This window comes from Bradyrhizobium diazoefficiens, from assembly GCF_016616235.1.
GTDB classification, from domain to species: domain Bacteria; phylum Pseudomonadota; class Alphaproteobacteria; order Rhizobiales; family Xanthobacteraceae; genus Bradyrhizobium; species Bradyrhizobium diazoefficiens_H.
The window spans coordinates 5,180,737-5,238,407 of the sequence record NZ_CP067100.1 but is presented as its reverse complement, the minus strand read 5'-3'; the positions used below and the strand labels follow the sequence as shown (position 1 = coordinate 5,238,407).

46 protein-coding genes and 2 pseudogenes (2 of these 48 only partly in view) are annotated in these 57,671 nt (G+C 61.4%); 30 read left to right on the top strand and 18 right to left on the bottom strand.

Going from position 1 to position 57,671, the window contains the following annotated elements:
* Together JJB99_RS25035 and JJB99_RS25030 are read left to right on the top strand one after the other, a co-directional pair.
* Positions 1-64, top strand: partial view of an ABC transporter permease subunit gene (locus tag JJB99_RS25035; protein ID WP_200494930.1) — the final stretch only. 977 nt of this gene lie to the left of the window's left edge; the window shows 64 of its 1,041 coding nt (coding positions 978-1,041); the start codon falls outside the window, past its left edge; it ends in the stop codon at positions 62-64.
* A 98-nt stretch (positions 65-162) separates the two neighbouring features.
* A complete protein-coding gene (locus JJB99_RS25030) occupies positions 163-1,110 on the top strand; it encodes an ABC transporter substrate-binding protein (protein WP_200494929.1) in 948 nt (315 codons plus the stop codon).
* Positions 1,111-1,190: 80 nt separating this feature from the next.
* Here the strand turns inward: JJB99_RS25030 and JJB99_RS25025 are convergent, their stop codons facing one another.
* Complete coding sequence (locus JJB99_RS25025) at positions 1,191-2,726, bottom strand: glucosamine inositolphosphorylceramide transferase family protein (protein WP_200494928.1); 1,536 nt, start codon at positions 2,724-2,726, stop codon at positions 1,191-1,193.
* A gap of 28 nt (positions 2,727-2,754) precedes the next feature.
* A complete protein-coding gene (locus JJB99_RS25020) occupies positions 2,755-3,930 on the bottom strand; it encodes a glycosyltransferase family 4 protein (protein ID WP_200494927.1) in 1,176 nt (391 codons plus the stop codon).
* 279 nt (positions 3,931-4,209) lie between these two features.
* On the opposite strand from JJB99_RS25020, the gene JJB99_RS25015 reads away from it, so the two are divergent.
* The gene (locus tag JJB99_RS25015; RefSeq protein ID WP_200494926.1) at positions 4,210-6,297 is read left to right on the top strand and encodes a GumC family protein; all 2,088 of its coding nucleotides are present in this window, start codon (positions 4,210-4,212) and stop codon (positions 6,295-6,297) included.
* An 8-nt stretch (positions 6,298-6,305) separates the two neighbouring features.
* Here the strand turns inward: JJB99_RS25015 and JJB99_RS25010 are convergent, their stop codons facing one another.
* Positions 6,306-7,652, bottom strand: coding sequence for a lipopolysaccharide biosynthesis protein (locus JJB99_RS25010; RefSeq protein ID WP_200494925.1), 1,347 nt, complete (start codon positions 7,650-7,652; stop codon positions 6,306-6,308).
* 426 nt (positions 7,653-8,078) lie between these two features.
* Between JJB99_RS25010 and JJB99_RS25005 the strand changes: the two genes are divergently transcribed.
* Positions 8,079-9,302, top strand: a complete 1,224-nt coding sequence (locus tag JJB99_RS25005) for an FAD-dependent oxidoreductase (RefSeq protein WP_200494924.1) — start codon at positions 8,079-8,081, stop codon at positions 9,300-9,302.
* 22 nt (positions 9,303-9,324) lie between these two features.
* Here the strand turns inward: JJB99_RS25005 and JJB99_RS25000 are convergent, their stop codons facing one another.
* Positions 9,325-10,461: a GNAT family N-acetyltransferase gene (locus JJB99_RS25000; RefSeq protein ID WP_200494923.1), complete on the bottom strand. Its 1,137-nt coding sequence runs from the start codon at positions 10,459-10,461 to the stop codon at positions 9,325-9,327.
* A 216-nt stretch (positions 10,462-10,677) separates the two neighbouring features.
* On the opposite strand from JJB99_RS25000, the gene JJB99_RS24995 reads away from it, so the two are divergent.
* Both JJB99_RS24995 and JJB99_RS24990 read left to right on the top strand, forming a co-directional pair.
* The gene (locus JJB99_RS24995) at positions 10,678-11,964 is read left to right on the top strand and encodes an O-antigen ligase family protein (RefSeq protein WP_200494922.1); all 1,287 of its coding nucleotides are present in this window, start codon (positions 10,678-10,680) and stop codon (positions 11,962-11,964) included.
* Positions 11,965-11,984: 20 nt separating this feature from the next.
* Positions 11,985-12,995, top strand: coding sequence for a glycoside hydrolase family 5 protein (locus tag JJB99_RS24990; protein WP_200494921.1), 1,011 nt, complete (start codon positions 11,985-11,987; stop codon positions 12,993-12,995).
* Positions 12,996-13,241: 246 nt separating this feature from the next.
* Here the strand turns inward: JJB99_RS24990 and JJB99_RS24985 are convergent, their stop codons facing one another.
* Positions 13,242-15,644, bottom strand: coding sequence for a glucose/quinate/shikimate family membrane-bound PQQ-dependent dehydrogenase (locus JJB99_RS24985; RefSeq protein ID WP_200494920.1), 2,403 nt, complete (start codon positions 15,642-15,644; stop codon positions 13,242-13,244).
* Between the two features lie 193 nt (positions 15,645-15,837).
* On the opposite strand from JJB99_RS24985, the gene JJB99_RS24980 reads away from it, so the two are divergent.
* The 13 genes and pseudogenes from JJB99_RS24980 (at position 15,838) to JJB99_RS24920 (ending at position 29,659) form a co-directional block, all read left to right on the top strand.
* Positions 15,838-16,695: an SDR family oxidoreductase gene (locus JJB99_RS24980; protein ID WP_200494919.1), complete on the top strand. Its 858-nt coding sequence runs from the start codon at positions 15,838-15,840 to the stop codon at positions 16,693-16,695.
* Between the two features lie 172 nt (positions 16,696-16,867).
* Positions 16,868-17,992, top strand: a complete 1,125-nt coding sequence (locus JJB99_RS24975; protein ID WP_200494918.1) for a mandelate racemase/muconate lactonizing enzyme family protein — start codon at positions 16,868-16,870, stop codon at positions 17,990-17,992.
* A gap of 224 nt (positions 17,993-18,216) precedes the next feature.
* Positions 18,217-19,476, top strand: coding sequence for an extracellular solute-binding protein (locus tag JJB99_RS24970; RefSeq protein WP_200494917.1), 1,260 nt, complete (start codon positions 18,217-18,219; stop codon positions 19,474-19,476).
* Positions 19,477-19,478: 2 nt separating this feature from the next.
* Positions 19,479-20,420, top strand: a complete 942-nt coding sequence (locus JJB99_RS24965; protein ID WP_200494916.1) for a carbohydrate ABC transporter permease — start codon at positions 19,479-19,481, stop codon at positions 20,418-20,420.
* 16 nt (positions 20,421-20,436) lie between these two features.
* Positions 20,437-21,201 carry a carbohydrate ABC transporter permease gene (locus tag JJB99_RS24960; RefSeq protein WP_433995792.1) on the top strand — a complete coding sequence of 255 codons (765 nt, stop codon included), beginning with the start codon at positions 20,437-20,439 and terminating at the stop codon, positions 21,199-21,201.
* Positions 21,202-21,223: 22 nt separating this feature from the next.
* Positions 21,224-21,955: pseudogene (locus JJB99_RS24955) on the top strand (Gfo/Idh/MocA family protein); the annotation flags it as partial.
* 198 nt (positions 21,956-22,153) lie between these two features.
* Positions 22,154-22,735 carry a ThuA domain-containing protein gene (locus tag JJB99_RS24950; protein WP_246775329.1) on the top strand — a complete coding sequence of 194 codons (582 nt, stop codon included), beginning with the start codon at positions 22,154-22,156 and terminating at the stop codon, positions 22,733-22,735.
* A complete protein-coding gene (locus tag JJB99_RS24945) occupies positions 22,732-23,781 on the top strand; it encodes a LacI family DNA-binding transcriptional regulator (RefSeq protein WP_200494914.1) in 1,050 nt (349 codons plus the stop codon). The genes JJB99_RS24950 and JJB99_RS24945 overlap by 4 nt, the downstream gene beginning before the upstream one ends.
* A gap of 88 nt (positions 23,782-23,869) precedes the next feature.
* Positions 23,870-24,925 (top strand): sugar phosphate isomerase/epimerase family protein, encoded by a 1,056-nt coding sequence (locus tag JJB99_RS24940; protein WP_200494913.1) that lies wholly within the window; start codon positions 23,870-23,872, stop codon positions 24,923-24,925.
* A gap of 9 nt (positions 24,926-24,934) precedes the next feature.
* Entirely contained in the window at positions 24,935-26,110 is a 1,176-nt protein-coding gene (locus JJB99_RS24935) for a Gfo/Idh/MocA family protein (RefSeq protein ID WP_200494912.1), read from the top strand.
* Positions 26,107-27,642, top strand: a complete 1,536-nt coding sequence (locus JJB99_RS24930; RefSeq protein WP_200494911.1) for a sugar ABC transporter ATP-binding protein — start codon at positions 26,107-26,109, stop codon at positions 27,640-27,642. Before JJB99_RS24935 ends, JJB99_RS24930 begins: the two co-directional genes overlap by 4 nt.
* A 5-nt stretch (positions 27,643-27,647) precedes the next feature.
* Positions 27,648-28,652: an ABC transporter permease gene (locus JJB99_RS24925; protein ID WP_200494910.1), complete on the top strand. Its 1,005-nt coding sequence runs from the start codon at positions 27,648-27,650 to the stop codon at positions 28,650-28,652.
* A 59-nt stretch (positions 28,653-28,711) separates the two neighbouring features.
* Positions 28,712-29,659, top strand: coding sequence for a substrate-binding domain-containing protein (locus JJB99_RS24920; RefSeq protein ID WP_433995731.1), 948 nt, complete (start codon positions 28,712-28,714; stop codon positions 29,657-29,659).
* Positions 29,660-29,960: 301 nt separating this feature from the next.
* Here JJB99_RS24920 and JJB99_RS24915 read toward each other — a convergent pair whose 3' ends face one another.
* From JJB99_RS24915 to JJB99_RS24900, 4 genes are all read right to left on the bottom strand, one after another.
* Positions 29,961-30,866, bottom strand: a complete 906-nt coding sequence (locus JJB99_RS24915; protein ID WP_433995791.1) for a carbohydrate ABC transporter permease — start codon at positions 30,864-30,866, stop codon at positions 29,961-29,963.
* Positions 30,867-30,910: 44 nt separating this feature from the next.
* On the bottom strand, positions 30,911-32,011 hold the full coding sequence (locus JJB99_RS24910) for a carbohydrate ABC transporter permease (RefSeq protein ID WP_246774989.1): 1,101 nt from the start codon (positions 32,009-32,011) through the stop codon (positions 30,911-30,913).
* A 116-nt stretch (positions 32,012-32,127) separates the two neighbouring features.
* Positions 32,128-33,753, bottom strand: a complete 1,626-nt coding sequence (locus tag JJB99_RS24905) for an extracellular solute-binding protein (RefSeq protein ID WP_200500294.1) — start codon at positions 33,751-33,753, stop codon at positions 32,128-32,130.
* Between the two features lie 357 nt (positions 33,754-34,110).
* Positions 34,111-34,566 (bottom strand): RbsD/FucU family protein, encoded by a 456-nt coding sequence (locus JJB99_RS24900; RefSeq protein WP_200500293.1) that lies wholly within the window; start codon positions 34,564-34,566, stop codon positions 34,111-34,113.
* Between the two features lie 226 nt (positions 34,567-34,792).
* On the opposite strand from JJB99_RS24900, the pseudogene JJB99_RS24895 reads away from it, so the two are divergent.
* Positions 34,793-35,013: pseudogene (locus JJB99_RS24895) on the top strand (acyl-CoA dehydrogenase family protein); the annotation flags it as partial.
* Positions 35,010-35,450, top strand: coding sequence for a RidA family protein (locus tag JJB99_RS24890; protein ID WP_200494909.1), 441 nt, complete (start codon positions 35,010-35,012; stop codon positions 35,448-35,450). The pseudogene JJB99_RS24895 and the gene JJB99_RS24890, both read left to right, overlap by 4 nt.
* Before the next feature lie 585 nt (positions 35,451-36,035).
* Here JJB99_RS24890 and JJB99_RS24885 read toward each other — a convergent pair.
* The 4 genes from JJB99_RS24885 to JJB99_RS24870 form a co-directional block, all read right to left on the bottom strand.
* Positions 36,036-36,635 carry a DsrE family protein gene (locus JJB99_RS24885; protein WP_200494908.1) on the bottom strand — a complete coding sequence of 200 codons (600 nt, stop codon included), beginning with the start codon at positions 36,633-36,635 and terminating at the stop codon, positions 36,036-36,038.
* 24 nt (positions 36,636-36,659) lie between these two features.
* Positions 36,660-37,223 carry a hypothetical protein gene (locus tag JJB99_RS24880; protein ID WP_246774988.1) on the bottom strand — a complete coding sequence of 188 codons (564 nt, stop codon included), beginning with the start codon at positions 37,221-37,223 and terminating at the stop codon, positions 36,660-36,662.
* A 77-nt stretch (positions 37,224-37,300) separates the two neighbouring features.
* Positions 37,301-38,347 carry a TAXI family TRAP transporter solute-binding subunit gene (locus JJB99_RS24875; RefSeq protein WP_246774987.1) on the bottom strand — a complete coding sequence of 349 codons (1,047 nt, stop codon included), beginning with the start codon at positions 38,345-38,347 and terminating at the stop codon, positions 37,301-37,303.
* 117 nt (positions 38,348-38,464) lie between these two features.
* Positions 38,465-40,105 (bottom strand): hypothetical protein, encoded by a 1,641-nt coding sequence (locus JJB99_RS24870; protein WP_246774986.1) that lies wholly within the window; start codon positions 40,103-40,105, stop codon positions 38,465-38,467.
* Positions 40,106-40,947: 842 nt separating this feature from the next.
* Between JJB99_RS24870 and JJB99_RS24865 the strand changes: the two genes are divergently transcribed.
* On the top strand, positions 40,948-41,736 hold the full coding sequence (locus JJB99_RS24865; protein ID WP_200494906.1) for a Crp/Fnr family transcriptional regulator: 789 nt from the start codon (positions 40,948-40,950) through the stop codon (positions 41,734-41,736).
* 78 nt (positions 41,737-41,814) lie between these two features.
* Here the strand turns inward: JJB99_RS24865 and JJB99_RS24860 are convergent, their stop codons facing one another.
* Positions 41,815-42,030, bottom strand: a complete 216-nt coding sequence (locus tag JJB99_RS24860; protein WP_200494905.1) for a hypothetical protein — start codon at positions 42,028-42,030, stop codon at positions 41,815-41,817.
* Between the two features lie 1,502 nt (positions 42,031-43,532).
* Here JJB99_RS24860 and JJB99_RS24855 point away from each other — a divergent pair.
* Both JJB99_RS24855 and JJB99_RS24850 read left to right on the top strand, forming a co-directional pair.
* On the top strand, positions 43,533-44,660 hold the full coding sequence (locus JJB99_RS24855) for a serine/threonine protein kinase (protein ID WP_246774985.1): 1,128 nt from the start codon (positions 43,533-43,535) through the stop codon (positions 44,658-44,660).
* A 61-nt stretch (positions 44,661-44,721) separates the two neighbouring features.
* Positions 44,722-45,714: a nucleotidyltransferase family protein gene (locus JJB99_RS24850; protein WP_246774984.1), complete on the top strand. Its 993-nt coding sequence runs from the start codon at positions 44,722-44,724 to the stop codon at positions 45,712-45,714.
* Positions 45,715-45,855: 141 nt separating this feature from the next.
* On the opposite strand, the gene JJB99_RS24845 is transcribed toward JJB99_RS24850, so the two are convergent.
* The gene (locus JJB99_RS24845; RefSeq protein WP_200494903.1) at positions 45,856-46,239 is read right to left on the bottom strand and encodes an H-NS family nucleoid-associated regulatory protein; all 384 of its coding nucleotides are present in this window, start codon (positions 46,237-46,239) and stop codon (positions 45,856-45,858) included.
* A gap of 722 nt (positions 46,240-46,961) precedes the next feature.
* On the opposite strand from JJB99_RS24845, the gene JJB99_RS24840 reads away from it, so the two are divergent.
* On the top strand, positions 46,962-47,330 hold the full coding sequence (locus tag JJB99_RS24840) for an H-NS family nucleoid-associated regulatory protein (RefSeq protein ID WP_200494902.1): 369 nt from the start codon (positions 46,962-46,964) through the stop codon (positions 47,328-47,330).
* Positions 47,331-47,426: 96 nt separating this feature from the next.
* Here JJB99_RS24840 and JJB99_RS24835 read toward each other — a convergent pair whose 3' ends face one another.
* The 3 genes from JJB99_RS24835 to JJB99_RS24825 all read right to left on the bottom strand — a co-directional run bounded on the left by JJB99_RS24835 (position 47,427) and on the right by JJB99_RS24825 (position 53,425).
* On the bottom strand, positions 47,427-48,896 hold the full coding sequence (locus JJB99_RS24835) for an exopolysaccharide biosynthesis polyprenyl glycosylphosphotransferase (protein WP_200494901.1): 1,470 nt from the start codon (positions 48,894-48,896) through the stop codon (positions 47,427-47,429).
* Between the two features lie 108 nt (positions 48,897-49,004).
* Entirely contained in the window at positions 49,005-51,011 is a 2,007-nt protein-coding gene (locus JJB99_RS24830; protein WP_200494900.1) for a hypothetical protein, read from the bottom strand.
* 74 nt (positions 51,012-51,085) lie between these two features.
* Positions 51,086-53,425: an AAA family ATPase gene (locus JJB99_RS24825; protein WP_200500289.1), complete on the bottom strand. Its 2,340-nt coding sequence runs from the start codon at positions 53,423-53,425 to the stop codon at positions 51,086-51,088.
* A gap of 351 nt (positions 53,426-53,776) precedes the next feature.
* Between JJB99_RS24825 and rfbC the strand changes: the two genes are divergently transcribed.
* From rfbC to JJB99_RS24800, 5 genes are all read left to right on the top strand, one after another.
* A complete protein-coding gene (rfbC, locus tag JJB99_RS24820; protein WP_200494899.1) occupies positions 53,777-54,334 on the top strand; it encodes a dTDP-4-dehydrorhamnose 3,5-epimerase in 558 nt (185 codons plus the stop codon).
* A gap of 14 nt (positions 54,335-54,348) precedes the next feature.
* On the top strand, positions 54,349-55,407 hold the full coding sequence (gene rfbB / locus JJB99_RS24815) for a dTDP-glucose 4,6-dehydratase (RefSeq protein ID WP_200494898.1): 1,059 nt from the start codon (positions 54,349-54,351) through the stop codon (positions 55,405-55,407).
* A gap of 7 nt (positions 55,408-55,414) precedes the next feature.
* Positions 55,415-56,404 (top strand): dTDP-4-dehydrorhamnose reductase, encoded by a 990-nt coding sequence (rfbD, locus tag JJB99_RS24810; protein ID WP_200494897.1) that lies wholly within the window; start codon positions 55,415-55,417, stop codon positions 56,402-56,404.
* Complete coding sequence (gene rfbA, locus JJB99_RS24805) at positions 56,313-57,185, top strand: glucose-1-phosphate thymidylyltransferase RfbA (RefSeq protein ID WP_200494896.1); 873 nt, start codon at positions 56,313-56,315, stop codon at positions 57,183-57,185. Before rfbD ends, rfbA begins: the two co-directional genes overlap by 92 nt.
* A gap of 119 nt (positions 57,186-57,304) precedes the next feature.
* Positions 57,305-57,671 carry the 5' portion of a DUF4082 domain-containing protein gene (locus JJB99_RS24800; protein WP_246774983.1) on the top strand. It continues 6,542 nt past the right edge of the window, so only the first 367 of its 6,909 coding nucleotides appear in the window; its start codon is at positions 57,305-57,307; its stop codon lies off the right edge, out of view.

Genomic DNA, 57,671 nt, shown 5'->3' with positions numbered 1-57,671 from the left:
CCTGGTGATCATCGGCGCCGTGGCGCTGGATCGCTACCGGCTGCAAGGCTCGGCCAGGACCTGACAGGCCGACGCAGCCGGGTGCGCGCGGCTCAATGCGAGATTCCGTTGCGGCAACTGGTCTGCCGTGCCGGGGATGAAGACAGACCAGGGAGGAAGTCCATGTTGAAGACGATCATGCTCGCCGGCGCCGCGACGGCGCTTGCCCTCAGCACCGCGCCGTCCTTTGCCAAGGAGCTCAAATCGATCGGCGTCTCGCTGGGATCGATGGGCAATCCGTTCTTCGTCGCACTGTCGAAGGGCGCCGAGTTCGAGGCGAAGAAGACCAATCCCAACGTGAAGATCACCACCGTCGGTTTCGAATACGACCTCGGCAAGCAGGTCACCCAGATCGACAATTTCATCGCCGCCGGCGTCGACCTGATCCTGCTCAACCCCGGCGATCCCAAAGCGATCGGGCCGGCGATCAAGAAGGCGCAAGGCGCAGGCATCGTCGTCGTGGCCGTCGACACCGCGGCCGAAGGCGCCGACGCCACCGTGACCACGAACAACGTGCAGGCCGGCGAGATCTCGTGCCAGTACATTGTCGACAAACTGGGCGGCAAGGGCGACGTCATCATCGAGAACGGGCCGCAGGTCTCCGCGGTGATCGACCGCGTCACCGGCTGCAAGAACGTCTTTTCGAAAAATCCCGGCATCAAGGTGCTGTCCAGCGACCAGGACGGCAAGGGCTCGCGCGAGGGCGGTCTCACCGTCGCGCAGGGTTATCTGACGCGCTTTCCCAAGATCGACGCCATCTTCGCCATCAACGATCCGCAGGCGATCGGCACCGACCTTGCGGCGCGCCAGCAGAACCGCACGGGCATTATCATCACCGCGGTCGACGGCGCGCCCGATATCGAGGCCGCACTGAAGGATCCGCAGTCGGCGCAAATCCAGGCCTCGGCTTCGCAGGATCCGTTCTTCATGGCGCGGCGAGCGGTGCAGGTCGGTGTCGGTATTCTCAACGGCCAGAAGCCGGCCTCGACCGTCGAGCTGCTGCCGTCCAAGCTCGTGACCAGAGACAATGTCGCCGAGTACAAGGGCTGGACCTCGGATCGTTCTCAGTAGAACGGCGCAGCTGCCGGGAGCGCTTCGACGATGAGATGACGGACGGCGTTTGATCCACGCCGTCTGTTCGGCCGCCCGGGCTAGCTGGCGGGAGAGGCGCTGGTCCGCGGAGACAAAAGCGCCGACGGGAGATTCCTCGTGAAGGCGCGGGCCTTGGGCTGAACCCGCGATCCGTCGATCACCTCGAGCCGGCCGCAGCGGTTCAGGGTGTGCAGCTTCCTGCCGGGCCAAGCCGGGCCCGGCTTGAGAGAGTGACGGACGATCTGCCTGTACGTCGTCGGCGACAGCTCGATGATCTCCGCGAGGCCGAGCGCTGCGCCGTAGCCATCGGCGCAGTCCTGCACCGGCCGCCACAGTTTGCCATCGAGGGCGACGAAATTCCCCGCCGGCCGCGTGCTCGCGCGGTCGATCAGGACCGGGTTGCTGGCATGCGGCCGCCATGGCCCGAGCAGGTGGTCGGCGTAATAGATCGCGAGCGAATCCGAATAGCCGCCGGTGCCGTCGCGCCAGGCGCCGAACAGATAGTTCAGACCGTTGTGCCGCGTAATGGTCGAATCGGCGAGCTCGAGGCCCGACAGCAGCGTCGCGTGCCGCTCCCACTTGTCCGGGAACCGGACGCATTTGTAGAGCGCGACGTCGCCGTGGAGCGAGCTCTCCGGAATCATCCACAATTCGCCGTCGTCCTCGATCAGGAACGGATAGGAGAGGTGCCAGGGCTCCTCCAGCACCGGCACGACCTCTCCGATCGGGCCGGTATCGTCGAACTCGATCGCCGAGATGATGCCTCTTCCCACGCGGTGATCGAGGTCCTCGAAGAAGACGAAGGTTCGTCCGCGCCAGGTGATCGGGAAGGGATCGGCATAGAAATGGTTTCCGGGATCGCCGAGCACGGTCCAACGCGGTCCGGACAGATCTCCGGTCTGCCAGACGCCGGGACCGTCATTGAAGCGCCATCCGACGTGCCAATGCGGCGCATAACAGCAGAGGCGGTAGACCTCCTTGGCGATCGACACCGCAAGACCGCGCAGGACATAGGCTGCCGGCCGCTTGCTGTGACCGCCTGAGGCAGGACGCGCGAGTTGCGGCACGATCCGCGGCCGTTCCGACAGGATGGCCGCCACCATGGTCAGGGTTCTCGCCATCACCGTTTCGAGCGCGCCGCTGAGGCCGGCCGCGATCTCTGCGGACGGATGGCCGCGATCGAGCACGGCGCCGTCGACCTCGTTGACGATCTCGATGACAGGCAGATCGCCGGCGAGAATGGCGGCAAGCGCGGCATTCTCGCCGGCGGTGCCATTGAACAGGGGGCGAAGATACAGCCCGGCCGGACAGTTCGGATCCCGCGCCGCGCCCGTGAAATCGACGATCACGTCGGCCGCGCCGCTGCGCGTCTGCGTCCGTTCCGGACTGAGCTTTAGCCTGTCGGCGCCGCTTTGCTTGCCCTTGTGCAGCACCATGCGCTCGAGCTCAAACAGTGCATCGAGCCCTGCGGGCCGCGGCTCCGCCGTTGCCGTCCATGCGATCTGGACCGGGACATCCCCGCCGTCGATCGGCAGCGTGTCGCGCGCCATCCATTGTCGCGCATGGTCACGTTCACAGCGAAACTCGATGATCATGTCGAGCCCATCTAGCCCAGTGCGCCGGTCAGATGACCTGGCCGAGAATTCGAACGTATTCGTCCACCATTGCATCGACCGAATAGCGCAATCTTAGGCCTTTGGCGTTTTGTCGCAGCTCGTCGCGCAATGCCTGGTCAGTCAGGAGCCTGGAGACGGTGGCCGATAGCTGTGCATGATCGGCGGCGTCGACGAACAAGGCCGTCGGCCTGCCTTCGACGGACAACACCTCGCGCAGCACCGGAAGATCGGTCACGACGGAGGGAACACCGGCGTTTGCGGCCTCGACCGCGGCAAGGCCGAAGGTCTCGGCTTGCGTCGGAAATACGAAGACGTCGAGACAGGCGAGGAAGTCCGCCATCCGGCGCGGGGCGATTTCGCCGAGCAGGTGCAATCTGTCCGAGACTTTCAGATCAGCCGCGAGCTGTCGCAGCCGCGCTTCGTCGCCGCCTCGGCCGGCGAGGGCAAGGTGCCAGGACGGTTGATCCGGGAGGAGGCGTATCGCCGCATCGAGCCGCTTGTGCGGGTGCAGCCGCGCTGCACAGCCGAGCAATGTGCGGTCCGGCGGCAGGTTGAATGTCTGCCGCGCAGCTTGCTTCGGCAGGGTGAGCGCCTTGTCGTCGAAGCCGTGCGGGACATGCACCATGCGCGAGCGGTAGGCCGCGGGGTAGTGCGAATATTCGCGCTCCATGTCCTTCGAGTTCAGCGTGATGCAGTCGAAGAAGCCGAGGCTGCCCATGGCGATATCGGCGGTGCGGACCGGCCAGCTCATCGATAGCGCGGATGACACCTGATTGGCGATGACGGGCGCGCGGCTGACGAGACGCGTCACGCCGGCGCCGATGACGTTGCCGAAATGCTGGAACGTCAGGACGGCATCGGGCTTCGTCGCCCTGATATGACCGCCGAGCGTCCGCAGCATGCGCAGCAGCGCCAGCGGATTGCCGGGCCGGCGCGGGGCGCAGTAGAGCGTCTCGGGCGGCTCGTCGAAGGACTCCGATTTGCGGAAGAAGAACAGATTGGTGACGCGGTAGCCGCGCGCGGTCAGCCCGGCGCCGAGCAGCCTGGAGATCTCCTGCGCGCCCGCGTTCTCGGCCTGGGTCTGCATGAGAAGGACATGCAGGTTGCGTCCGCTGCCGTCCGACTGCGTGAGTGCTGTCGCTGTCGTCGCGCCCAACGCCTTGTTTGGCTGGTAATGCAGCACGGATCCCGACCCGGTAAGGAAATCTTCACTTTCTTAACTCGGTACCTATCATGCGGGCATCGCGCAGACATCGACTAGCAACAAACGGAGTTAATGCGCGGCTTGCCGGAAGGGCATCATTCCCGAGGGAATTCCGCATCCTTCCGCAAGAAATGATGCGAGCGCGTTAACCAGTTGGTCATAGTTGAGCAAGGCGCGGGTAACCGCCGCTTAACCATAGATATTTACGTTGGGGCAGGCCACTGAACAGTGTTCGCCAGTTGAATCCGAGTAAATTCCATGACGTTCGGTCGCCGCGCAGACCCGACCAGTTCCGGATCGACCGGTGTCTCCGCGTCGTGGCAGAGCCGGAATGCGTCGAATGGTGAGGCGCGCGGAGCCGCCGCGCGCGGTGCGCTCACGACCGCCGGCGCGCTTGCCTTCATCCGCGACAATGCTCGCCGTATCCTGACGCTCGCGCTCGCGATCTTCGCGCTCGGCGTCGCCGTTCTCCTGGTCATTCCGGTGCGATACGCAGCGACTGCGCTGGTCGTCGTCGATCCGCGCGAGCAGCGCGTGACCACGGAGCAGGACGTGCTGCCGGGCATCGGGCAGGACAGCGCTGCGCTGCAGAGCCTGGTCGAAGTCGCCAAGTCCGACGGCTTTCTCAAGCCGCTGATCGAGCAGCTCAAGGTGAGAGACGACGAGGACATCTCCGGGGGACACACCGACCCCGCGCGCGTTCTCGAGAGATTCCGCAACCGCATCGATATTTCCCGTCGCGGCCTGACCTATGTCATCGCCATCCGCTTCACCTCAAACCGGCCGGACCGGGCAGCCTATTATGCCAACGCCATCGCCGAGGCGTTCGTCGCCAGCCAAAGAAGCATCCGTACCGAGGCGACCGATGAGGCCGCCGACTGGCTGAGCAGCCGGCTGAAGACATTGAACGACCGGTTGAAGGCGTCGGAGGACGCCGTTGCCGCATTCAAGCTCGATCACCGCATCGTCAACGCCGGCAAGGACTCCACCACCCAGCAATTGCGCGTGACCGAGCTGTCGCAGCAGGTCGCCGCCGCACGCGCGCGGACCGAGGAGGCGAAAGCCCGCTACGAGCAGGCACAGCGTGACGTGAAGGGGAACGTCGAGAGCCCGGTCAAGCACGACCTGCTGAGCGCTTTGCGCGCCCAGCGGTCGGCGCTCAACGATCAGATTGCGCAGAAGCGCGCGGTGCTTGGCGATCGCCACCCCGACCTCGTGATGTCGTACAGCCAGCTGAACGATCTCAACCGGCAGATCGAGGTCGAGCGGAGCAAGGGCATCGACACCGCGAAATCGGAATACGAGGCGCAGCGCGATCAGCAGAAGGCTCTGGAAGGCCAGATGAAGGCGGCGGAATCGCAGCTCCTGGTCGATGGTCAGGCCCTGGTGAAGCTGCAGGAGCTGCAGCGCGACGCCGAGGCCAACAGGAACATCTACGAGCAGTTCCTGTCGCGGTCCAAGACCACGAACGAGCAGCGCCTGTTGCAGAGCTCGCAGACCAAGATTGCCTCGTCCGCGATTCCGCCGCTGCGCTCGACCCTTCCGCCGCTGCCTTTGCTGCTCGCCGCGCTCGCGATCTGCTCGTTGCTGACATCAACGGCGGTCGTTGCCGCAACAGGACGCGGGTCGGATAAGCCCGTTCCGCAGGTTCACGCGCCCGAGCCGGCTGAGCGCCAGCCGGGGGCATGGGCACGTCCGCCGGTATGGGCCCGCGTTCCCGAGCTGACGTCGGGCGAAGGTCCCAGAAACATTTGGCAAGGTCCGGTGTCCGCGACGGCCGAGCTCGATCTCGGTCCCTATCTTCGCCCGCTGCTTGAGAAGCTGGAGAGAACGCCGGGCCCCCACGGCAAGGTCGCCCTCGTGCTGTCGGTCGGCAAGCGCGCTGGCGGCAACACCGTCGCGCGCTCGCTGAACCGGTGGGCGGTGAACACGGGGAAGCTGAGCGTCCTGATCCGGGTCGATCCCGACCTCGGCGGTGTCCAGGCTGCCCACGCCAACGCCCTGGCGGAGGGCATGACCACGGCGGATTTTCGCAGCGTCGATGAGCTTCTCGGCGCCGGCAACCGGCCCGAGCCGTCGCCCGCGGACGACATTCGTTCGGAGTTCGATCTGATCGTCGTTCACGCGACGTCGCTGGCGTTGCAGCCGGAGGCGGCAGCTCTGGCCGCTCATGCCGATCTTGTCATTCTGGTCGCGCGCGAGGACGCCGTCGATTCAGCGGCCATGCGCAGGGCAACGGCTGCGCTCTCCAGGTTCAACGGCGTGCCGACCGGGATCGTCGTCAATCACGTCCCGGCTGATCCATCGGCGCCGCGCCGGGGCGAGGTGGTGGGCCTGGCCGGTTGAACCGGCGCTTATTCGGCGGAATCGACGCTGCGGACCGCATAGGTGCCGCGCTTGGATGCAGAGAAGCGCAGCAGCGCGAGAATTGACGGATCGACTCCGGTCCGCCGGCGGCACAGGATGTTGAGGGCGATGGTCGCGAGCGCCAGCGACACAGTGGCTGAGATCGCAGCGCCGAGCACGCCGAGCCAGGGAATGAGGATGAGAAATCCGACCAGCCGCAACGCGACGTTGGCGGCGACCACCGGCACATATTCTCGCTCGTAGCCGGTCAGTTGCAGGATCGCCGCAGCTGGACCGCCCGCCGCCTGGAAGGCCGTTCCGATTCCGAGCACGATCAGGACCCAGTGCTGCGCGGCGAAGTGCGGCCCGAACAGATTGAGAAGATAAGGGCCGCCAATCCAGATCAGCAGAAGTCCGCTGGTCACGCAGAGCGCGGTCACTTCCGCCATGAGCTGCAACGTGCGCTCGAACTCCTCATGGTTCTTGCTGAAGTATAGCGAGGGAAGCCGGCGCGCGCCGAAGCTGTACAGCGCGGCCGAGAGCATGGCGAAAATGTTGGCGAGCCGCGAGGCGGCGAAATAGATTCCGGCGGTGGCCGGATCCAGCATCCAGTAGACCAGGATCACGTCGAAATACTGGTTCGCGGCTTCGAGGATGGACGCGACCCAGAAATGAAGCGCGCTCGATCTCCAGCGGGGCGTCTCGGAGCGCGCCGCGGTGCCGCGGAAGTCCGGCAGCGCGCGTGTGATCGCAATGATCTGCGCGCCGAGGCCGATCGACATGGCAATCGTCATCACGGCGATCAATTCGGCGGGGTCGAGCCGGCGATGACCGGCCAGGACGGCGATCAGAAACAGGACGACGCTGACCCGCCAGAAAAACTCGCGGTTTCCTTCGCCCATGAGGATACTGACCAGGGAGCGTGCGATCTGGCTGCCGAGCATCAGCCCGGCATTCACGGCGGTGTAGAGCGAGACCGCGACGATCAGCAGCCACCCGTCGCCCCGTAGGCTCGCGACGATCGCGATTGCGCCGATCGCGATCAGCATCGCGACGGCGGAAATCTTCGAGCTCGATAGCAGCACACCTTTGGTGAGGCCGGGCTGATCTGCCACCCGGTACTCGTTGAGGAATCGGACCAGAAGCGATTCCTGGCCGACCAGGCCCACCACCGATGCCATCTGGGCGATCGACAGCCAGGTCGCAAAGATGCCGAACCCGTCGGGCGACATCGTCCGCGCCGCCAGCGAGAACAACGCGAACGCCAGCGCGCCGCTGCCAACCTTGAGCAGGATGGTGCCGGCAACACCGCGCGTCACGTCGCGCCGCATGAATTGGACGATGGATTCGATCATGGAAGTCGAGGGACAACTCTCCCTTGAAGGGACACGCTCCGATACCGCCGGCAACCTAGCATGTCGAAAAACCGCGAGTGTTAATGCGAGACCTTCAGGATATTGCTGGCCGCGACGATGTCGCGACGACGCTGGCTGCTTCATCGTGATACACGGCCGTCCCGATCGTCCCGGATCAAGCAAAGCCTCGGCCGTTTGGATGCCGAAATGGTTGCCGGAAGGGGGTAGCCCCAGGCAGAGTCCGGGGTCAGCCCGATATCCCGGGCAAAGCGCGTGCCGCGACATCATCGGGCAGGATCGACCCTGCGGTTCGTTAACCTCGATCCGCGGAAATCATCGCGTTTGGTCCTGCGATGCGAGATCAGGCGGGAGAATTGCACGAGAGAATTGCAAATAGGACCACCGTTAACCGTGGGAGCCTGAACCATGACGGCGGATCAAACCGCGGGCGGGCCGAACGCAGCAGCCGGCGCCGCGGCCACGGCTGTCGACGTTGCGATCGTCGGCGGCGGCCTTGCGGGGTCGCTCGCGGCGGCCGTGCTCGCGCGGGCCGGACATCGCGTTGCGCTGGTCGACAAGCGCGCGGTTTATCCCGAGGAATTCCGGGTCGAGAAGATTGGCGGCCATCAGCTGGAGATGTTCCGCCGGCTGGGCTTCCTCCACGGTCTCGAGAGCGTCGCGTCTCCATACGACCGCGTGCTCAATATCAGGGAAGGCAAGGTGGTCGATGTCAGCGTCGGCCAGGCTTATGGGCTTCCTTACGCCGATCTCGTCGCCATGGCGCGCGGCCAGATTCCCGATCCATCCGCGTTGATCGTCGACGAGGTCACGGCAGTGAGCTGCAGCGACGATGTCCAGCATCTCGTGCTCGCTTCCGGGCGGCGCCTGACTGCGCGTCTCGTCGTTCTGGCGACCGGCATGGCGGGAGCTCTCGGCTATAAGCTCGGCATCAGGCGGCGCGTGCTGGCCGAGCGCCACTCGGTCTCGTTCGGCTTCACGATTGCGCGCCGCGATGGCGCGCCGTTCGATTTCAAGGCGCTGACCTGCTACGGCGAGCGCACCGCCGACGGCGTCGATTATCTCAGCCTGTTTCCGGTGCGCGCCGGCATGCGGGCGAATCTCTTCATGTTCCGCGATCCGACCGATCCGGTGATGCGCGATCTGCGCCGCGACACGGAAGCGACGCTGCTGCGGCTGCTGCCGGGATTGCAGCCCTATCTCGGCGATTTCCAGGTGACGGACCGGGTGCAGAACTGGGTGATGGACCTCTCCGTTGTCGAAGGGTATCTCCAGGGCGGTGTCGTGCTCATCGGCGATGCGTTCCAGACCAACTGTCCGGCCGCCGGCACCGGCGTTGCCCGTCTGCTGGTCGATGTCGAGCGTCTCTGCACCGAATATGTGCCGCGCTGGATAACGACCTCGGGCATGGGCAGGGAGAAGATATCCGAGTTCTATGTCGACCGCGACAAGGTCGCGGCAGACCAGCAATCGCTGAAGATGGCGCGCTTTCGCCAGGCGCTGACGTCCCGCAACGATATCAGCTGGGACATGCGGCGGCGGCTGCATTTTCTGCGGCGAAGTATTGCCCATCGGGTCGATCAAATGCGGCCGGGCTGGCTCGCGCAGGTCCGCAGCGCGCTACGCGCCTGAGCAGTTGACAGCGCCGCGCCTCTCAGCGCGCCGGCGTCGAGCTGCGGGTCGGCAACAGCCTGAACTCCGAGACGCGCTTGGCCGCCAGCTTGAGCCAGGGGGCCTGCTTCAGCGCGAACAGGGCAATCGCGCCGGCAGTGCTGCCGGCCTGCGTGACCGTCCACATCGGCGAAGGCTGCCCGCCGAACAGTTTCTTGTACGGCTCGTCGCCGATGGTGAAGTCGAGCATCTGGTCGCCGCGCTCGATGCAATCCTTTGCTACTTGCTCGAACATCAGTGCGCCGAGCGACTGGCTCTTGTATCCGGCGATGTCGAAGGCGCTCATGATGACGAGGAAGCTGCCCTGATGGCACAATCCGAGCACGGCGGCGATCACCTCGCCGTCCATCTTCATGGCGTAGAGCCGGACGAAATCGCCGAGTCCGCGGACGGCCACGTCGGAATAGAAACCGTAATATTCGGGGCGCTGGAGCAGGTCTCCGTCGCCCTGCGACTGGAATCGCGGACCGCGGAATTTCCGCATCACGTCCAGTGCCTCGAGCACCGAGGCGCTGTCATTGCAGCATGAAAAGCTCAGCGCGCCCTTCTTCTGGAGCTGGCGATATTTCTTTGCGAGCTCCTTCTGGTAAGAGCGATCCATCGCACTGGCGCGCCACTTGTCGAACGGCGCGACGAGAACGGTCGCATAGGCATTGGTGTCCATCGCGACGCGCCGGGGCGCATCCAGCAGATTTTCGATCGGAAGCCGCCCGTCGGGAAGCTTGGTCATCCGGAGCAGGTCGAACGGACCAACCAGGCACCGGATCTCCGCGCAGGCGCTCTCGTCTGCGAGAAGCTGGGAAAATACCTTGGGACTGCAAACCGGCGCCAGATAGTCGGAGACGCGGAGGTCGGCGAATTCGACGGTCCGTATCGGTCCATGCCGGACCCGCAGCAAGGGCAACACCATCGCAAGGGCGCGCGTCGCGCGATGGCGGACCACGACGACCAGAGCATCTGCCCCGGCATGAGAGGCGAGCCTCGTGTAGAGACTGTGCAGCCAGAGCGGATGCTGGAAGGCGGTGGCGGCCGAGCCGTCGAACAGCTCTGCATATTCCGGTGACAGGAAGTCGAAGGCCTGCTCGACGGCGATATCGAAATGGATGCTAGGCCTGTTCATGCGCAACCAGAAACCAGATAATCGGCAGGATCGATCGAGCCGGGTCTGCGCTTTATAGCAGGGGAGTTACGGGCGAGACACCGAAGGCGTGCGATTTGCATTAATAGACCGGGCAAAGCTCATATCGTTAACGGACTCTTAAGCGCTTGGGCCGAGCGGCTGCGGTGGTCGCGCCGCACTAGCAGATTATTAACTGCGCTTTAGGAAAGTCGTCTCATGGCCAGCCTGCAGACCGAGGTGGATTCTGAGGCGCTCGAGAGCGCGTACTGGAAGACGCGCAGCGTCGGCGTCGAGAAGCTTGCCCGAGCCGCCATCCTCTGCTCGATCACCATCAACGTGGTCGCGTCGATGGGTAATTTCCACACCGCGCTGCTGCCGGAACAGCTGAGCAATCTGCAACAGGCGGTGGCGATCCTGATGTGGGCCGTCCTCATTTACGCAAGCGCATTCGTGCGCCCGCGTCTGCGGTTGCAGCTCAATCCCGATCTGATCGCGCTGCTCGCATTCTATACCTTCGCCGTCGTCTCGGTGCTCTGGTCCAGCCTGAGCGCTGCGGCCTTCATGAAGAGTGCGGCGCTGGCGATGACGACATTCGGCGCATTCTGTCTGATCACGCGTGTCGACATCGACGAGATCGTGGGGGCCGTCACCGCGGGGCTTTTCATGTCGGTCGCCGCATCGGCGTTCTTCGCGCTTGCCATGCCCGATATCGGGGTCGATCATAGCTGGATGCACGACGGTCAATGGCAGGGCATCTATGAATCGAAGCAGACACTCGGCTTCGTCGGCGCCTATCTGATGTTCTTTGCCTGCTACCGGAAGATGACCGGACAGGGATGGATTGCCTTCCTCGCCGTCTTCCTCCTGGCGGCAGTTTGCGTCCTCGCGTCGGAATCGCGGGGCGCCGGTGCCGTCGCGCTGGCCGCCTGCGCGCTGCTGGTGACCTCGATGTGGTCGGTCGGCTGCATGAGACTCTATGCGATCCTGCCGGTCGTCATGTGCATTCTGGCGGCTGCCCTGATCCTCTACTTCTATGTGACGGGGTATGATGCCATCCATATCGGCGATGCCAGCATCGATTTCACCGAGCGCACTTTCATCTGGCAGTACGCCATCAGCCATCTCGACGATGCGCCGCTGCTCGGATTCGGCATCAACGGCTTCTGGACGGTCCCCTCGATCTACGATTATTTCGAGCAGAACCACGGGTGGGTGCTCGACAATTATCACAGCGGCTACATCGCGATCCTGATGGAGACGGGATTTCTGGGCTACGTGCTGTTCGCCGCGAGCATCTTCCTGTTCTCGACCAAGGTCCTCCACCTCATTTCCGCGCGATCCATCGACCGGTCGAATTGCGCGCTGATCATCGGATTTGTCGTCCTCAGTTTTCAGTCCAATTTTACCGAGACGATGTTCCTGCGTTCGACGATGTTCACGTCGGTGCTGCTCGTGGCGTTCTTCTTCGCGACATGCAGGCCGGTGCCGCAGGCGGACGTTTAGCCTTTGGAAATGGAAGCAAGATGATTGCCACCCATGCGCGCTGGCCGAGAGGTTCCTATCTTGCAGCAACGGCGCTTTTCCTTGCGTCGCTGTTCTCTTGCGCCACCCATGCGGCCGAGATGACGAGGTTGGGGCGTGGCATCAACATTCTCGGCTATGATGGAATCTGGGAAGGCGGTCAGAACGCGCCGTTCCGCCTGGATAATTTGACGGCGATCAAGAAGGCCGGATTCTCGCATGTCAGGATCAATTTCTTCGGCTTCAAGTTCATGGGCAGCGGGAATGTCCTGGACGAGGTCATCCTCGGGCGGCTCGACACCGTCATCGAGGAAATTCTCGCGAGGGGCCTCATCCCGATCGTCGACGAGCACGACACCCACCTTTGCCAGCGCGACGTTTCGGTATGCGGCGACAAGCTCAGGGCGTTCTGGCGGCAGATCGCCGAGCGCTATGCCGGCAAATATCCCGCGCTCGTCTTCGAGGTCCTGAACGAGCCCGGCGGGCAAATGACGTCGGGCAGCTGGAATTCACTGCTCAACGAATGTCTCGCCATTATTCGTCGCACCAATCCCGACCGGCAAGTGGTTGCCGCCGTTCTCAACATCGACGAGATCCCCATCGACCAGCTGGCTCTGCCGGCCGACGACAGGAATCTCATCGTCACGTTCCATTACTACGCGCCGATCCGATTCACGCATCAGGGCGCGCCGTGGTCTCGAACGTTCGCGCGGATCGGGCCGCTCGATTGGGGCAGCGCGGACGACGAAGCCAAGGCTGCCGCCGACTTCGACAAGATGAAGCTCTGGGCCGAGAAAGAGAAGCGCCCGGTCTATCTCGGTGAATTCGGCGTGTACGAGCGTGCGCCGTCCGACAGCCGCCTGAGATATCTGTCGTTCATGGCGAGAAGCGCCGAGAAGCGCGGCTGGTCATGGGCCTATTGGCAGTTCGACCACGACTTCGCGGCGTTCGACAGCGCGCGCCAGGCCTGGAAGCCGGACATCCTGCGCGCCCTGATCCCGCCGCCGCATTGAGGCGAACAGGACCTGGGAAGGCGCCTCGTCAGGCCGGGCTGGGCCGTCCGGACACTTGGGGATAATGGCATATTGCCACTGTCTTGCCCGACGGGTCAAGGCTAATTTCGCTAAATCAGAAAACGCTTTGTGGTCCAACCCCATGGCTACTGTGCATGGGGTTGTTTTCCGATTTTCAGCGAACGCGCAGCGCGATCGACACACCTGCTGCACCTCGGTGTACCCGCAGGAGGGTGAGTTCGTCAGCTAACGCCGTTCCGGCAGCGCGTAGGCGCGAACATAGTCGCCGAGCTTGGTGCCGAACGAGCCGTGGCCGCCGTCGACCGTGACGACGTATTGCCTGCCGCCCGCTTCATAGGTCATCGGCGTCGACTGGCCGCCGGCAGGAAGGCGGTCCTGCCAAAGCTGCTGGCCGTCGCGGACGTCGAGCGCGCGGATGTAATCATCCATCGTTCCCGTGATGAAGATGACGCCGCCCGCGGTCACGATGGGGCCGCCCAGCATGGGGACGCCGAGCTTGAAGGGCAGCGGCAGCGGCGCCTGATCGCGGATCGTGCCGATGCGATGTTGCCAGACCAGCTTGTGCGTCTTGAGATCGATGGCTGCGATGTTGCCCCAGGGCGGCGCGAGGCAGGGGATGCCGAGCGGTGAAAGGAAGATGCCGAGATCGACGCCATAGGGGGCGCCGTACATCGGCTGTACGCCGAGCTCGGTGCCCGGAGGATGCGCCGCGTTCGGTGCGGCCGGGTTGTCCTTGCCGCGCGGGACGAGGCGGGAGACGAACGGAATCGATTGCGGGTTCGCGATGGCGATCTGACGCTCGGGATCGACTGCAATGCCGCCCCACTCGAACATGCCGAAATCGCCGGGGAACACCAGCGTGCCCTGTTCCGAGGGCGGCGTGAACGGCCCCTCATAGCGCAGGCGCTTGAACTTGATGCGGCAGGCCAGCTGGTCGAACATCGTGCTGCCCCACATCTGCGCGTCGGTGAGCATGCCGGGCGGGCGGAAGCTCAATTGCGAGAAAGGCTGGGTTGGCGACAGCCGGTCGCCGGGCGCGGGTCCTTGCGGCACTGGCTTCTCCGGCGCGGGCACGAGCTGATGCCCGTCGCGGCGGTCGAGCACGAAGATGTCGCCGGTCTTGGCCGGGATATAGATCGCCGGCGTCACGCCCTCGTTCGAGCGCAGATCGACCAGGCTCGGCTGCGACGGCATGTCCATGTCCCAGAGATCGTGATGCACGTTCTGGAACGACCAGCGCAGCTTCCCGGTGTTGATGTCGAGCGCGACCAGCGCCGAGTCATAACGTTCCTCGTCAGGCGAACGGCCGCCGCCCCAGATATCCGGCGAGCTCGAGCCGAGTGGCACGTAAACAAGGCCGAGGCTCTCGTCGACCGCGGAGATGCTCCAGGAATTGGGGGAGCCCGGGGTGAAATGATGCGACGGCGAAGGCATCTCGTTCGGGTCGGGGTTGCCGGCATCGAACGCCCAGATCAGCTTGCCGGAATAGACGTCGAATCCGCGGATCACGCCCGACGGCACGCGGTCGGAATAATTGTCGATGACAGCGCCGCCGACGATCAGGATCCTGTCCGTCACGACCGGCGGCGAGGTGCCCTCGTAGAAGCCGAGCGTCTGGATCTCGCTGCCTTGCTTGAGATCGATCTGACCGTGATCACCGAAGCTCTCGCAAGGCTTACCGCTCTGCGCATCCAGCGCGAACATCCGTCCGTCATTGGTCGGAATGAAAATGCGCGCCGGACAGTCGGCCGGAGCGGGCGCGCCGTCGGTGGTGACGGCGCCGGGCTTGGTGGCGTGATAGGACACGCCGCGGCAGGTCATGTGCTGGAAGGCCTTGTTGTGCTGGACCTGCGGGTCGAACTTCCAGCGCAATTTCCCGGTCGCAGCCTCGAGGGCAAATACGATCTGATGCGGGGAGCAGGTGTAGAGGAGGTCGCCGACCTTGAGCGGAGTTGCCTGGTTGGTGATCTCGTCGGGATCGTCAGGCCCCTTGTGGTCGCCGGTGCGGAATTCCCAGGCCAGCGTCAGATCCTTCACATTGTCCCTGGTGATCTCGCTCAGCGAGGAGTATCGCGTCCCGAAGCCGCTGCCGCCATAGGCGGTCCAGTTCTCGGCCGCGCCTGCCGGCGCGGAAGAAGCAATGGCGCCGGTCGTGTCGCCAGTGGCGATCGTGCCCGCGAGATCGTGGCGATCGCTGGTCAGGGACATGCCGAGAACGACGGCTGCAACGACCAGCACGAGGCCGAGCGCCCATCGTGCCGCCCGCGAGCGGGGGCCGAGGCGCGAGGCAATGAAGGGCAGCAGCAGCCATACGCCGAGCGGCGCAAGCACGTCGCCGCGCGGTGCCAGCGACCAGAAATCGAGACCGGCTTCCCAGATCGCCCACGCCATGGTGGCGGCGAGCAGCGCAGCATAGACCCAGAGCGCCTCGGCACGACGGCGCGCGAGCAGCCAGCCCGTGAGCAGAAGCATGATCCCGGCGACGAGATAGTAGATGGAGCCGCCAAGGGCTGCGAGCCAGGCGCCGCCGGCGAGGAGCGTCAATCCCATGATGACAATGGCCACGATGGTCACGGCCAGCAATGGCGCCTCACGCAAGGAGATCCCTGAACGATGTGTTGGAGTCATGATGCCTGCTTCAGCGTGGTGACGAGTGCGGGTATGCCGCGCGTCCAAGCACGCGCAGCGCTTCCGGCATGGTCAGATCCCGAACTGCCGATGTTTCGTTGCGGCAATGTCTCTGCGGCCGAGAGGTTCCTGCAAAGCCAGGAACCGTTGCAGGAGCCCTCCGTTAGCGGGAGTAAATCCTCGGAGTGGTTCGATGACTGAATACCCAAAGCCTCCTTTTCCCTCGCAGCAGCAAGCGATGCCCGGTTCGACGCGCGCGATGGACCCTCGACCGGATCACGGCGAGGAGAGTTACAAAGGTGCCGGACGCCTCGCCGGCAAGAAGGCGATCATCACAGGTGGCGACAGCGGGATCGGCCGCGCGGTCGCGATCGCCTATGCCCGTGAAGGCGCGGACATCCTCATCGCCTATCTGAACGAGGACGAGGATGCGGCCGAGGTCAAGGCGCTGGTCGAGCGGGAGGGCCGCAAAATCGTCCTGATCCCCGGCGACATTCGCAGTCCCGATCACTGCCGGTCCATCGTGCGCCGCGCAGTCGAAGAGCTTGGCGGCATAGACATCCTCGTCAACAATGCGGCCCATCAGGCCACGTTCAAGGATGTCGAGGAGATCAGCGACGAGGAGTGGCAGCGGACGTTCGAGACCAACATTCACGCCATGTTCTATCTGACCAAGGCTGTCGTACCGCATATGCGCCCGGGAGCTGCGATCATCAATACGGCCTCGGTGAACTCCGACATGCCGAATCCGAGCCTGCTCGCCTACGCCACGACGAAGGGCGCCATCCAGAACTTTACGGGCGGGCTCGCCCAGATGCTGGCCGGGAAGGGCATTCGGGTCAACGCGGTCGCCCCAGGGCCGATCTGGACGCCGCTGATCCCGTCGACCATGCCAGAGGAAACAGTGAAGAATTTCGGCAAGCAGGTGCCGATGCAGCGCGCCGGCCAGCCGGCCGAGCTTGCAACGGCCTATGTCATGCTGGCCGACCCGCTCTCGAGCTACACCTCGGGCGCCACCCTCGCGGTGACAGGCGGAAAGCCGTTCATCTGAACGGGTGGGCAATGTCCTCCTGCTGACCTAGCGCTTGAACGCGGTGCGGCCGGCGGCGTTGAAGGCGCGCTTTCCGGCGCTCACCGATATCACGCGGGCAGGCGGCTTCGCGCGCGCCTGCTGAAATGGTAGCAGTCCGGCGAGGTCTCATCCAGCTCGCAGGATCTGCAACATGATTGACAGCTTCACCATCCGCGCGATCGAGGCGTTCTGCTATCGCTATCCGCTGGCAACGCCGGTGGTGACCTCGTTCGGCAAGATGCTGAACCGGCCCGCCGTCTTCGTTCGCGTGATTGACGAGGACGGCGTCGAGGGGTGGGGCGAGGCCTGGTCCAACTTTCCAGCTCCCGGCGCGGAGCATCGCGCCCGGCTTGTGAACGAGGTGCTCGCGCCCAGCCTCGTCGGACGCAAGTTCGACGGGCCCGCTGAGGCCTTTGAGACTATGACTGAGGGCACCGAGGTGCTGGCGCTGCAATGTGGCGAGCCGGGTCCATTCGCGCAGGCCATCTCGGGCATCGATCTTGCGCTGTGGGATCTCTTCGCCCGACGCCAGAACATGCCGCTGTGGCGGCTGCTCGGCGGGCAGTCGGGCAGGATCAAGGTCTATGCCAGCGGCATCAATCCCGGCGGCGCCGCACAGACGGCCGAAGCCGCCCTCAAGCGCGGCCATCGTGCGTTGAAGCTGAAGGTCGGGTTCGGTGCCGAGACCGATCTCGCCAACGTCTCAGCACTGCGTGCGATCGTCGGCGAAGGCATGCTCGCCATCGATGCCAATCAAGGCTGGTCGGTGGATCAGGCATTGGAGATGCTGCCGCGGCTTGCCGGGTTCGATCTGCGTTGGCTGGAAGAGCCGATCCGCGCCGACCGGCCGCGCGAGGAATGGCGCAGGCTGCGGGCGAACGCGATGATGCCGATCGCTGCGGGCGAGAACATCTCCAGCGCCGAAGACTTTGAACAAGTCCTGGCCGAAGACGTACTGAGCGTGGTTCAGCCCGACATCGCCAAATGGGGCGGGCTTAGTGCCTGCGCCGGCCTCGCGCGCGACATTCTGACATCGGGCAAGACCTTCTGCCCACATTACCTCGGCGGCGGCATCGGACTGCTTGCCTCGGCGCATCTGCTCGCCGGCATCGGAGGCGCCGGCTGGCTGGAAGTCGATGCCAACGACAATCCTTTGCGCGATCTGTGTTGCGGTCCGGTCCTCAATGTGAGCGAAGGCGCGGTTGAGCTGAATCAGGAGCCCGGGCTCGGGATAGTGCCTGATCTCTCCTCTATCGCGCGCTATCGCAGCATCTAGACTCGCTCCGGCGGAAGCGGGCGCACTCTGGCGACGGTTCGGAGTGCTCGACCTGCGCGCTGCCGAGATCGTCGATCTCGCCGCTCATCGCCTTCAGGCTCTTTTCGTTCGTCGTCGACCGTGGTGGTCCAGCATGAGGTCCATAGGTCAGAATTCTAGTTGCGTACCTCAAAAATCGAGGGCAGGATTGCAGCCAAAGAATAAAAGCCGGTTGGGAGGAAGATATGAGACTCCTCGGGAAGCTGGGGCTCGCCGCTGCCGCATGCCTGCTTTTGGCCAGCGCCGCCGCAGCCGACACGACGGTCAAGTGGCTGCACATCGAAGTCAATCCGGCGCAGGTGAAAATCTGGGAAGAGGTTGCGCGCGCCTATGAGGCGTCCCATCCCGGCGTCAAGGTCGAGATGCAGTTCCTCGAGAACGAGGCCTACAAGGCCAAGCTGCCCACCATCCTGCAATCGAAGGACCGGCCGAACATCATCTACAGCTGGGCCGGCGGCGTCCTGAAGGCGCAGATCGAGGCCGGCGTGCTCGATGACATCACCGATCAGGTGAAGGGTTACAGCGACAGCCTGACGCCGGCGGCGCTTGCCGCGTTCACCAGCAATGGCCGCGTTTATGGTCTGCCGACCGCGCTGTCGCAGGTTGGCTTCCTCTGCAACAAGGAGCTAATGGCGAAGGCGAAGGTCGATCCCGCCGGGATCAAGAACTGGGACGATCTGCTTGCTGCCGTGAAGGCGTTGAAAGCCGCCGGCGTGACCCCGATCGTGGTCGGCGGCGCCGACAAGTGGCCGCTGCACTTCTACTGGACGCATCTTGCGGTGCGTATCGGCGGCAAGGCGGCGTTCGAGGCTGCGCTGCGCGGCGAGGACGGCGGTTTCGCCGGCGAGACCTTCCAGAAGGCCGGCGAGCTGTTCAAGCAACTGGTCGATCTCCAGCCGTTCCAGAACGGCTTCCTGGGTTTCAAGAACCCGCAGGCGGTCGGTTATTTCGGCGACGGCAAGGCGGCGATGACGCTCGCGATCAGCACGGTTTATCATTTGCAGCGCGCGCTCGCTGCCGACAAGGTCGGGTTGAGCGACGACAAGATCTGCTGGTTCGACTTCCCCGTCGTGGCCGGCGGCAAGGGCGCGCCCACCGATACGCTCGGCGGCATCACCGGTTGGTTGACTACAAAGGGCTCGCCGAAGGAGGCTGTCGATTTCCTCAAATACTTCGTCTCCAAGGAGGTGCAGACGCGGCTTGCTGCGGGCAACTTCATCATTCCCGTGGTGCAGGGGGCCGACGCGGGTCTCAACAATTCCTTCATGAAGTTGATCGCGGCCAATCTGGCGAAATCGAACTACCACCAGGACTTCTATGATCAGAGCCTCGGCCCCTCGGTCGGGCGCGTTGTCAATGACGTCACCGCGGAAATCGCCGGCGGCAGCATGAGCCCGCAGGAGGCTGCGAAAGCGATCGAAGCAGCGCGGAAGCAAGGTAACTGACCGTGGCACGACCGGTCGCGAACGTGTCGGCGATGGGGGTTGCGAAGACATCATTCTCGCCGCTCGCGGTCCGCGGCCCGAGCTGGGACGGCCGCTTCACGGTGCTGATCCTGTTCCTGCCGCCAGCGCTGCTGCTGTTTACGTTGTTCGTGGTGCTGCCGATCGGCGAGGCCGCCTGGTATTCCGGCTTCAACTGGAACGGGTTCGGCAAGCCGACCAACTGGATCGGCTTCGACAATTACCGCTTCGTGCTGGAGACACGCGCGTTCTGGCTCGCGCTGCGCAACAACGGGCTAATCATCGCCGTTTCGCTTGCCGTCCAGCTGCCGCTCGCACTCACGCTGGCCTTGATGCTCGCCGAACGCTTTCGTGGCGCGGTGGCGCTGCGCATGCTGTTCTTCATGCCCTACATCCTGGCCGAGATCGCGACCGGGCTGATCTTCTCTTTCGTCTATGACGGCGACTATGGCCTCGTTGCTTCGATCTGGCGCAGCTTCGGCGCCGAGCCCCCGCATCTGCTGGCCTCGACCGACACGGCAATGCTGGCCGTGTTGATCGTGGTCGTCTGGAAGTACTTCGGCTTCCACATGATGCTGTTCATCGCGGCGCTCCAGGGCCTCGACAAGAGCCTGATCGAGGCCGCCCGAATCGACGGTGCGACGCGGTCGCAAGCCCTGCGTCATGTGGTCATCCCGTTGCTCTATCCGACGATCCGCCTCTCCGTATTCTTCGCCATCGTCGGCTCGCTGCAGCTGTTCGATCTCGTCATGCCGTTGACGCGTGGGGGCCCCGCGGATTCCTCGAACACGATGGTGAGCTTCCTCTACAACAACGGCATCTCCCGCATGCGGGTCGGCTATGGGAGTGCCATTGGTGTCATTCTGTTTGCGATCTGTGTGACTTTTGCGTTCACATACAAGCGATGGTTCATGCGCGATGAGTAGCATCGAGACCAGCCACATGCCGCTCGATCCAGCCGTGCTGCTCAAGGCGCTGTTCCTCGCGCTCGTCGCCGTCTTCGTGCTGGTGCCGTTGCTCGCAACTTTGCTTGGAGGAATCAAGTCTCTCGGCGAACTGCGCGTCAATCCGTTCGGCCTGCCACGTCAATGGGAGTGGCAGAATTATGCCGACATCCTGTTCTCCGCGCGCTACTGGCAGCTCTTGCGCAATTCGCTGATCATCTCGACGCTCACGGTGACACTGACTCTGCTCGTCGCCTCGATGGCGGCATTCACCTTCGCCCATATCAGGTTCTATGGCAGCTCGATGCTGCTGAGTTACCTGACGCTCGGCCTGCTGTTTCCGGCGGCGACCGCGGTACTGCCGCTCTTCATCAAAGTGCGCGATCTCGGATTGCTCGATACGTATTTTGGCGTTGCACTGCCGCAGGTAGCCTTCAGCCTTGCGATGAGCGTGCTGCTGCTGCGGCGCTTCTTCAAGGACATCCCGTATGAATTGCTGGAGGCCGCGCTGGTCGATGGCTGCAGCTATATCAAGTTCTTCCGCTACGTGACGCTGCCGTTGTCGCGGCCGATCCTGGCGACCGTCGGCACCATCACCTTCGTCAACAGCTGGAATGCCTATCTGTTGCCGCTGGTGATGCTCAACACCGATGCGCTCTATCCCTGGCCGCTCGGCATCATGGTTTATCAGGGCGAATATTCGTCCGAGTGGCATCTGATCCTGGCCTTCATCACGCTGACTGCGGGCGCGGTCAAAGGATGAACGGGACCTCGCGGAGACCACAATGAGAAAAGTCGGAATCGGAATCATTGGCTGCGGCACTATCAGCACCGCCTATCTGAAGGCGGCCCAGCGCTTCCCGGTGATGGAAATCAAGGCGCTCGCCGATATGCGCAGCGAGGTGGCGGAGCGGCAGGGCGCTGCGTTCGGGCTGCCGGGAATGCGGGTCGACCAATTGCTCAAGCGAGATGACGTCGAGATCGTCATCAATCTCACGGTGCCGCTCGCCCACACCGACGTCAGCCTCGCGGTGCTGAACGCCGGCAAGCACGTTCATTCCGAGAAGCCGCTCGGCATCAACGTTGCAGAAGCCCGCAAGGTGATGGATCTCGCCGCACAGAAGAACCTGCGCGTCGGCTGCGCGCCCGACACGTTCCTGGGTGGTGGGCACCAGACCGCGCGCAAGCTGATCGACGACGGCGCGATCGGCACGCCGGTGGCGGGCAGCGCCTTCTTCGGCTGCCCCGGCCATGAGCGCTGGCATCCAGCGCCGGGTTTCTACTATCTGCGCGGCGGCGGACCGATGCTCGACATGGGCCCGTACTACATCACTGATCTCGTGCAGCTGCTCGGTCCGGTCGCAAGCGTGATGGGCTCAACCGCGCGCGCGAGATCTGAGCGGCTGGTCACCAGCCAGCCGATGAATGGCGCGCTCATTCCGGTCGAGGTCGCGACCCATGTCGCGGGCACGCTGGAGTTCGAAAGCGGCGCAGTGGTCTCGATCGCGATGAGCTTCGACGTGCCCAAGCATCGGCACGCCCCGATCGAGATCTACGGCGACAAGGGCAGCATGCTGGTGCCGGACCCGAACCGCTTCGGCGGCGAGGTACAGGTGGCGAAGACCGGCGGCGAATGGGAGCCGGTTGCGTTGACGCACGGCCATGTCGAGGGCGAATTCCGTTCGATCGGCGTCGATCCTGATCTCTGTGCTTCGATGATCCGTGGCTGGCTGAAGGCGGAAGGTTTCGAAGTGCGGATCGAAACCACCACGGCGGCGTTTGCCGATCCCGCGATCCACGATCTGTCGCTGATCGTCCCGATCTACACGATGTCGACGATCGAGAAGGCGGAAGCGCTCAATCTCTGCGCGGCGGTGCGGAGCGGCGTCGGGCTCGCCGGCCATCATGGCGGCATGTGCGATGCGTTTCGCGAGTCCGTCGACTACCAGTTCATGTGCGGTGGGCAGTGGGTCGCCCATCCCGGTAACATCATCGACTACAGGGTCGACTTGACCAAGCCGGACGATCCCATCATGAAGGGTCTGAAGAGCTTCGAGCATCGTTCCGAGCAGTACTACATGCACGTCGACCCTGCCATCGAGGTATTGGCGACGACGACCTTCAGCGGCGAACACGCGCCCTGGATCGAGGGCGTGGTGATGCCCCTAGTGTGGAAGAAGCGCTACGGCGCGGGCAGGGTGTTTTATTCCTCGCTCGGCCACCGTGCCTATGAGCTCGATGTACCGGAGATCCGGACGCTGATGACCCGCGGCATGCTATGGGCCGCACGCGAATGAGGGATGATGCGACCCAGCCGTTGGTTCGCGCCACGCTCGAAGACGTCGCGCGCGCGGCGGGCGTTTCGCTCGCCACCGTCGACCGCGTCGTCAACCGGCGCGAGGGCGTGCGCGCCAGGACCGTCGCGCGTGTCGAGGCCGCGGTGGCAAAACTCGGCTATCGTGCCGACGTCGCGGCCGCGCGGCTCGCGCGCGGGCAGACGTTCCGCTTCGCCTTCGTGATGCCGACCGGCAGCAACAGCTTCATGACCAATCTGTCCGAGCAGGTCCAGCGCACCGCAGGCTGGCTCGCCGGCCAGCGCGGCTTCATCGATATCCTCCATGTCGACGTGTTCGATCCGGACGTGCTCGCCGGCGCGCTGGAAAACCTGTCGCCCGCTTATCAGGGCGTCGCGGTCGTCGCGCTCGATCATCCCAGGGTTCGCGCCGCGATCGACGAACTCGCGGGGCGCGGGGTCGCGGTGGTGACCCTTGTGTCGGATGCGCCGAGCTCGCGCCGCCTGCATTATGTCGGGATCGACAACCCGGCCGCGGGGCGTACTGCCGCAACGCTGATGGGACGGTTCCTCGCCGGCCGCGCCGGGACCGTTGCCGTGATCGCGGGATCGTTGTCGCTGCGCGATCACACCGAGCGGCAGTTCGGCTTCCACCAGATCCTGTCCGGCGAATATCCACATTTGCGCACACTGCCGGTGATGGAGGGCCGCGACGACAGCGCGCGCACGCGGGAGCTCACCGCCGCGCTGCTGGCGCGCCACGCCGATCTCCGCGGCATCTATTGCTGCGGTGCCGGAAACCGTGGGATCGCCGATGCCCTCGAGGACTCGGGCCGCGCGCGCGAAGTGGTCTGGATCGCGCACGAGCTGACCCAGCACACACGGCGTTTCCTGGTCCGCGGTACACTCGATGCCATCATCAACCAGGATCCCGGCCACGAGGCCCGGTCTGCAGCGCGCATCCTGCTCGCGCATTGTTCGGGTGAGCCCATCAGCCCTGACCAGGAACGCATCCGGATCGATATTTTTCTGCGGGACAATCTGCCCTAACTTCAAGTTGTTAAAATGAGTTGCGCACCTCAAAGAACTTCGACAACATCGTAAGCAAAACCCTATCGGGAGTCCGGGAGGAAAACTCATGAAGTCGGTCAAGGGCCCAGCCATTTTCCTGGCGCAGTTCGCCGGGGATGATGCCCCGTTCAACTCGTTCGATGCGATCTGTGAATGGGCTTCGTCGCTCGGCTACAAGGGCGTACAGATCCCCACTTGGGATGTGCGCCTGTTCGATCTCAAGCAGGCGTCCGATTCAAAGACCTATTGCGACGAAATCAGCGGTGTCGCGGCACGGCACGGCCTGGAGATCACCGAACTCTCCACCCATCTGCAGGGACAACTCGTGGCGGTCCACCCTGCCTATGACGCTGCCTTCGATGGCTTTGCGGCGCCGGACGTGCGCGGCAACCCACCGGCACGTACCGAATGGGCGATTGACCAGGTGAAGCGCGCGCTGAGAGCATCGAAACATCTCGGCCTGAAAGCGCATGCCACTTTTTCCGGCGCCTTGGCTTGGCCTTATGTCTATCCGTGGCCGCAGCGGCCGGCCGGCCTTGTCCAAGCAGCGTTCGACGAACTGGCGAGACGTTGGACGCCGCTGCTCGACTATGCCGACGAGTGCGGCGTCGACGTCTGCTACGAGATTCATCCCGGCGAAGATCTGCATGACGGCGTCAGCTATGAGATGTTCCTCGAACGGGTGAAGAACCACGCGCGGGCGAATCTGCTCTACGATCCGTCTCACCTCCTGCTGCAGCAGCTCGACTATCTCGAATACATCGACATCTATCACGAGCGCATAAGGGCCTTCCACGTCAAGGATGCGGAATTCAATCCCACTGGCCGACAGGGCGTTTATGGCGGTTTCCAGAGTTGGGTGAATCGGGCAGGTCGGTTTCGCTCGCTGGGCGACGGACAGGTGGATTTCGGCGGCATCTTTTCCAAGCTGACCGCCTATGATTTCGCCAGCTGGGCGGTGCTGGAGTGGGAATGCGCGCTCAAGCATCCCGAGGATGGCGCGCGCGAAGGCGCGGAGTTCATCAAGCACCACATCATCCGCGTGACCGAGCGCGCCTTCGACGATTTTGCCGGGGCCGGCACCGACGAGCTAGCCAATCGCAAGATGCTCGGCCTGGCCTAGGAGGTTCGCATGGCGATTGAAGCAAGCGGATACGACAGCACAGCCGGCCGCATCAGACTTGGCATGGTGGGCGGCGGCCAAGGCGCATTCATCGGCGCCGTTCATCGCATAGCGGCGCGGATCGACGGGCAGTTCGAACTGGTCGCAGGCGCGCTGTCTTCAGAGCCTGCCCGGGCGAAGGCGTCGGCCGCGGAACTCGGAATCACGACCGAAAGATCCTACGGATCGTTTGAGGAGATGGCGAGGGCCGAGGCCGCACGCCCCGACGGCATCGAGGCGGTTTCGATTGTGACGCCGAACCATGTGCACGCGCCCGCTGCCCGCGCATTCCTCGAGGCCGGCATCCATGTGATCTGCGACAAGCCGATGACGACCACGGTGGCGGAGGCGGAGCGGCTGGTCGATCTCGTGGAAAGGAGCGGCAAGGTGTTCGTTCTCACCCACAACTACACCGGCTATCCGATGATACGGCAGGCGCGCGCCATGATCGCCAAAGGCGAGCTGGGTGACGTCCGCGTCGTGCAGGTCGAATATCCGCAAGACTGGCTTACTGAGCGCGCCGAGCTTTCGGGAAGCAAGCAGGCCGAATGGCGCACCGATCCAAAGCGGTCGGGAGCCGGCGGCTGCATCGGCGACATCGGCACCCACGCCTACAATCTCGCTGCCTTCGTCACCGGACTGGAGACGGAAGCGCTCCTGGCGCAGCTCACCACTTTCGCGCCTGGCCGCCTGCTCGATGACCACGTCCAGATCATGTTGCGCTACAAGGGCGGTGCGCGCGGCCTATTGTGGGCAAGCCAGGTGGCGGTCGGCAACGAAAACGCCCTCAAGGTGCGCATCTACGGCACCAAGGGCGGGTTGGAATGGAGCCAGGAAGACCCGAACTATCTGTGGTTCACCCGTTTCGGTCAGCCGAAGCAATTGCTCACCCGTGCCGGCGCCGGCGCGCAGCCGGAAGCTGCCCGCGTCTCCCGCCTGCCGGGTGGACATCCCGAGGGATATCTGGAGGGCTTTGCCACGATCTATGCCGAAGCTGCGCGGACCATCCGCGCGGCGCGGACCGGCGCTGCGCCCGATGCCGGAACGATCTATCCCACCGTCCATGACGGCTTGGCCGGCATGCGCTTCATCGAGGCGGCTGTCGCGTCTTCGAAAGCCGGCAATGTATGGACCAAGGTCGGATGAAGGCGCTCGACGCCGATCTGTCCGTCACCACCCGAGCCTCGGTGCTGGAGGCGGTCGGGCTGTCGAAGTCATTCGGTCCGGTCGAGGTGCTGAAGGATGTCAGCCTGACGGTGTATCCGGGGGAGGTTCACGCGATTATCGGCGAGAACGGCGCCGGCAAGTCGACGCTCATGAAGCTGCTTGCCGGCCATTTGCAGCCGACCCGCGGCGAATTGCAGATCGACGGCGAAACCGCGACGCTGACGGGGCCGGTTGACGCGGAGCGTCGCGGCATCGTCCTGGTTCACCAGGAGATCCTTCTCGCGCCCGACCTCACGGTCGCGCAGAACGTGTATCTCGGCCGGGAGCTGCCCAAGGGCATCGTCGTAGACGATCGCGCTATGAACGAGGGGGCGCGCCAGGCCATACGTAATCTCGGTGCCGATGTCGATCCTGATGTCGTGGTGCGACGTCTTTCGATTGCGCAACGTCAGCTCGTGCAGATCGCCAGGGTGCTCCTGGTTCCTCACCGCGTGGTGATTTTCGACGAGCCGACCGCTTCACTGACGCCAATCGAAACCAGGGCATTGCTCAAGGTCATCGCCGATATCCGCGCCAAGGCCGTGAGCGTCCTCTACATTTCGCACCGGCTGCCGGAGGTCAAGCAAATCGCCGACAGAATCACCGTGCTGCGCGACGGCCGCGTTGTCGCCACCCATTCGACGCGCGAATTGCAACCGGTCGATATGGCACGTCTGATGGTTGGCCGCGACGTGGCCAAGCTCTACCCTGATCGCCACGCAATGGCCGCCCGGACAACCATCCTGGAGGTCGAGGATTTTTCCGTTCCCGGCTTCGCGCAGCATGCCTCGTTCCAGCTGGGGAAAGGCGAAATCCTCGGCTTTGCCGGCCTGGTCGGCGCCGGACGGACGGAACTGATGGAAGGTCTCGTCGGCCTGCGGCCCGGCCGCGGCGTCATCCGCATCAACGGCAAACCGGTGCAATTTCCGCATGTCGACGCCAGCCTGAAGGCCGGTATCGCCTATCTCAGCGAGGACAGAAAGGGCAGGGGCCTGCTGCTCGCCGAGGATTTGTGCGTCAACCTGACGCTCGCCTCGCTGGACAAATTCCGGCGCGGGCTTCAGATCGACCGGGCCAAGGAGCGCGTCGTGCTCGACAAGGCAATCGGCGAGTTCGACATCCGCGCCAGCCGCAAGGACATGCTCGCCGGCCAGCTTTCGGGCGGCAATCAGCAGAAGCTGCTGCTGGCCAAGATGATGATGACCGACCCCTCCATCATTATCATCGACGAGCCGACACGGGGCATCGACATCGGCACCAAGGAACAGATCTACAAGTTCATCGCGGCACTCGCTACGCAAGGGCGTTCGATCATGGTGGTGTCGTCCGAAATGCAGGAACTGATCGGCATTTGCGACCGCATTGTGGTGATGCGGTCCGGGCGGATCGTCGGCGCGGTGACAGGCGAGCACATGAACGAGAACGAGATCGTCGAGCTCGCGACCGGCGTCAAATCCGGGGAGGCTGCATAACTGAAATGACAGACTTCGCAGCAGATACTGGAAAAGTACACAAGTCCTGGAAGGACATTGACCTGCGCGCCGTCGCCCCCTTCCTGGCGCTGGCCCTCCTTCTGATACTCGGAGCTATCGCAAATCCCAACTTCATCAGCATCGACAACCTGCTGAACGTCCTCACCCGCAGCGCCTTCATCGCCATCATCGCGGTCGGTGCGACCTTCGTGATATCGGCCGGTGGCCTGGATCTGTCCGTCGGCTCCATGGTCGCGTTCGTCGCCAGCTTGACGATCATGTTCCTGAACAGCGGCCTTGTCGCCGATCCGGCAACGATGCTCGCCATCGCGATGGCGCTTGCCATTGTCATTGGTGCTGCCTGCGGCCTTGCCAACGGTCTGATCACAACGGCAGGCGGCATCGAGCCCTTCATCGCCACGCTCGGCACCATGGGGATCTATCGCGGTCTTACGACCTGGCTGTCGCAGGGTGGCGCCATCACGCTGCGGTCTTCCGATATCCAATCCCTGTATCGCCCGGCCTACTTCGGCTCGGTTCTGGGAATTCCGGTGCCCATCGTCATCATCGTCGTCACGGCTGCCGTCGGCACCTTCGTGCTGCACAGAACGCGGTATGGCCGCCATGTTCTGGCGGTGGGATCGAATGAGGATGTGGCGCGCTATTCGGGCATCTCCGTCGAACGCGTGCGCACGATGACCTACGTCATCCAGGGCCTGTGCGTCGCCGTGGCATGTCTGCTTTACGTGCCGCGGCTGGGATCGACCTCCGCAACCACCGGGCTGATGTGGGAGCTGCAGGCCATTACCGCAGTCGTGGTCGGTGGCACCGCGCTGCGCGGCGGCGTCGGTCGCGTCTGGGGCACGATGTGCGGGGCGTTCATTCTCGAGATCGTCGGCAACATCATGCTGCTTTCCAATTTCGTCAGCGAATATCTGATCGGCGCGATCCAGGGCGCCATCATCATCGTTGCGATGCTGGTCCAACGCTCCCTGGTACGCAAATCGTAAACGGCCGGGTTATCGGGTCGCCGGTCGCTGATCATAAGACCCGCTCTTGGGAGGAAGAAATGCGTAAGCGAATACTGTGCTTGGGCGTCGTCATGGCGGCTTTGATGAGCGTAGCTCACGCCGAAGACAAGAAGGTGACCATCGGCGTTTCGATTCCCGCCGCCGACCATGGATGGACCGCCGGCGTGGTGTTTCATGCCGAGCGGATGGCAAAGCTGCTGATGGCGCAACATCCGGGCTTGAACGTCATCGTGAAGACGGCTCCCGATCCGGCAACGCAGGCGAATTCTGTCCAGGATCTGGTGACGCGGGGCATCAACGCGCTGGTCATCCTGCCCTCCGATCCCGATCCCCTCGTCAATGCCATCAAGGAGGTGAAGAACAAGAACATCTTCGTTGCGCTCGTGGACCGGGCACCCAGCACCAACGACAATTCGGTTCGCGATCTCTATGTCGCCGGCAACAATCCGGCGCTCGGCGCCACCGCAGGCGAATACATCAAGAAAAACACGCCCAATGCTCAGGTCGTGGTCATTCGCGGTCTGCCGATCCCGATCGACCAGCAGCGCCAGGACGGCTTCGACAAGGCGATCTCCGGCTCCAACGTGAAGGTTCTCGCAAAGCAGTTCGGCAACTGGAATCGCGACGATGCCTTCAAGGTCATGCAGGACTACCTGACCAAATTCCCCAAGATCGACGTGGTGTGGTGCCAGGATGATGACATGGCAGTCGGCGTGCTTCAGGCCATCGATCAGGCCAAGCGGACCGACATTCAATATGTCATCGCCGGCGCCGGCTCGAAGGACATGGTCAAGAAGGTCATGGACGGCGACAAGCTGATTCCGGTCGACGTGCTTTATCCGCCGGCCATGGTTGCAACGGCCATGGAATTGACGGCCGCGAACTTTTACAATCAGGCCCCGGTTCGCGGCAGCTACATTCTCGACGCGACACTGGTCATCAAGGCGAATGCGAAAGATTTTTACTTCCCGGATTCGCCGTTTTGAACGCCCTCGCATTGCAGCCGCAGACGGAGGGGCTCGCCGCCTCTCCGTCGCATTTGTGGGAACCCCAACAAGCTCGCTTGATGTAACTGAGCCGGCGCAGGTTGAGAGCGAAGGACGTGCGGTGCTCGACCAAAACTCAGAGCATGCGGATGACGGCGCGCAGGCGCCGACGGCAACCTCTGTTCTTTGACGTCGGGAACGTTATTGCCGCACAATCGGGGAACTTAGCCGATCCAACTCAGAACGAAAAATATAGTGTGGCGCGGTATTGCTCCCCGGGTACCAAAACCACGATCTCCGGCTACTTTCCGGCTCCTGTAGTCAAGCCGCTGACGATGTAGCGCTCAAGGAAAATGCCAACCAGGACGAGCGGTGCGATCGCCGCCGTCGACAGCGCCGCCATCGACCACCAATTGATGCCTTGCGAGCCAGTCTGGCTCGCCACCATCACGGGGAGCGTCTTCGCGTCGGTGCTCGTCAACAGCGCCGCGAAGAAATATTCGTTCCAGCACAGCACCAGGGAGAGAATGAATGCGGCCATCATTCCGGGGACGGCGAGCGGCAGAATGATCCGCAGGAAGGCGCCCCACGTCGACAGGCCGTCCACGAAGGCGGCTTCGTCGAGCTCGATTGGAATCGCATTGAACTGATCGCGCATGATCCAGATGACGATCGGAAGCACCGTCAGCGTATAAAGCAAGACAAGGCCAAATCGTGTGTCGAGCAGGGCCAATGCCTTGTAGAGGACGAGGAACGGCAGCGCGAGCACGACCGGCGGCAGGATCAGCTGGGACATGAAGAAGAACAAGATGTCATCGTTGCGCATCCAGGCGAACTTGTAGCGGAAGCGGCTCAGGCCGTAGGCTGCCAGAGATCCGAGGATCAGTGCGAGCAAGGATGCGCCGACCGAGGTGATGATGCTATTGACGAAGCGGTTCACGAATTCGGAGCGTGCCGTCGAAGTTACGAACAGTGTATCTGGCGACAGGCCGAGCGAGCGCCATCCCTTCCAGTCCGGCTGAAAATCGACCCAGGGAACCAAGTGAGCTTGCGTCACATCGACCGCCGATTTGAGCGACGTCGTGACGGTCCAGTAGATCGGGAATAAGCAGATGATCGTCCAGAGCAGGAGTGCTGCGTAGATCAGTACGCGGCTTAGCGTCCGCTTTGCGTGAAGGGCCGCCGGACGCCTCTGGACGGACTTCAATGCCAAGGTCGATCTAGTCAATCGAGAAACTCCGTTTGGAAGCCCTAGACGACCTTCTGCGTCCAACGCTTGGAGAGGCGCAACAGGACGGTCAGGAGCACGATGATCATAAGCAGGTAAACCATAGCGAGCGCCGTGCCATATCCGACGTTCGAGCGGTCGCGGTAGACGCGGTAGATGAAGCTCGACACCGTGTCGGTCGCGCCTCCCGGCCCGCCAGCGGTGACGTTGATCACGAGGTCGGCGAGCTTCAGCTTGAAAATGATGCGGATAATGAGGACGGTGATGCTGACCGGCAGCATGATCGGAAACGTGACGTGCCAGAACGACTGCCAGCTGTTCGCGCCGTCGACCTTGGCGGCCTCCTGCACCTCCTTCGGCATCGCCTGCAGGCCTGCGAGAAGGATGATCATAATGAACGGGATCGACACCCACGCGTCCATTGCCTGGATGCTGAAGCGCGCCATCCACGGCGAGGCGAAGAATGCAGGGTTATCCCAGCCGAGATAGCGCGCCAGCGTCGCCGCCGGTCCGAAGCGATATTCCAGCAGTGACTTGCCGATCATCCAGCTCACGGCGACGGGGCTGAGCATCATCGGCAGCAGGAAGACCACGCGGAAGAATTTTCGCGCCCGGATCTCGCCGCTGAGCAAGAGCGCCAGTCCGAACGCAATCGCGTATTCGCCGAGCACCGCGGCGGTGTAAAAGACCATGTTGCCGAGCGCATTCCAGTAGTAGGTGTCGTTCAGCATGCCCCTGACATTGTCGAAGCCGCTGAAGCGCGGCCCTTCGATCGAGCTCAGATTCCAGTCGAGAGAGGCGATATAGATCCCGAAGAGCGTCGGGAAGACCACGACGGCGACGGTGAAGAACACTGCCGGCAGCAGGAACAGCGCGCGCTGGCCGCGCTCGCCGCGGGTCAGAACCTGTCCGACGCCAAACGCAACGGCCCAGACGAGATAGGCGATGAGGATCGGCCGCCAATCGGAAAATCCGGCAGTCAGCGCGCCGGTCGTATGCAAGATCTGAATGAAGAGGACAAGCAGGAAGCCGAGAGAAGCGAGCAGGACGAGGGCGCGACCGGCGATCTTCCTGCTGCCGCGTGCGCGCTTCGCCGCGGGCTGGTGGTGCAGGTCTTCGCTCACGGGTACGGAATTCTGCATCGGGATGAGCCGCATTCTATGCCGGCTCTGTCGCCCGGCAAGTCTTCGGCTGGCGCCGGAGGTGCCAGCCGAAGGTGGATGGCGTCGCGCAGGCGCCGCTATACGCCGAGAGAGGCCTTGTAGAGCCCGATCTGTCGCTCGCGGCCGATCTGGTCGGTCAGCTTCTCCCAGGCTGCGGCGATGTTGTTGGCGCCGGTTTGCGCGTCAACCTTGCCGGCGAATATCTTGGTGAGCTCATCTTCCGCGATGCTGTAGTACTGGAAGATGCCGGGGATGCGCGGCTCCACGGCGCGGTTTGGATGATTGTAGGAGGCGAGCTGCGAGTTCAGGTAAGAGGTGATGTATTTGCGGTCGTAGCCCGCCGCCACCCATTCGTCGTACTGGAAGTGGCTGGTGCGGTGAGCCTGGAAGCCGGAAGGATACATCACCATCCAAAGCGACAGATCCTTGCCGCCGAGATGCGCGGCCGCGCTCCACGCCGCCTTATGCTTCTTCTCGTCGCCATTGACCCGCGCCATGACGTAAACGCCCCAGCCGAGATAGGCGCAATTCGGCGCATGGTTCGGGCCGCTCGGGAGCTTGTCCCACTTTCCGGTCTTGGAGTTGTAGACGTCGTCCGAGCCCGGCAGGATGTCGAAGCCGACGATATCGCCGATTACGGAGGTGTCGCTCGCCTTCGCCACCTGGCCGATGTCGCCCCACCAGGGGACCATCGAGCCGATGCCGGCAAGGAATTGTTGGAAGCCGGTCGTGTTCGGATCGGCATTGAGCTGGTCGGCCGGCTCGAACGGCAACGCGTCGATCACGTCTTGGATCGCGCGGACCCAGGCCGGATTGTTGATGCGTGGCTTCATCGTATCGATGTCGAACAGCCAGGCCTTGTCATCGGGATGCTTGGCATAGGCCGAGGCGCGGCTGCCGAGGAAATAGAAGCCGAACCCGCCCCAGGGCTTTGGCGCGTCGAGATAGCCGAACGCGTTCTGGGTCTTGATCTTCTTGCCCTTGAGGAATTTCGTCACCGCCTGCACCTGCTGCCAGGTTTTTGGCACGCCCCACTCGGTCGAATTTCCCGCGTCTTTCCAGGCTTTGGCAAGGGTTGCGTCAGAGAAGACGTCGGTGCGGTAGTTGAAGTTGTGGCAGTCGCCGTCGATGGTGACCCGATAAGTCTTGCCATTCCACGTTCCGACCGGCGGCTTCAGGTAATCGACATAATCGTCAACATCTATCTGCTTCCTGACCCAGTCCGGCATCTCCGACGCCAGTCCCTTGCCACAGACGTCGCCCTCGAACGGCGCTCCCATTTCCAGAATGTCGAAATCGACCGTTCCGGTCGCGATCGCCTGTTGCAAGCGCGGATTGTAGTCCGCCTGGGCGAGATCGATCCAGGAAATCTTCGCGCCCGTATAGGCCTCCCACGGCTTCAGGAAGCCGCGAAACAACAGGTTATGTAAGTTCTGGTTGTTCAGCCCCATGAAGGAGAGTTCGACGCCTTTGAACTCGCCCTCCTTGATGCTGGCCTTGGTCGGACCAAGGCAGAGCTCACCGACCTTTTGCCAGTCGGCGTCGGTCGGAGCACCCTTGCCGACGCCTGGAATTTTCGTGATCTCGGCGCGCAAATTGGCTTGGGCGAAAGCAAGCTCGGAGAAGCTGCCAAGCGCGCCGCTCGTGCCAAGTGCGGCGGCTCCGGCCGCGCTCTTGAGCACCGTGCGCCGGCTCGGGTGCATTGCGGGATGCTGATCATGCTCTTGCTGAGTCACCACGAAATCCTCCCGTTTTTTGACGCTGCTTATGTCATAGTCGTGATCAGGTCCGATTGGGCCGCCTAAGCACCATGGAGAAGTGACGCTCGCCGATGTCGCGGCTGTCGTGCGAGAAGCCGCGTCGAGTATGCAACGGCACCGATCAAAGTCAACGAATCCGCGCAAAGCGGACGCGGTCATGCAATGCAAACGATGCTGTCGTTCTTGCGCTGCAGTAGGCCATCATGCGCTCGCTGGCTCCAGCGAGGGATGTCGCCTCGCCGCCATATTTGCGCCGAATGCGTAGCGCAGCCCGTGCCGCCATGAATGCCTTGGGGCGGCTCATGTCGCATCAGGCGGGATCACCCCCTTCTTGAAGATGAAGCAGCCATAGAAGCGCCGTTCGCCGGTCTGGACCACGCAGTAGGACTTTTTCGCAAGCTCGTAGAAGGCAAACCGCTCGATCGACGCCAGTGGAAGCGGGCGGCGTTCGGCAGCGTCGATTTCCTTCTGCACCTCGGCCTGCACGGCCGGGATTTCGTTCGGCTGCCCCACGATCTCCATGCGCAACGCAGGCTTGTCGACAAAGGAATCGAGCGGTAGCACCGACAGGATCGCGCGCGCGGCGCGGCCCGCACTGACGTTATCAATGCGGAGCAGCTTTCCGAGGGCGGTCCGCCGGGCGACAGAGTCGGCCGGGAAATTCGTATCGCAGAGCACGAGGTCGTCGCCATGCCCCATGGACCGCAGCGCGTAGAGCACGTCGGCATTCAGAACCGGGTCGATTGACTTCAGCACGGTGCGCCTCCCTTGAGAATATTCAGAGCTCTCTGATCGGCCCAATATCTGACGTCTCCCCGCCGTCGTCCATACCGACCGTTCGGAGCCCGCCTGGTCGAGAAACTCGATCGCGTGGACAGTCGTCGGGCCTGGAGAGCCGGCAGCAGCATCGATCTGCCTGTCGCGCGAGGGTTCGCGCTGTGCGTATCGGGCGGGCGAGCGCCGAAGGGGCGCTCGCCCGTAGGCAGCGATGGCAAAGCTGATGGCCACCGAGACCGCGCAGCGCGTTATCGCCGCGCAGTGCAGATGCTCGGCGGTCGCGGCGTGCGCAAGGGAGAAATCGTCGAAAGCCTCTACCGCGAAATCCGCGCGCTACGCATCTACGAGGGCGCGACCGAGGTCCAGAAACTGATTGTCGCGCGCGAGCTCTTGAAGCCGCGGTGGGGGATTGAGAATTCCGCATGAGTATGATCGCAAAGCCAGAAGCCGGAGCGACTGCCGCGACCGGCAGTTTGCCGGTGCTTCAGCCCAGCGGTTGGCCGCAGCCAAAAGGATATGCCAACGGCATCATAGCAGGGGGACGCCTGATTGTGACCGGCGGTGTCGTCGGTTGGGACATTGCAGGCCGATTTGCCGGTGGGTTTGTTGCGCAGGTCCGGCAGACGCTCGAAAACATCGTCGCGATCCTGGCCGAGGGCGGCGCGCGTCCGGATCACCTCGTGCGCCTGACCTGGTATGTCGTGGACATGGACGAATACGTCTCCAACCTCGAGCCGCTCGGCAAAATCTATCGCGACGTCATCGGTGCCCACTATCCCAGCATGGCGCTCGTTCAGGTCGTGCGTCTCGTGGAGTCTTCCGCACGCCTCGAGATCGAAGCGACGGCCATTGTACCACGCTAACGCGGCGCCGGTCGGCTGCGGGCGAAATCGCCGGCTTCAGCGACGCCTCCCATCACTCGGGAATCGAGGCTCCTCGTGCGGACCACGTGTGCACTGAGAATCCGAATCGCGGTTTTTGCTTCCAATCCGCACCTATATGATCCTAAAAGAAGCAATCTTCGGGAGCAGGGTCGTACGGAATTTCTCAGTCGGTCCAACTACACATAGGCTTGGTCGGAGCTAAAATAGATCAATGAAATGAACAGGTTGCGGTGGAAATTTCTACAGCCCCCATGATGGATTTGACCGGGACGTCTCGAAAAGTGAAGAGGGATCAGCACGTAAGCTTACTCTTGATCCGCCGTGCCGTACCGAATGTCGTATTGGTTCATCCTTGAGTCGTCTTCGGCGAACGATCTTCGCTTGATGCCGCGCTTGACGGCTGCTGAGTGTCGGCATCATAGCTGCAGCTCTGATCGGCTTGAGCGCCCAGCCAACTTCATGCTGGAGGTAGTTGATCAGTGTGGTTTGTTAGCGCTCCCGCTGCCAACGGTCACGATTTCCTGCGTCAATCCATGATGTGGTCTGTGAGCGCTCGGGTCCGTTTCACGGCTTGACATAGGTCCATCCCTGCTCCTGTAGTTCCATCACCCGCACAACGCCCGACTTTACGACTTGCGCCTGCGGAAGGATCGGTATGTCCTTGCTCTCGGCCTTTTGCATCTTCTCTTGAGTGTTTCCGCAAGCCTTGAACGACACTTCCGGCATGCCCAGAGCCATTTCCTCGATTCGAGCCTTTACCGGCGAAGTGTCCTTCCGAAGCATGTGCAGGCCCGGACCGAACGTGACGATCTCGATTTTTACATTCTCGTTGAGTTCTTTGTAGTACTGCGCGACGTTGGTCGCATTGTTCAACGCAAGGTTCATCGCGGCCGAGTCGTTGGTGTTGACCTGGAGGATCAACCGGTGCTCCTTCTTGGCAGCGGACGGCATTGCCATGCGTGCCAGCGCAGATCGCTTCTGGGGCACAGCGCCCGGCGATGAATTTGTATGCTTCACCACTGTGCTATGTCTTGGCATCGCGGGGGGCGAGATTGTCTGGGTCTGGGGCACGCCGGGGTCCTCGGCCGTGGCGTTCGATAGCCCGAGCAGAAGCCAAATGACTGCCGCCGATGCTCCTCTGACAAACAGCTGAAATTGGCTCATTCTGCGTCTCCGATCCTGGGTTCGTCATCGATCGTCGGATTTCGTCTTCGGTTTCGCGACCGCGCGCGGCCATTTGCACGCGACGGTCATTTTTTCACGCACGCTCTCGAAGCCGCCGAGCGCGAATACTGCGTCGGTGCTATTTCCCGCCCCGCTTGAGAGGTGCACGGCAAGCTCGCCCTTATCCGGGATGGATTGCAACAGGCGAACAACATCACCTCCGATAGCTACACCGGTCCCGGACGCGGATGTGATTGCCGGCAACTGGAGCGCCGGTTGATCGTTGACGCGCAGGGAGATCACGTAGTCGTCGCGGCCCGAGATCTCGGGTCCGTTCACCACGAGGTCGGTCCGCTTGCCGCTGCACCGTATCGAAAGCTTCATAGCGGGTCCCGTACTGCCGCCCCGAGATGATGTCGTTGCACTGATAATCGGTGAGTAGTCCACCGGCGATGTGGTTTCGCTGATGATCCAGTTCTCTCGTCCGGCCGCGGGACCGTGTTGAGAGGCTATCGTGCGAGACAATCGGTCCAGACAGTTCTGACGTTCCGTACGTTCCATCAGGAAGCATGCTCGAAGTTGCAGCATGGGATCCTCCGCGCCTTGCGCTAGATCGACCCCATTTGTGATCGGGAGCGTGATCGCGAGAGCGACGGCTACTGATGTCATCGCAATGCCTGGGTCGAACGCGGCAGTCGATCGAGCCAGGATTGCGCCGCGGGAAAGCGCGCAAGTCCGGGCACCGTTGCGGCCAAGTTGATCGATTTCCACTTGGGATCAAAACCGGGTTCCTGCAGCATTTCGATCCGCGAAAAGAGGCGATCCACGAAACGCGCCACTCGCTGAAAGCGGTTCGACTTCACCGGCCAGTTGAAAGCAACGAGGACGGTCGGCACGGCAATGGTCGTCACGCGCTCGCCCTGCTTGATCAGGTTGGGGTAGTCAGCTGCTTCAAGCGAAGATGGCAGATAGTAATCTTCGAACTTGCTCTCGTAGGGGATCGCCAGGAACTTGAAGCCCGGCTCCCAACGGCCGCGCACGAAGGCATCCACCGGTTTCGACGTAACGAAAACGACAGCGGCCGTCTCGCCCCTGCGCATCTGCTCGAGTGCGACCTGATGGGGAATGAAGGTCTTTTCTACCTCGAGGCCGAGCCGACTGAATATCAGCGGGCCCGAATAGGCCGCTGCGGTGCCCTGGGTGTTGAAGTTGACCTTCCTTCCGGCGAGATCGCTCAAAGTCTGAATTTCCGGCCGAGCGAAGATGTGCAGTTCGGATGGAAACAGGTTGAGCACATAGGCAATCCGCCGCTGGATGTCCGGCACCTCCCTCTTGTATTCTTCAAGCGCGTCAGAATTGATAATTGCCGCATCGATACCCCGCAAATACAGCAACGAATTGACGTTTTCGGCTGCGCCGCGTGTCACGACAGGCAACACGTGGAGGCTACTTCCATCATCGACCACGCGTGCCATTTCGGCGGCGAGCCGAATGGGAGCTCCTTCCAACAGACCTCCGGCAAGTCCGACCGTCCAGGCGTTCATTGCCGCAATTTCCGGCCTTGCATGCTCGGCCGCGCTTCTAGCCGGGTGTATCTGGAGCGTCCGAGAATTCTGCGTCTGCGCGATCACCGGACAAGGCTCGGCGATGATGAGCAGCGGGGCCAGAAGCGTGGCAAGGACCAATGAGCGTATTTCGATTGTTCCGTTCATTGACGAGCTCCCTCTCGAACTCACTTTCAATCCGCCATAAGCTTCGCCTGAAGATATCCTTCGGTTCGATCAATCGATGTCGGCGCATGAGGATCCTGGCTATGCGTGATGCCGCTGCTATTGCCCAAGCGCGTCGAATCGTTCCTTTGCCTCCGTCACTCCCTTTGCTTCGGCTTTGGCGTAGAGCTCACGAGCCCTGAGCGCGTCGCTGCGCGTTCCATAGGCGCCCCATTTCGCAAGGACGTTTGGGTCATACGTTTCGGCGAGTGCGAAATGCGCCTGAGCGCTGCCCAGCTCGGCAGCACGCTCCAGCACGGCTCGCGCCGCACTGATGTCGCCTTGCCGAAGCAGTCCGGTTGCGCGGGCGGTCAGCCCCAGGACCTCCGCTGCGTGTTCATGGCCGAGTTTGGCGCCCCCGGCGTTCGCCGCGGGTTGAACCGAACCCGCCGCCTGGGTTTCGATAATCGGTGCGCGGTCAGTCGCCACGACCCCAAGAGCGGGAGAGGGGGCGCCGGTCGGGGCAGTCCTCTCAAGGGTCTGGCGCGCTGTCACAAGCTCCCGTTCAAGTCGGCTCGATCGACTGCGTTCCTGCTCAAGCAGTTGTCGCAGCTCCTTGCTTCCGCCGTCATTCGCCGCGGCGTAGGCCTCGTACGCGAAGAGTTTGGTGCGCGTCAGCGAGAGCTCTTGCGCCAGCCCTTCTGCTCGATCGTGTTCTTCCTTCAGTGAGAACCTCAATCGTGCGGCAGTACTGTCTGCCGTTCGCCTGATTTGCGCCATTTCCTCGTTCGCTTCCGCGAGCTCCGAGGATCGGCTTTCGAGTTCGTGTCGTGTTGTCGCAAGGTCCTCTTCGAGCCGCGTGGCACGATCGCGCTCCTGCTGGAAAGCTTTCTGCAGCTCCGCAAGGCCGTTCTGAGCCGCCTCCTTCGCAGCAATCGCGTCGGCGCTAACCTTGGTGGCCAGTGCTGACTGCGTGTCCAACTCGCGGCGGGCGACTGCCAGATCCTGCTCCAACCGGCTCGCTCGATCTCGCTCCTGCTGCGCAATCCGTTGCAGCTCCTGCAGGTCGCTCTCTGCTCCCTGCTTTTGTTTGCTGTGTTCATTGCCGGTTTTAGACGTCAGCGCCGCTTGCAATTCGAGATCCCGTCGCGTCTGGGCAAGTTCCTGTTCGAGCCGCAGCCCGCGCGCATGCTCCTCTTGCAACGATTTGCGAAGTTTTTCCGAGTCATTCTCGGCTGCTTCCGTAATGCTGCTCCATTGCTCGCGTGCTTGCTGTAGTAGTCGCAGAGCGGTGTCCAGCTCCTGCTGGGACATTCGAAGATCGCGCGTCAGGGCCTGTCCCTTCCGCTGCTCCTGGGCGAGAGCCTGCCGCAAGTCCTCAGTATCGCTGGTTTTGGCTTGTGCAAGCTGCACGGCGGTTGTGCTGATGGATTGTCCAAACTGCGCCGCCTGCTTGCCTCCGCTTGTCGCCGGATCAGAGTCTGCTGTCGCTGCTGGTAATGCTAGCGCTGGCGGACTTAGCCGCAGGTTCTGCTGTTCCGAAAGACCGCTGGTGGTCGATAAGCACATTCCTACTAGGATGGCCGCTGCAATCCATATCGGCTTGGCTTGTGCCCGGGTGGTTGGATGCCTTGAGGAATCCGGTGCAAGCCGCACCTTGTTGTGGCGAACGTGCAACCGGACTGAAAGCAATTCCGGAGCCGGTTCGAGGACGTTGCCGATTCCGCGAGATTGCCACCGCCCAAGCCGTTCTGCACCCATTGGCCACATTAATGTGGTGTCTCCCTAATGCCCGTTCGTGCAGGTATTTTATAGTTCAAATTCAACCAGTTTATTATATAATATTCAACGATTTATTTTAACCAAACAAATTGCGTTGCTCGAGTCACCCGAGCCGCCGGATGCGACTGCCACAGCTAACCCATAGGGAATGGGTTGAAAGACGATCGCGATGCCGACATGCCTATGTCGGCATACCTAAATGGGGGGCTCGCGCTTCGAGCTATGAACCGATCACCCTTCAAAACTGCTGGAATTGCCAGCGAAGATGAAGACGGCGGTTGCGCCTCTCATGTCGCCATCACTGCCACTGAGCTCGCAGGCGGGCCGCCCCGGACCGCTTTTTCCGCACGCGCGGGAACAACGCTGATTTCCGCCTCTGCCCCCCGCTTCGCTCTTCCGCCCTGCGCACCCTTTCCCTGAGCCTCTGCAGCTGCGTAAGCTGTTGAATGAGCTCGAGCGCCGTGCGGCGCAGACTAGCCAAGCGGCTATAAGGCCGGTTACTCACTGCAACACCCCGAATACGGACTTGTGTATTAATGACTGGAATCTCGATTCCGTAGGACGAACCTGAAGATAAACTATGGTGCTGACCATCGCGCCGTCAGTTCGGTTTACGACCCTGCGCGGATTTTTTACGCACCTTCCAGAATGTGCGTCGATGCGCGGCGGCCGGAAGCGTGACGATTTTCTCAAAAAGGTGGAATCCGGAGTTATACGGGGACGATCGGAGCTCGTGAATTAACTGGAAGATTTTCTCGGCGAGGCTTGCATCATCCTCGATATCGGCACACGCTACTGAACGTCCATTCAAGGATACGTTCGTGGCAGAGCGCTGGACATGCGTTCAGAATAGACTTCTAGCGGCGCTGCCGCCGCCCGATCGCGAGCTGCTTACACCGCATTTGCAGCGGATCTCGTTCGAAGCAGACATGGTTCTGGTGCATTCGGACGACGAGCTTCGCGACGTCTATTTTCCCCATGATGGAGCGGTCGCCTTCATGCTCGATATGCCGGATGGGCAGACCGTGGCGACTGCCTTGGTGGGAAGGGAGGGTGCCGTGGGCTCACTTTCGGTGCTCGGCCCGTCTCGCTCGCCGGTCACCGCGGTTGCTCGCGTAGCAGGCACAGCGTCACACATTAGTGCTGCCCATTTCCATTCCGCCTACATGCAAAGCTCAGCGATTCGGCAAATCGTGCAGGTTCATTCGCGTGCGCTGCTGCTGCAGCTTCAGCACGTCGCGGCGTGCAACGCACTCCATCCGGTGGAGCGTCGGATGGCCCGCTGGCTGTTGCAGCTACACCATATCGTTCCCGACGGCGTGCTTCCCTTAACGCAGGAAGCGCTTGCTCAGTTGCTCGGCGTTCGCCGCACCACCGTTACGCTGGCAATGGCGCGACTGCGGACTGCGGGCGCCATCAAGTCGGACCGACGTGGCCTGATCGAAATCAACCGCGCTCGGCTCGATAGCCTTGCATGTGAATGCCATGCCATGATGCAGGCAAGGATTGATCGCATGTACGCCCAAGAACTGTCCGAAGCCAGGATCGCAATCGAACGGGCGCACGCCGCTGGCAACGCTCCAGGTCAACTCGGCAAGCGCGCCAAGTAGCTCTCAATCCCGTTGGATTTTACGTGATGACGATCTGGTTTTTGGCTCCCGGCCTCCCCACCCCAAATGCACGACGCATCAATACGCCGATGCGGTGCTGATGAGTGCCACTGGCCGGGCGACCGTCTCCTCGACCCAGGCTTCGCGCGCGAACCAGTTGTGATTGGCACGACAGAGCGGGCAACGGGTATTGGCGTAAAACACGACGCTGCGCAGAAACGTCTCCCGATCGGACTCGATCCCGGTCGGGATTGCGCGCCCTGTCTCCGGGCATTTGACCATAATCATCCCCATGCGAGCCTCCCTTAAATGCTGTTTGTTATCGAACAAAAATGGACCGGTCGGTTGGACCGCGTGTTTTCGACAGTGCGGAGTTACTTGGGGGGCATCGCGCACTGAGGTCGTTCGTCCGAGCAAGGGGCGGCCTGCCCGTGACGTCGCTTTATCCAACCAACCGGATCGCTGCTTCAGCGAATTCTGGGCTGACTGCCGGGTTTGGTGCTTGGCAGCCGCGGGTGTCGATTATCCTGCCGCCATCGAAGCTGCCGGGGCGGCTCTAACGACAGACCAAGCTGAGCGGATGCGGTGGTGGCGGCGCGAGGCGCGCCACTCGAGGGAAACGATAAGGATTTCCTTGATGGGCCAATCTGCCAACGCTCTCACTGGCTTCACTCCACTCGCAATAGACCCAAGAAATATTCAACATGAGGCGAGGCGAGCAGTCGTTCTTCCGCGACATTTAGATTTGGGGGAGCTTCAACCCAGCCTGAGATCAGTGTGCAGATCAGAACCGCAGCTGTCGGTCTGATTTGCGACTCTCGCCGAATCTTTTTCGGTGCTGTCAATAGCTGTGCTGGCCCAATCCACTTCAATTGTGCTGTGCAGAAAAAGGATAGCGTGGAAAGCGAGCCAATCCCAATTCGGCGCAGGCATGCCGGCGAACGCGCACCTAGCGAGCGTCTGACTAGGATCAGCAGATGCCGGCCTCGGATGGCCCGCACTAGCAACATCGCCGTCCGCCATCGGGTCCGCGGATACCGAAACGAGGATGAAGCGACAGCGACTGAAGCGCTCGAACCAGGCGTGGGCCGCCGGAGCCGCAGCACCATATGGGTCTTGATCGACGTGCTCAAAGCTTCCTTGGCTCAGCGCTTTTCGGGGAAGCGCCTAGTGTCCGCTGCGGCCGACGCGTGCAGGAGTTAATTTCAGCATGTTTTCAATGGAAACAATTCGTGAATAAAAACCGAAATTTAAAAATAAGGAACATATAAAGTCTGTTGTTAATTCCGTTCAATGACGTAAGCTACTTCGCAAAGTCCACCGGGCTGGAGGAAACGATGTGGGAATCAATTCATAACAAGCACGTGTCCCCCTCGATTGCGCAACAGTTGGCCCAGGTAAACCAGAGATTGTTGAGCATGGGCGAGAGGGAGCGCATTCTACGAGAGCGGAGTGCCGATCGTGAAGCCCACCGATATTTGCTGGACGCTCACCGCCTGTTGGCGCAGGAGAGCTTTCCGGGAGACCGGATATTGAATATTTTTCGACTAGGGATGGGCGACGGCAATCAGTTGGCGGCATGACCGGGATACTCGCATCGAGATTAATCCCGGCCAGTGGATGCGGCAGCACCGCACGAGGACAACCGCATTGAGGCGGAAGGCAGGTTAGAAGGAGTTGCCGCGCCGGCGCCTCTAGCGAGTTCCTGACGTTGAATTGGTCGGTTACGAGAGCCCTTGGCCCGGGGCGGAAGTGCTGTCGCCCGAGCCGCGCAACGAGACGGATTTTGTACAATCTTGGCCAAGGTCGTGCTGGGCAAATCATCACCGGAGATCATGTTGAAGCCCGCTACGGATGCAGTTTTTGCGCTGCTGGACGGTCGCTCGGTGCTTTTCAGCGAGACACAGCAGAAAATCTACGAATTGAACCAGATGGACGCTTTCATTTGGTGCAGCTTGGCGCAAGACGCTTCTTTGGCGGACATTTATCAGGAGCTTGGAAAGCGCGGCATTGACGAGCGCACTGCGCGCCAATTCACGCGGCAAGCTATGAACGCCTGGCTTGACCGGGGACTTCTCGGCTTCGACTCGCAAATGTCGACCGATTATGGCCTGTCGGCGAGCCTAAATCGACGCAGGATCAGCATCCGGGCCGTCAATCCGGCCCTGTTGAAACAATTGACGTGTCTTTTTTGTGCTCGGGACGATGGAGCGGACGACGACATTGTCGTCGAGGTGATGGACTACGAGAATCAAGTGGTATTTCTCGGAGATGACGGGTGTGTCCGGAGATGTGAGTTCGACGCGCTGGCACCTGCAATCAAGGCCTATCTCACCGATCGAGTTATCCGAGGCGCCCCCTCGGCCTTCGCGCTGCATGCGGCCTCACTTGTGAAGGGCGGCACGGGCTTGCTGTTGTGCGGCGAACCGGGAGCCGGAAAATCAACTCTGACGCTGCAGCTGACAGATGCAGGATTCCACTACGCCGGCGATGACGTCGCGCTGATCGAAGCTGACGGAACGATCTCTGGAACTCCGTTTGCGCTCACCCTCAAGACGGGTTCCTGGGGATTGCGCTCGCAATTGCACAACGATTGGGAGGACGTGAAGACATATCGCCGGCCAGATGGAGCTCTGGTGCGGTACTTGCCAATAGCGGACGTGCACTTTGGCAATTTTTCGGCGAACTGGGTCATCTTCTTGAATCGGATGGAAAACGGCTCCATCGGGCTTACCCCGCTAGATCAGCTTGACTCGATGAAGCGGCTCATTGAGAGCGCATTTGCTGCCGACGGAAAACTCTCGCAGGCCGGCTTTTCCGCTTTGAGGCGGATTACTGCAGGGGCACGTTCATTTGAACTCACCTATGGCGAGTCGGCCGAGGCTCGTCGTCTGCTTGTGGACCTGTGTGATGGTAGGGCATAGCTCTGTCTTAGTGGATCTCTGCAAGTGCTTGCGAGGTAGTCCGCCTGCGGATGTCGATTGGATGTCCGTAATTGGACTGGCAAACCAGACACTGACCACCCCGGCGCTTATCGACCTGGTTGATCAATTCGCGTCGGCGATTCCTCAGGACGTTTGCGATTATATCCGCAATATCTATCGCCGAAACGTCGTCCGTAATGATTGTCTGGCGGTTCAATTAGAAGAAGCTGTCGCTTCGATGAATAACCACGGAGTAACGCCAGTGTTGCTGAAGGGGGCGGCGACATTGGCCACAGCGCCTCGTGAGCGGCGAGGAGCTCGGCTGATGGCTGATCTCGACATTGTGCTTATGCCGGACGAGACAGAAAAGGCGGTCGCAGCCCTGGTCGCAATTGGCTACGAAATTCACGACCAATCTCCTCGCGGAAGCCAGAGATGGTTCGCCGAGCTTAACAGGCCATGCGACGTTGGTACGATTGATCTGCAGCGGAGCGCTCCCGGTCCTGCTCATTTTTACCGCGGTTCGGGACATGCTCTGAATCACTGCGTGCCGGCGCGGCTGGGGCGGGGGAACGTGTATATTCCCACTCCAACTTACCAAGCGCTTATGTTGATCATCCACGACCAGTTTCAAGACTATGGTTACTGGCTCGGCGACATCGATCTGCGGCATCTTGTTGAGTTGCGCGATCTGAGCAACTCAGTTGGGGGCATCGACTGGAGCGAACTCAGCTCCCATATCTTGGGCAAATTGCTGAGAAATGCAGTCGAAACTCAGCTGCTGGCGCTCGCTGAACTGCTTGGTGTCGATGTTCCGCATTCGCTACGCTGCCGACTGATCCCGCGTCTGCAATTCGTGCGACGCGTGGTGCAAGCCCGCTTTCCGGCCACACGGTGGCCCTTCCTCGCGATGGCGGTTCTGGATTTAAGGAATTACAGGAGAGAGGCAACGATTGAATCCTCGCGAACGCGCAGGTCATGGTCCATGCCAAGAGCTGACACCTTGCGGTTCCTGTTGCGAACGGCCACGGCGGTTCGTGCGGGCAAGATCTAGGACCAAACAACCGTCACGCGAGCGCGGTAAGGCACGTTCACCGCTCGAGCGCAGCTCCCCCTTCGCACAATATCTTTCACACCCTTCCGGGGGCTTTGCTCCGGCGGGTTCCGTAGGCCGCCGCGCCAGTGCAGGGGCATTCTACGAATGATCTTGGCGAGCATTCGTATCGGATGGCTCGCCGTTCTCGGGAATCCTGAATTCTTCCAGCGTGTGTCCAGATTGGAGCGCGGCAACCAGCCAACGCGGCTGTTTGCCGCGGCCAGACCAGGTCTCCGTCGGCCGGAGTGGGTTGACGTACTTCGGCACCACCTTTGGATATCTGCGGCGTGGCGGCTGGGCTGTGCCGGTCTCTGCGGGGCTCTTCTCCGCGCCGCCGAACTGCTCCGGGCGGTTGAGCTGCGCAAGGCGCTTTTCCAGCTCCTGCTTTTCCGCAGTAATCTTCTCAGCAAGGATTTTTGTTAGCTCCTCATGAAGAAGCCAAAGCTCCTCAAAGTCCATGGCTTCGAGATCCTGCCTGCGCATAGCGCGCTCGTCACCGTTCGACTGATCCAGTGTCCATCGTCTCGTTCTTCCGGTCTCGGTATCCCTGCCCCTAAGGTCAGAACGACGCCTAGTTCCAAATTGACGCCGCAATAAATACATTATATTTTATTTAAAATTATATCGAGAGTTATTTCATTAACGGCGTTCCAGTGAGAAATTTGTTGTGGTGCAAAAGGGGGATATAAAGTTGATCGAGTATCCTCTCGAACGACTTCAGAGTTCGATCAGCCGATTTATCGTTCCGTCGGCTGCATTCCCAGACGCCCAGGCCATGAAAGCCCAAATCGAGCTCAGACGACGGGCGTTGCGGGATATCGAGATTATTAGCACTCGTTTGCGGCTGTCCAAAGGCCCGACCACGAAAAGCCTGCCGCGCAGAAAAAAGGGCCCCCGCGCGGGGCACCCCTACATGATGAGAGTGCTGCAGAGCAGGCGGACTGTGCGGCCCGTATGATGTACTCACTGGATTTGCAATAATCTCTGTTGGGGTGTCCAAGGCAGCAGGTCGCACGTGTCGCGTGTGACCGGCTGTTAAATTGTGCGCGACGACCATTTTTCCAGCTTGATTCGTGATCGCGACGCAGTTATCTGGAACTCGAAGTTTGAATGCGGTTCAAACATTTTTTTGGATAATGCCAACGACGGCTTGATTATCACCCGTAGCGGTAATACGAAGATGGGCGCAACTACAAGGTGGCAGTATGTCGATCAGGAAAATCGAACTGGAATCAATGTCTCTTGACGATCTTTGGTCGCTTCATGAGGAAATCAGCGGCATTTTGTCGGCCCGTATTAAAGCGGAAAAACAGGAACTGGAGAAGCGCCTGGCAGTTCTCGGCGGCGGGATGGCTTCTGTGGTGGACCCGAGCGGGTCAGGGGTATCTTCGACTGGCAAGCTGAGGCGCAAATATCCGCGAGTGCTCCCGAAATACCGGAATCCCCAGACGTCCGAGACTTGGTCGGGGCGCGGCAAGCGCCCACGGTGGTTGGTTGCTGCCATGAAGTCTGGCCGCAAGATTGAGGACTTCCGGCTGGGAGAGGCAAGTCCGAAGGTTCGGCAGCGGGCATAATCTCGTTGCAATCGGCATAATTGTTGGGCTCTTGGTGCGAGCCCACAGAGCCCGTTTGGTCATCGTCGTCGCTGGTGTGCCCGCGGGACATGTTCCTCAATAGGCATTGCGGCCTCGCAAGACTTCAAGGGGAGTGCGCATCAGAATTGCGAGATCCTGCCGAAGGCTCCAGTTGTCGATGTACCAGAGATCATATTGCACACGCCTTTCGACCATAGCCGCTGTTGGGGTTGGGCCGCGACAGCCGTGGACCTGGGCCCATCCGGTCAATCCTGGTTTGACCCGGCGGCGGAAGGCATAGTTCCGCACGAGCTTGTCAAACTGACCATCATGGGCCAAGGCATGCGGACGCGGACCTACCAGGGACATGCTGCCGTCGAGAACATTTAGCAACTGTGGGAGTTCATCGAAGCTTGTCCGGCGCAGCCATTTGCCGACGCGGGTGACCCGTCGATCGGCGCGGTTGGCCTGAAGGATCACGGGCCCGTCCTCGAGCACATGCATCGTTCGGAATTTGCGGATCAGGAAGATCTGGCCGTTGAAGCCACAGCGTTGTTGCCGAAAGAATATGGGACCGGGAGAATCCAGCTTGATCGCGAGTGCGGCCAGCGCGAGCAGCGGGGCAAGTAGTGCCAGGGCGAGTCCCGCGCCGATAAGATCGATCATCCGCTTGATCGCGCATTCCAGCGGCGCAAGGGGACCGCGCTGGAGTTCTACACCAACGGCACTTCCAAGATTCCGGGTCGGATGTCGAAGCAACTCGGACGTTGTGCCGACCGGCACGAACATGATCGGGAACGGCAATACTCGTAAATCGGCAACGAAGGCCCGAAGTTCGGGCCATCGCTCCGGGTCGGCTTCCACCACCACTTGGTCGAGCTGGCACGTGCGAATGTAGTCGATCACGCGGGCGGTGAGCCGCCTTCGACAGGTGGGACCGGAGCCGGTCGGAGGCAAGCTGAACCGTCCCATGACGGAATAGCCGTGCATTGCCAGCGTTTCAGACAGCCCCGCGTGCTTCGACGGGGGTTGATCGCTGATCAGAACAATATTCGTGGTGGCGAACTTTCTGCCGCTCAGGCCCCGTCCGAGAAGCGCCTTGACTGCCCACCGCTCGGCCACAAGCAGGCCCAGGCCCAGAACAGCGAAAAGCGGGCCCACTTGCTCGGAAGGGCCCGGGCGAATTGCAAAGCCGTACACGGCCCACATGAAGAGCAGCAAAGACATCCAAGCCATACAGACGGCGCGTATCTGGTTTCGGAGAACGAGGAGCTCAACTGGCCGATACAGGCCGTGGGTCTTCAAGAGGCAAACGAGGCATGCTGCGCTGACTAGCGCCAAGCCAAGTGTATTGCTTAAGTCGCCTGCAGCCCACCCATTCCGAGCTTGGCACAGCCACATCGAAACGACGCTCGCAAAAACAATGGTCGCAATATCCGCACAGAGCGCCACGTATTCGATCGAGTCGTAACGGAGGGGCCATTTGCGCTGGCGGGATAGTATCGGCCCCGGACCGACATGATCCGTAACCTCCCGATCGGGGAAATGTCGGTTCACGAAATTCATTGTCGGGACACCTGCGAGCTAATATTTAATGTATTATTAATTAATCAGATTTATCAAGAGAAAATCCCGGTTTCAGTCATTTAAATATGTCGCATTGCGTAGAGGATCCTATCGAGATCCCTGTCGGGAACTCCGCGCGCGCATGTTGTCGAGGTAAGTCGGATCGAGCTCCGAAATTAGGTTCTCGAGATAGATCTTCCCCTCGGCCGAGGCTGATCGGTACGCGGCCACAAGCGCTGGTCTGATAGCAGGTCGACGCCTAACGACGAGGCTGACGTCCCGCTTGATCAATTCCCGAAATTCTAGCTCACGTACCACAGCATCGGTAGCGAGCGCGACGGATAGCCTCAACGGAAGCAGATCCAGATCGCTCGGCGCAGTATAGTACGACATCTTGAGCATGGCTGCCGTCTGGATCGAATTCTGCTTCGACGCCGCCGCGAGCATGAGCCAAATGTCGCCGCGGAGCGGCGACGAGCGCAGTACGCGGGCAAACGCGCTCGACGCTGCCGGAAGTTCCGTTTTTTGCTCGTCCGCGGCGAGAGCCGGATCTCCATGGGACCGTGATTCCCCTCGGATCAAAAAGCCTTCATGCGCTGCCGCAGCGGACACTGGTTTCGAGATCTCGTTTGGCCATGCTGCTGCGGCCGAAACAGCTGCTGACAAAGAAGACTGACCTCCGAGATACCACCTTGGGAGGACTATCCATATCGTCTGTACGATTAGCGCTATTCCAAGCACCATCAGGACAACGCGCGGCCAAAGGGTGACAAACGCTGGCGCGAGCCTTGGACGAGACGCCGGAGCTGGACCGGCCATCCAGCCCGAAGCCTCTTTCGATTCCAAGGATATGGCCTCACGGCCCGTACCGGGGACGCTCTGGCCGAACGCCAGCCCAAAAAGCGCAGCGACCAAAAGCGATGCGCCCAAGCCCAGAATTCCATGGTCGGCAAAGGCCAGTATCGTCAGCGCAATCGAAGCGCCGGCGCCCAGGGCTGGATACACGTAGTCGTAAGCTCGCGACAGAGATCGCCTGATCAGAATACAAGCGCCGAGCATCGCTATAATCACAAGGCCGCAAAGGAACGCCCAGCCCATGTCGATAACCATTGCGGCGGCAGCCGTTGGCCTTTCTCGCGGGACGCCGATTCCAATGTCCCGATAAAGCGGCAAAAGGACCGTCGAGGCGCCGGCGCCGGATCCCGCCGGCCTGACGTCCTGTAGCATCCGTTCTGTCGCGATCTGACTGCTCGTTGACAAGGCGATCGTCACATCGGTGTTCGTCCTAAACGGAAGGAGCGTTGCGCTGGCAACAAAGAATATTGCGGCGCTTGCGAAAACGCCAGCCGTACCCCACAAGCCCAAGCACCACCTGCGAATAGCGAACACTGAAAGCAAGATTCCTGATCCGAGGAGGGCGGCCACGACGGCGGTAGAGCTGGTCCGAATGAGCAGCGCGGCCAAGCAGACAATCATTGCGATGGTCGCGGCGGACAGAGTAAGGAGCGGGGCTGGCGCAATTATTCCGGGGCGACTGTGCCGCGCTATTTGATCGGCCGCGCGTATTGCCGTCGCGCAGGAGAGCAGGACGCCGAGCACTGCGACGGTTGAGCCATCGGGCCCGGCGACGCCGGCTGTTTCCTTGCCGAACCACATAGCCGTGGCGACCGTGGCTATCGACAGCAGGATATGCAGGACTTGCGCCGCGCGATATCGGTCAAGGGCGATCACCGCAGCGACGAGGGCAGCGGCGAGCACCGCGCAATATTGCGCGAACGAGAACATGGTCGCCCCGGTATCGACTGTGATTATTTCAGCAAGGGGCTCGTTCAGCGCCGCCGATGCAGTTGTCCAGATGGCATTGCCGAGTGTGCCCATAGGCATCGGCACTGCCTGTGACGCCATCCAGAGCGCCGGCGCCGCGAGCACAACGACAAGACCGGGCCGGAGCAGCCTAGCGAACCCGAGGGAGCCGGATGATGGAAAGATCGCTACAACGAGCGCAGCCGTTGCAAGTACGAACGACGCCAATACCCTGCTTAGCAGGCTTTCCGGCATTGCGAGCGCCGCGGTAATCGCCACCAACTCCGCTAACATGACAAGCCGGATAATCATGCAAACACCATCTTGTGGTGCGGCCACTCGTTAGTCCGCCGGCCGGAGAACGTGCGGGCCGCTACGAGAAAGCCTCAAGAGCCGGAAAGACCATAACGGATGTAGTGGCTGTCATGATAGTAGTAGCTCCGGTGACCGTCATATCGAGCCATGGCCCTGGTATCCGTCTTGCTGAGAACTGCCCCAATCAACGATTCATGAATGTTGGGTGCGGTGTGCAGAGCGTGCTGCACGACATCGATTTTGGTCCGGCCCCATTCAACGACCAGAATGTAGCAGTCTATGAGAGATGAAGTGGCTCGGACATCAACCAGCGGGGTCAGGGGAGGAAGGTCGACGATGACGTAGTCATACTCAGCTCGCAAACGGTCGAACAGCTTGCTTATCGCGTCGGCGCAGAGAATTTCGCTGGTGTGAAGCAGAGGTCCCCGCCGCACGGCGGGTAAAAATGCAAGATTGGTCGTCGGATCCCGCCAAATAGTCTCCGCCAGGGGCCGGCTGCCGTTTGCAACTTCGATGATTCCGCTGGTAGCCTTGGGTGCAAAGATCGAGGAAAGCGAGGGATTTCTGAGGTCGCAATCGACGATGATGGCCTTCTTGCCGGTGTGCCCGATCAATTGCGCGAGTGAGGCTGCAATCGTCGTTTTCCCCTCATTCGGTAGGGCCGAGGTAATGCCGATGACCTGAGAGGAGATTTTCGCCGGGTTGTGGTCGATGGCCAGCTTGATGGAACGAATTGCCTCGGTATATCGAGATAGCGGCATCCCGACCACGGTCCGATGAATTGCCGTCGGAGACGAAACTATCCGTTGCTGAACATCATCATCGGTTTGCTGGGAGCGAACCGGTAGCTTCGGAGATTTGCGGGCCGGCAATAATGGGACCAAAGACAGGCAAGGCAATTCCAACACGGTTTCCACTTGTGAAGAGGTACGAAACACGCGGTCCATGAGGTCTCTGAGGAGCGCTAGGCCGAGGCCCAGAGCGAGACCGCCGAGGATGCCGAGCGCCAGTACCAACCTTGTCTTCGGCTTGCTCTTGCTCGACGGCGGCGAAGCGGGAAAAAGCAACCGAGTCTCCGAGACGGGGAATGTCTCCTGCTGTGCGGAGCCCATGTAGCGCTGCAGGAAGGTCTCGTACAAGCTACGCAAGCCCTTTGCCCGGCTTTCCAGATCCTTGATGGTCAGCTCGGCAGAATTGACAGAACGAGACTGCGAAACGGCCTTGGACAGCTGCTTTTCGATTTCTTCCTGCCGTTGTTTGGCGAGTTCGAATTCGCTTCGGCTGACTTCGGCAAGTCTCCTGACTTCGTCGAAAATAGAGACGCGAAACTCCCGCGCGCGGTTCCGGACATTGACGACTGCCAAGTGGTCGCGACCGACCCTGGCCGTCAACTCGGCCTCGCGTCTCGTGAGTTCTAGATATTGCTGGCGCAGCCCCGTAATGATCTGACTGCTCAGCGCATCGGTCCCGATGGCATCCAGATTGGCTATCGAGGACGGCTTTGTCGGATCGGAAGCAATGAGAGTTTCATAGCGAGCCAGCTTGGCCGTGGCCTCGGAGGTCTGGGCGCGTGCCGCAGCCAATCGATTGTTGATTTCGGTGATCTGCTGCTCGTCGATCGGTTTTCCGTCCAGGGAAACGATATTGTTCTGGGACTTGTAGACGTCGACGGCACGCTGTGCAGTGAGGGCTTGGTCACCGAGATCGCGCAGCCGCTCCTGCAGCCAGCTTGTTGCCCTGCGATTGGCGTCGAATTTCGCGCTGAACTGGTCGGCAACATACGTATTGGCTACCGCATTGACGATCTCGGCGGCTCGGGCTGCGCTGCTTGAATTGTAGTTGATCTCGATGACGTTGCTGTACCCGACACGTCCCGCCGAAAGCCGATTGAGAAATGCGTCTACCATCGTGTCCGATGGTTCGCCTGGCGGATCGGATGGTCCATCCTTCTTCTTCGATCCAGTCGAGCCCCACGATCGAATTCGCTGCCAGAGAGACTGTAGAGACAGCCCTGACGCGGTAAAGTCCGGATCGTCCATCAGTTTCAGCTGGTCGATCACCGCAACCGCAGTGGCCCTTGATCTCAGAAGCTGAAGCTGGGTCTCGATTTGACTGAGATCGAAAGCCGGCTCGGCAAGGAGCGATTGCTGCTGGACAAATTGAGGCCTCGGATTGGCCAACAGGATCTGAACCTGCGCCGTATAGGTTGGAGACACCAACCGGAGATAGAGCAGGCTGGCCGCGGTGACGAGTCCAGCGGTGACAAGGATCATGAGGTATTGGCGTCGTAGAAGCCCAATACCGAAATTGATGACGTCGCTGATACCTCCGCCGTCTGCCTGGGGGGGGTGAGCCAGCACGTTCACCGGCGACCGTAGTCTATCCGTGTGTTGAAGATTGTTCTGGAGCATCACGTACCTGTCCGAAGGTGGGGTCACACGCCAAGGCGTTCGCCCGCAGACCAGCGTTTAAAGAGGACGTGCGGGTCGGTGAGAGATTATCTACCTCATAAAAATTGACTTGCCAAATTAAATAAATCATCTATTAATTGAAATGAGAAAAATATCAGGGAGAGGTCGCATTCTCGGGCCATCACTGCCAAATTTGGTGATATTTCCGGAGTTTGCGGTCCGGTCGGCATTTTGCATCGATAATAATGTAAACGTTAAACTCGGGTTGGCATGCGGACAATTAATTTCATCGAGGGATTACGGTCCGTCGCATGGAACCCGACCCAATTGAGGGCCGGCGGGAGGTACCCGATGCTGGAACTGCGATCCTTGGCGATCCCTGATGTCAAAGTCATTCGAACGGAGCGGTTTTCCGACGGCCGCGGCTACTTCTGTGAGACCTTCCAGCGATCGGCTTTTGCGGAAAAGGGAATCCTTCACGATTTCGTTCAGGATAATCAGTCCAGCTCAGCTCGGATCGGCACGGTGCGCGGGCTGCATTTCCAGCGCCCGCCATTCGCCCAGGCGAAGCTCATACGGGTGTTGAGCGGGGCCATTCTCGATATTGCCGTTGATCTCCGACGTTCATCGGCCAACTTCGGCAAGCATATCGCCATCCAGTTGGATGGTGAAAGCGGTGAGCAGGTGTTCATTCCGAAGGGCTTCGCGCACGGCTTCTGTACGCTGCAGCCCAAGACCGTCGTCTTGTACAAGGTCGACCAGGTCTACGCCCCGAGCCATGACGGCGGCATTTATTGGGCCGATCCGGCATTGGCGATCAAGTGGCCCGTGACAACCTCCGAGGCTCAGGTATCGCCAAAGGACCAAACCCTTCCTGCGCTCAACCAGCTTGGTTGCGTTTTCGAGTAGTGGAGACGACCGTAATGCGTATCCTGGTGACCGGCGGAGCGGGCTTTATCGGTTCTGCAGTGTGTCGCCATTTGGTGCTGCAGACTGGTGCCGCAGTGATCAACGTCGACAAGTTGACATACGCAGCCAACCTGGATTCGCTGGCGAACATCGAGAGACTGGAGTCTTATACGTTTCTGCAGTCCGACATCTGCGATCGCGAGGTTATGGATCTCGCATTTTCCGACTACGAGCCGGACGCAATCATACATCTGGCCGCCGAAAGCCACGTCGACCGTTCGATCACCCGGCCCGATGCCTTCATCAACACCAATATAGTCGGCACCTACACGCTGCTGGAGGCCGCCAGGACTTACTACGAACGTCTGTCGTCTCCGAAGCGGAAGCAATTCCGCTTCATCCACGTATCGACAGACGAAGTCTACGGTTCGCTGGGGCCGGACGACTTGTTTCGCGAGGACACGCCCTACAGGCCGAGTTCGCCGTATTCGGCCAGCAAGGCCGCCTCCGACCACCTCGCACTGGCGTGGTTTCGAACCTACGGTCTACCGGTCATCGTATCGAATTGCTCGAACAACTATGGCCCATACCAATTCCCGGAAAAGCTCATCCCGCTGACGATTCTCAATGCGATCGACCGGAAGCCTCTACCAGTCTATGGCGACGGCAAGAATATTCGCGACTGGCTTCACGTCGATGATCATGCCGCCGGCTTGATCAGCTTGCTGTACGAAGGGAAGCCGGGCGAGAAGTACAATTTCGGAGGAGACGGCCAGCGATCCAACTTGGAGGTCGTCACCCAGATTTGCGACGTGCTGGATCGATTGTCCCCGGGCGCGGAACCGAGACGATCTCTTATTGCGTTCGTGCCGGATCGTCCGGGGCACGATGCGCGCTATGCGATCGACGCGTCGAAGGCACATCGCGAACTTGGCTGGGAACCGACGAGATCCTTTGAACAGGGCCTGGCCGAAACCGTCGGATGGTACTTCAAAAATCGTGCGTGGTGGGAGCGTGCCCGCCGCGGTGTCTATGATGGCTCGCGTCTCGGTCTCCTGGCCGCCCAACATTGAGGTGAAGATGTCAGAGCGTCCCATCCTCATTGCCGGACGGAATGGCCAGTTGGCAAGATGTCTTCGCGATCTCGCTGCGGTGCGCGGTCTGCCTGCGGTGGCTCTCGGGCGCCGAGAGCTCGATCTGGAGAACCGCGAGGGAATCGACAAGCTCATCGCGTCGATCGCGCCGTCTGCAATCATCAATACGGCGGCTTATACCGCGGTAGATCAGGCCGAATCTGAAGCAGCGAAAGTCTTCAGCATCAACCGCGATGGCGCGGCGGCCCTGGCAGACGTCGCGTGGCAGATGAATATTCCACTCATTCATCTCTCGACCGACTATGTATTCGACGGCGAGAAACCGGATGCGTACGACGAAAGTGACGTTCCCGCGCCGTTGAATGTCTACGGTGCATCGAAGCTTGCCGGCGAAGCTGCCGTATTGGCCGCGCACCCACTTGCGACCGTAATCAGGTGCTCGTGGATTTACAGTCCCTATGGCAGCAACTTCGTTCGGACGATGCTGCGGTTATGTGAGACGCAGGCCACCGTGAGGGTTGTTCGGGACCAACTTGGAAATCCCACCTATGCATACGACCTCGCGGAGGCCGTCCTTCGGATCGCAGACCGGTCCGTAACGGACGATCGGAGGGCCACGGCCGGCATCTTCCACCTCGCCGGGCGAGGTGAGACGAACTGGCACGACTTTGCGCAGGCGATCTTCTGCGCGCGCGCCCGCCGTGGAGCGCGGATTCCGGCGCTCGAGGCGATTACGACAGAAGAGTATCCGACCGCCGCGCGTCGGCCTCGAAATTCGCGCCTGGACTCATCCAAGGCCGAACGTGTGTTCGGGATTCGATTGGCGTCCTGGCGCCATTCACTCGAAGCTTGTCTCGACCAGTTGGTCGGAGAAGGAGAAACCGATGCTGAAGGGAATCGTGCTGGCTGGCGGCAGCGGAACGCGCCTCTATCCGATCACGCGCGTGGTCAGCAAGCAGTTGCTCCCGATCTATGACAAGCCCATGATCTACTACCCCCTGTCGACGCTGATGTTGGCAGGGATTCGCGAGATTTTGATCATTACCACGCCTTCAGACCGGTATCAGTTCGAGCGGCTGCTGGGCGACGGGAGCCAGTGGGGAATTCGGCTCAGCTACGCTGAGCAGACCCGTCCCGCCGGTCTCGCGGACGCCTTCATCGTTGGTGCCGATTTCATCGGAAACGATCGTGTGGCGATGGTGCTTGGAGACAATATCTTCTTCGGCGATGGCCTGAGCGAACTGCTGGCCAGGGCGGCAGGACGTGAGGAAGGTGCCACGGTTTTTGCCTATCACGTGCGGGACCCGGAACGATATGGCGTCGTCGCGTTTGATGAGGAGGACCGTCCGGTATCGATCGAGGAGAAACCGAAACGGCCACCGTCGAATTGGGCAATCACGGGGCTGTATTTTTTTGACAATCGCGTTGTCCGCTACGCGCGTCGCGTCGAACCGTCGTCGCGCGGAGAGCTCGAGATTACCGATCTTCAAATGCGCTACCTTTCGGCCAACGCGCTGCACGTTGAGCGCATGGGGCGGGGGTTTGCCTGGCTGGATACCGGCACGGTCGAGTCTCTCATGGATGCAGGGACGTTCGTGCAGACCCTGGAAAAGCGGCAGGGAATGAAGATCGCCTGTCTTGAGGAGGTCGCCTTCAGACTCGGCTTCATCAAGCGTGATCAACTTCTCGCGCTGGCCCAACCGCTCGAGAAGAGCGGCTATGGCAAATATCTGAGTGAAATCACGCGGCTGCCGTAATTCGCTCAGCAAGAGGGCTGCCCAACCGATATCTGGAATTATGTTAAATGGACACGCATTGAATTGACGGCCGGTTTAAAATAGAATTAAAATATATATGGGTGATTTATTTAATCGGTATGGCCATGCTGGTTCAAAAGGCGAGCGTCTTCGGCCGGGGAGCTCGGGCCGTTTTTCCGGGCGAAGAAATTCCCGCCCTTTCGCAGGAATCGACGTTCTGGAATTCATTCGCAGGCTTCGAGCCGCCCAACCTCTGGGCTCGGCCGCTTGCCGATCCGTTGGCAAGCTGGTCATCCACTCTGCCGCCTCTCGTTGGTGACGCCTCGTTCCTTCAACCGTCGTTTCGGGCCGGCTCGGGCGATCCGTCAGACCTGCGCGGCGTTCTGCCTGGTCTTTTCTCCGCATCTTTCCAGTCGCGATTGTCTGCTCTGCTGTCTTCGACGTCTTTGACGAGCGGCCATCAGGGCTTGGGTCCGACGTTCGCAG

Bases quoted from the DNA above. Each gene is read 5' to 3' on its own strand.
- JJB99_RS24925 (WP_200494910.1), top strand. From the start codon at position 27,648: ATGACAGACTTCGCAGCAGATACTGGAAAAGTACACAAGTCCTGGAAG.
- JJB99_RS24880 (WP_246774988.1), bottom strand. From the start codon at position 37,223: ATGCTGCAACTTCGAGCATGCTTCCTGATGGAACGTACGGAACGTCAG.
- JJB99_RS24830 (WP_200494900.1), bottom strand. From the start codon at position 51,011: ATGATTATCCGGCTTGTCATGTTAGCGGAGTTGGTGGCGATTACCGCG.
- JJB99_RS24905 (WP_200500294.1), bottom strand. From the start codon at position 33,753: ATGCACCCGAGCCGGCGCACGGTGCTCAAGAGCGCGGCCGGAGCCGCC.
- JJB99_RS24920 (WP_433995731.1), top strand. From the start codon at position 28,712: ATGCGTAAGCGAATACTGTGCTTGGGCGTCGTCATGGCGGCTTTGATG.
- JJB99_RS24995 (WP_200494922.1), top strand. From the start codon at position 10,678: ATGGCCAGCCTGCAGACCGAGGTGGATTCTGAGGCGCTCGAGAGCGCG.
- JJB99_RS24945 (WP_200494914.1), top strand. From the start codon at position 22,732: ATGAGGGATGATGCGACCCAGCCGTTGGTTCGCGCCACGCTCGAAGAC.
- JJB99_RS24990 (WP_200494921.1), top strand. From the start codon at position 11,985: ATGATTGCCACCCATGCGCGCTGGCCGAGAGGTTCCTATCTTGCAGCA.
- JJB99_RS24870 (WP_246774986.1), bottom strand. From the start codon at position 40,105: ATGGGTGCAGAACGGCTTGGGCGGTGGCAATCTCGCGGAATCGGCAAC.
- JJB99_RS24835 (WP_200494901.1), bottom strand. From the start codon at position 48,896: ATGAATTTCGTGAACCGACATTTCCCCGATCGGGAGGTTACGGATCAT.
- rfbC (WP_200494899.1), top strand. From the start codon at position 53,777: ATGCTGGAACTGCGATCCTTGGCGATCCCTGATGTCAAAGTCATTCGA.
- rfbB (WP_200494898.1), top strand. From the start codon at position 54,349: ATGCGTATCCTGGTGACCGGCGGAGCGGGCTTTATCGGTTCTGCAGTG.
- JJB99_RS24845 (WP_200494903.1), bottom strand. From the start codon at position 46,239: ATGCGCAGGCAGGATCTCGAAGCCATGGACTTTGAGGAGCTTTGGCTT.
- JJB99_RS25025 (WP_200494928.1), bottom strand. From the start codon at position 2,726: ATGATCATCGAGTTTCGCTGTGAACGTGACCATGCGCGACAATGGATG.
- JJB99_RS24840 (WP_200494902.1), top strand. From the start codon at position 46,962: ATGTCGATCAGGAAAATCGAACTGGAATCAATGTCTCTTGACGATCTT.
- JJB99_RS24875 (WP_246774987.1), bottom strand. From the start codon at position 38,347: ATGAACGGAACAATCGAAATACGCTCATTGGTCCTTGCCACGCTTCTG.
- JJB99_RS25000 (WP_200494923.1), bottom strand. From the start codon at position 10,461: ATGAACAGGCCTAGCATCCATTTCGATATCGCCGTCGAGCAGGCCTTC.
- JJB99_RS24935 (WP_200494912.1), top strand. From the start codon at position 24,935: ATGGCGATTGAAGCAAGCGGATACGACAGCACAGCCGGCCGCATCAGA.
- JJB99_RS25005 (WP_200494924.1), top strand. From the start codon at position 8,079: ATGACGGCGGATCAAACCGCGGGCGGGCCGAACGCAGCAGCCGGCGCC.
- rfbD (WP_200494897.1), top strand. From the start codon at position 55,415: ATGTCAGAGCGTCCCATCCTCATTGCCGGACGGAATGGCCAGTTGGCA.
- JJB99_RS24850 (WP_246774984.1), top strand. From the start codon at position 44,722: ATGTCCGTAATTGGACTGGCAAACCAGACACTGACCACCCCGGCGCTT.
- JJB99_RS24970 (WP_200494917.1), top strand. From the start codon at position 18,217: ATGAGACTCCTCGGGAAGCTGGGGCTCGCCGCTGCCGCATGCCTGCTT.
- JJB99_RS24930 (WP_200494911.1), top strand. From the start codon at position 26,107: ATGAAGGCGCTCGACGCCGATCTGTCCGTCACCACCCGAGCCTCGGTG.
- JJB99_RS24860 (WP_200494905.1), bottom strand. From the start codon at position 42,030: ATGGGGATGATTATGGTCAAATGCCCGGAGACAGGGCGCGCAATCCCG.
- JJB99_RS24885 (WP_200494908.1), bottom strand. From the start codon at position 36,635: ATGAGCCAATTTCAGCTGTTTGTCAGAGGAGCATCGGCGGCAGTCATT.
- JJB99_RS25015 (WP_200494926.1), top strand. From the start codon at position 4,210: ATGACGTTCGGTCGCCGCGCAGACCCGACCAGTTCCGGATCGACCGGT.
- rfbA (WP_200494896.1), top strand. From the start codon at position 56,313: ATGCTGAAGGGAATCGTGCTGGCTGGCGGCAGCGGAACGCGCCTCTAT.
- JJB99_RS25010 (WP_200494925.1), bottom strand. From the start codon at position 7,652: ATGATCGAATCCATCGTCCAATTCATGCGGCGCGACGTGACGCGCGGT.
- JJB99_RS24825 (WP_200500289.1), bottom strand. From the start codon at position 53,425: ATGCTCCAGAACAATCTTCAACACACGGATAGACTACGGTCGCCGGTG.
- JJB99_RS24975 (WP_200494918.1), top strand. From the start codon at position 16,868: ATGATTGACAGCTTCACCATCCGCGCGATCGAGGCGTTCTGCTATCGC.
- JJB99_RS24985 (WP_200494920.1), bottom strand. From the start codon at position 15,644: ATGACTCCAACACATCGTTCAGGGATCTCCTTGCGTGAGGCGCCATTG.
- JJB99_RS24940 (WP_200494913.1), top strand. From the start codon at position 23,870: ATGAAGTCGGTCAAGGGCCCAGCCATTTTCCTGGCGCAGTTCGCCGGG.
- JJB99_RS24980 (WP_200494919.1), top strand. From the start codon at position 15,838: ATGACTGAATACCCAAAGCCTCCTTTTCCCTCGCAGCAGCAAGCGATG.
- JJB99_RS25030 (WP_200494929.1), top strand. From the start codon at position 163: ATGTTGAAGACGATCATGCTCGCCGGCGCCGCGACGGCGCTTGCCCTC.
- JJB99_RS24950 (WP_246775329.1), top strand. From the start codon at position 22,154: ATGATCCGTGGCTGGCTGAAGGCGGAAGGTTTCGAAGTGCGGATCGAA.
- JJB99_RS24960 (WP_433995792.1), top strand. From the start codon at position 20,437: ATGCCGCTCGATCCAGCCGTGCTGCTCAAGGCGCTGTTCCTCGCGCTC.
- JJB99_RS24890 (WP_200494909.1), top strand. From the start codon at position 35,010: ATGAGTATGATCGCAAAGCCAGAAGCCGGAGCGACTGCCGCGACCGGC.